Origin of the sequence: Chitinophaga sp., assembly GCF_039596455.1 — a bacterium.
Lineage (GTDB): Bacteria > Bacteroidota > Bacteroidia > Chitinophagales > Chitinophagaceae > Chitinophaga.
On the sequence record NZ_JBCNJR010000009.1, the window covers coordinates 230,687 to 288,357 of the forward strand.

Annotated in this window: 42 protein-coding genes (1 of these 42 cut by a window edge); 22 read left to right on the forward strand and 20 right to left on the reverse strand. The window is 55.0% G+C overall.

Annotated elements, in window-relative coordinates; all coding sequences use genetic code 11:
• The first annotated feature begins 254 nt into the window (after positions 1-254).
• The 9 genes from ABDW36_RS23040 (at position 255) to ABDW36_RS23080 (ending at position 17,280) form a co-directional block, all read left to right on the forward strand.
• Positions 255-653 (forward strand): GreA/GreB family elongation factor, encoded by a 399-nt coding sequence (locus ABDW36_RS23040; RefSeq protein ID WP_343704290.1) that lies wholly within the window; start codon positions 255-257, stop codon positions 651-653.
• A gap of 115 nt (positions 654-768) precedes the next feature.
• Positions 769-1,635: a helix-turn-helix transcriptional regulator gene (locus tag ABDW36_RS23045; RefSeq protein ID WP_343704291.1), complete on the forward strand. Its 867-nt coding sequence runs from the start codon at positions 769-771 to the stop codon at positions 1,633-1,635.
• On the forward strand, positions 1,635-2,057 hold the full coding sequence (locus tag ABDW36_RS23050) for a DUF983 domain-containing protein (RefSeq protein WP_343704292.1): 423 nt from the start codon (positions 1,635-1,637) through the stop codon (positions 2,055-2,057). Before ABDW36_RS23045 ends, ABDW36_RS23050 begins: the two co-directional genes overlap by 1 nt.
• A 121-nt stretch (positions 2,058-2,178) precedes the next feature.
• Positions 2,179-6,294 carry a two-component regulator propeller domain-containing protein gene (locus tag ABDW36_RS23055; protein WP_343704293.1) on the forward strand — a complete coding sequence of 1,372 codons (4,116 nt, stop codon included), beginning with the start codon at positions 2,179-2,181 and terminating at the stop codon, positions 6,292-6,294.
• Positions 6,295-6,498: 204 nt separating this feature from the next.
• Positions 6,499-9,315: a SusC/RagA family TonB-linked outer membrane protein gene (locus tag ABDW36_RS23060; RefSeq protein ID WP_343704294.1), complete on the forward strand. Its 2,817-nt coding sequence runs from the start codon at positions 6,499-6,501 to the stop codon at positions 9,313-9,315.
• Positions 9,316-9,325: 10 nt separating this feature from the next.
• The gene (locus ABDW36_RS23065; RefSeq protein ID WP_343704295.1) at positions 9,326-10,978 is read left to right on the forward strand and encodes a RagB/SusD family nutrient uptake outer membrane protein; all 1,653 of its coding nucleotides are present in this window, start codon (positions 9,326-9,328) and stop codon (positions 10,976-10,978) included.
• Between the two features lie 32 nt (positions 10,979-11,010).
• Positions 11,011-14,097 (forward strand): TonB-dependent receptor, encoded by a 3,087-nt coding sequence (locus ABDW36_RS23070; RefSeq protein ID WP_343704296.1) that lies wholly within the window; start codon positions 11,011-11,013, stop codon positions 14,095-14,097.
• Between the two features lie 8 nt (positions 14,098-14,105).
• Complete coding sequence (locus ABDW36_RS23075; RefSeq protein WP_343704297.1) at positions 14,106-15,860, forward strand: RagB/SusD family nutrient uptake outer membrane protein; 1,755 nt, start codon at positions 14,106-14,108, stop codon at positions 15,858-15,860.
• 10 nt (positions 15,861-15,870) lie between these two features.
• Complete coding sequence (locus ABDW36_RS23080; RefSeq protein ID WP_343704298.1) at positions 15,871-17,280, forward strand: alpha-L-fucosidase; 1,410 nt, start codon at positions 15,871-15,873, stop codon at positions 17,278-17,280.
• A gap of 41 nt (positions 17,281-17,321) precedes the next feature.
• Here the strand turns inward: ABDW36_RS23080 and ABDW36_RS23085 are convergent, their stop codons facing one another.
• The gene (locus ABDW36_RS23085) at positions 17,322-18,875 is read right to left on the reverse strand and encodes a PAS domain S-box protein (protein ID WP_343704299.1); all 1,554 of its coding nucleotides are present in this window, start codon (positions 18,873-18,875) and stop codon (positions 17,322-17,324) included.
• Between the two features lie 136 nt (positions 18,876-19,011).
• On the opposite strand from ABDW36_RS23085, the gene ABDW36_RS23090 reads away from it, so the two are divergent.
• Together ABDW36_RS23090 and ABDW36_RS23095 are read left to right on the forward strand one after the other, a co-directional pair.
• The gene (locus ABDW36_RS23090) at positions 19,012-21,594 is read left to right on the forward strand and encodes a cation-translocating P-type ATPase (RefSeq protein ID WP_343704300.1); all 2,583 of its coding nucleotides are present in this window, start codon (positions 19,012-19,014) and stop codon (positions 21,592-21,594) included.
• 39 nt (positions 21,595-21,633) lie between these two features.
• A complete protein-coding gene (locus ABDW36_RS23095; RefSeq protein WP_343704301.1) occupies positions 21,634-22,728 on the forward strand; it encodes a Gfo/Idh/MocA family oxidoreductase in 1,095 nt (364 codons plus the stop codon).
• Between the two features lie 14 nt (positions 22,729-22,742).
• Here ABDW36_RS23095 and ABDW36_RS23100 read toward each other — a convergent pair whose 3' ends face one another.
• The 5 genes from ABDW36_RS23100 to ABDW36_RS23120 are packed head-to-tail and all read right to left on the reverse strand — an operon-like array spanning position 22,743 to position 31,234.
• Entirely contained in the window at positions 22,743-23,444 is a 702-nt protein-coding gene (locus tag ABDW36_RS23100) for a hypothetical protein (RefSeq protein ID WP_343704302.1), read from the reverse strand.
• Positions 23,445-23,455: 11 nt separating this feature from the next.
• The gene (locus tag ABDW36_RS23105) at positions 23,456-24,538 is read right to left on the reverse strand and encodes a metallophosphoesterase (RefSeq protein WP_343704303.1); all 1,083 of its coding nucleotides are present in this window, start codon (positions 24,536-24,538) and stop codon (positions 23,456-23,458) included.
• 50 nt (positions 24,539-24,588) lie between these two features.
• Positions 24,589-26,349, reverse strand: coding sequence for an OmpA family protein (locus ABDW36_RS23110; RefSeq protein WP_343704304.1), 1,761 nt, complete (start codon positions 26,347-26,349; stop codon positions 24,589-24,591).
• A gap of 22 nt (positions 26,350-26,371) precedes the next feature.
• Positions 26,372-27,358 carry a type IX secretion system membrane protein PorP/SprF gene (locus ABDW36_RS23115; protein ID WP_343704305.1) on the reverse strand — a complete coding sequence of 329 codons (987 nt, stop codon included), beginning with the start codon at positions 27,356-27,358 and terminating at the stop codon, positions 26,372-26,374.
• Positions 27,359-27,385: 27 nt separating this feature from the next.
• Complete coding sequence (locus tag ABDW36_RS23120; protein ID WP_343704306.1) at positions 27,386-31,234, reverse strand: gliding motility-associated C-terminal domain-containing protein; 3,849 nt, start codon at positions 31,232-31,234, stop codon at positions 27,386-27,388.
• 241 nt (positions 31,235-31,475) lie between these two features.
• Here ABDW36_RS23120 and ABDW36_RS23125 point away from each other — a divergent pair, with 241 nt between their 5' ends.
• The gene (locus ABDW36_RS23125; RefSeq protein WP_343704307.1) at positions 31,476-31,604 is read left to right on the forward strand and encodes a hypothetical protein; all 129 of its coding nucleotides are present in this window, start codon (positions 31,476-31,478) and stop codon (positions 31,602-31,604) included.
• A gap of 159 nt (positions 31,605-31,763) precedes the next feature.
• On the forward strand, positions 31,764-32,588 hold the full coding sequence (locus ABDW36_RS23130; protein ID WP_343704308.1) for an N-acetylmuramoyl-L-alanine amidase: 825 nt from the start codon (positions 31,764-31,766) through the stop codon (positions 32,586-32,588).
• 6 nt (positions 32,589-32,594) lie between these two features.
• On the opposite strand, the gene ABDW36_RS23135 is transcribed toward ABDW36_RS23130, so the two are convergent.
• A complete protein-coding gene (locus ABDW36_RS23135) occupies positions 32,595-32,789 on the reverse strand; it encodes a hypothetical protein (protein WP_343704309.1) in 195 nt (64 codons plus the stop codon).
• A gap of 455 nt (positions 32,790-33,244) precedes the next feature.
• Between ABDW36_RS23135 and ABDW36_RS23140 the strand changes: the two genes are divergently transcribed.
• A complete protein-coding gene (locus tag ABDW36_RS23140) occupies positions 33,245-34,009 on the forward strand; it encodes a DeoR/GlpR family DNA-binding transcription regulator (protein WP_119080463.1) in 765 nt (254 codons plus the stop codon).
• 4 nt (positions 34,010-34,013) lie between these two features.
• Here the strand turns inward: ABDW36_RS23140 and ABDW36_RS23145 are convergent, their stop codons facing one another.
• The 4 genes from ABDW36_RS23145 to ABDW36_RS23160 form a co-directional block, all read right to left on the reverse strand.
• Positions 34,014-35,084: a sialidase family protein gene (locus ABDW36_RS23145; protein ID WP_343704310.1), complete on the reverse strand. Its 1,071-nt coding sequence runs from the start codon at positions 35,082-35,084 to the stop codon at positions 34,014-34,016.
• A gap of 89 nt (positions 35,085-35,173) precedes the next feature.
• Positions 35,174-36,733: an SPFH domain-containing protein gene (locus tag ABDW36_RS23150; RefSeq protein WP_343704311.1), complete on the reverse strand. Its 1,560-nt coding sequence runs from the start codon at positions 36,731-36,733 to the stop codon at positions 35,174-35,176.
• 3 nt (positions 36,734-36,736) lie between these two features.
• Complete coding sequence (locus ABDW36_RS23155) at positions 36,737-37,333, reverse strand: hypothetical protein (RefSeq protein ID WP_343704312.1); 597 nt, start codon at positions 37,331-37,333, stop codon at positions 36,737-36,739.
• Between the two features lie 153 nt (positions 37,334-37,486).
• On the reverse strand, positions 37,487-37,999 hold the full coding sequence (locus ABDW36_RS23160) for a hypothetical protein (RefSeq protein ID WP_343704313.1): 513 nt from the start codon (positions 37,997-37,999) through the stop codon (positions 37,487-37,489).
• 160 nt (positions 38,000-38,159) lie between these two features.
• Between ABDW36_RS23160 and ABDW36_RS23165 the strand changes: the two genes are divergently transcribed.
• Positions 38,160-39,461, forward strand: a complete 1,302-nt coding sequence (locus tag ABDW36_RS23165) for an O-acetylhomoserine aminocarboxypropyltransferase/cysteine synthase (protein WP_343704314.1) — start codon at positions 38,160-38,162, stop codon at positions 39,459-39,461.
• Between the two features lie 58 nt (positions 39,462-39,519).
• Here the strand turns inward: ABDW36_RS23165 and ABDW36_RS23170 are convergent, their stop codons facing one another.
• Complete coding sequence (locus ABDW36_RS23170) at positions 39,520-40,467, reverse strand: nitrilase family protein (protein WP_343704315.1); 948 nt, start codon at positions 40,465-40,467, stop codon at positions 39,520-39,522.
• Between the two features lie 77 nt (positions 40,468-40,544).
• Here ABDW36_RS23170 and ABDW36_RS23175 point away from each other — a divergent pair, with 77 nt between their 5' ends.
• From ABDW36_RS23175 to ABDW36_RS23205, 7 genes are all read left to right on the forward strand, one after another.
• Positions 40,545-40,979, forward strand: a complete 435-nt coding sequence (locus tag ABDW36_RS23175) for a nuclear transport factor 2 family protein (protein WP_343704316.1) — start codon at positions 40,545-40,547, stop codon at positions 40,977-40,979.
• Positions 40,980-41,019: 40 nt separating this feature from the next.
• Positions 41,020-41,880, forward strand: a complete 861-nt coding sequence (locus ABDW36_RS23180; RefSeq protein ID WP_343704317.1) for a chromate resistance protein ChrB domain-containing protein — start codon at positions 41,020-41,022, stop codon at positions 41,878-41,880.
• 254 nt (positions 41,881-42,134) lie between these two features.
• The gene (locus ABDW36_RS23185; RefSeq protein WP_343704318.1) at positions 42,135-43,481 is read left to right on the forward strand and encodes a glycosyl hydrolase; all 1,347 of its coding nucleotides are present in this window, start codon (positions 42,135-42,137) and stop codon (positions 43,479-43,481) included.
• A 12-nt stretch (positions 43,482-43,493) separates the two neighbouring features.
• Positions 43,494-44,318, forward strand: coding sequence for a sugar phosphate isomerase/epimerase family protein (locus ABDW36_RS23190; protein ID WP_343704319.1), 825 nt, complete (start codon positions 43,494-43,496; stop codon positions 44,316-44,318).
• Positions 44,319-44,328: 10 nt separating this feature from the next.
• Entirely contained in the window at positions 44,329-45,489 is a 1,161-nt protein-coding gene (locus ABDW36_RS23195; RefSeq protein ID WP_343704320.1) for a Gfo/Idh/MocA family oxidoreductase, read from the forward strand.
• On the forward strand, positions 45,486-46,256 hold the full coding sequence (locus tag ABDW36_RS23200; RefSeq protein ID WP_343704321.1) for a 3-ketoacyl-ACP reductase: 771 nt from the start codon (positions 45,486-45,488) through the stop codon (positions 46,254-46,256). Before ABDW36_RS23195 ends, ABDW36_RS23200 begins: the two co-directional genes overlap by 4 nt.
• Before the next feature lie 16 nt (positions 46,257-46,272).
• Entirely contained in the window at positions 46,273-47,499 is a 1,227-nt protein-coding gene (locus tag ABDW36_RS23205; RefSeq protein WP_343704322.1) for an MFS transporter, read from the forward strand.
• Positions 47,500-47,718: 219 nt separating this feature from the next.
• Here the strand turns inward: ABDW36_RS23205 and ABDW36_RS23210 are convergent, their stop codons facing one another.
• From ABDW36_RS23210 to ABDW36_RS23245, 8 genes are all read right to left on the reverse strand, one after another.
• Entirely contained in the window at positions 47,719-49,905 is a 2,187-nt protein-coding gene (locus ABDW36_RS23210) for an ATP-binding protein (protein ID WP_343704323.1), read from the reverse strand.
• Between the two features lie 131 nt (positions 49,906-50,036).
• Positions 50,037-50,549, reverse strand: a complete 513-nt coding sequence (locus ABDW36_RS23215) for a ferritin (protein ID WP_343704324.1) — start codon at positions 50,547-50,549, stop codon at positions 50,037-50,039.
• Between the two features lie 32 nt (positions 50,550-50,581).
• Positions 50,582-51,409: a glutamate racemase gene (gene murI / locus ABDW36_RS23220; RefSeq protein WP_343704325.1), complete on the reverse strand. Its 828-nt coding sequence runs from the start codon at positions 51,407-51,409 to the stop codon at positions 50,582-50,584.
• 21 nt (positions 51,410-51,430) lie between these two features.
• Positions 51,431-52,621: an ABC transporter permease gene (locus ABDW36_RS23225; RefSeq protein ID WP_343704326.1), complete on the reverse strand. Its 1,191-nt coding sequence runs from the start codon at positions 52,619-52,621 to the stop codon at positions 51,431-51,433.
• Positions 52,599-53,780, reverse strand: coding sequence for an ABC transporter permease (locus ABDW36_RS23230; protein ID WP_343704327.1), 1,182 nt, complete (start codon positions 53,778-53,780; stop codon positions 52,599-52,601). Before ABDW36_RS23230 ends, ABDW36_RS23225 begins: the two co-directional genes overlap by 23 nt.
• A complete protein-coding gene (locus tag ABDW36_RS23235) occupies positions 53,777-54,766 on the reverse strand; it encodes an efflux RND transporter periplasmic adaptor subunit (protein ID WP_343704328.1) in 990 nt (329 codons plus the stop codon). Before ABDW36_RS23235 ends, ABDW36_RS23230 begins: the two co-directional genes overlap by 4 nt.
• The gene (locus ABDW36_RS23240; protein ID WP_343704329.1) at positions 54,763-56,223 is read right to left on the reverse strand and encodes a TolC family protein; all 1,461 of its coding nucleotides are present in this window, start codon (positions 56,221-56,223) and stop codon (positions 54,763-54,765) included. Before ABDW36_RS23240 ends, ABDW36_RS23235 begins: the two co-directional genes overlap by 4 nt.
• A gap of 109 nt (positions 56,224-56,332) precedes the next feature.
• A protein-coding gene (locus tag ABDW36_RS23245; protein ID WP_343704330.1) for an FAD-linked oxidase C-terminal domain-containing protein crosses the window boundary here: on the reverse strand, positions 56,333-57,671 show its 3' end. The gene runs 1,586 nt beyond the window's last position; only the last 1,339 of its 2,925 coding nucleotides appear in the window; the start codon falls outside the window, past its right edge — the gene reads right to left on this strand; it ends in the stop codon at positions 56,333-56,335.

The window sequence follows — 57,671 nt, forward strand, 5'->3', positions numbered from 1 at the left end:
CCCTGTACGGTTGCACCTCACAGCAATTCCGCACATTCTGCAAGAAGTTGTACTACTTCTCAAATTTTAAGGACTTCAATAAATTGACCCTGGCCTGCTAAAACAATAATTCCAAGGCTCAGGGTGCCCTTTCCTGTTTTTTACTGATTTAAATGCTTGATGCGAAACCGCATGGTTTGCATTACAGCATAATTTTTTTATTTCCGGGATGAGGGAATTAAACAGACCATTCATTCATTTTTAAATTAACTGCTATGCAAAAAGTAAAACATCAACTGGTATTCAGGGAAGATGATTATGAAATGTTAACTGCCTGCCTGAACGATGGCGTTCGTGCCAGCGCTTTCGGCCCGCAGGTGGTAGAATCGTTACTGGCTGATTTCAAAAAGGCGAAACTGGTGAAGAAAGATGAGTTTCCCGCTGATGTAGTGCGCCTTAATTCCAAAGTAGTGGTAAAAGACACCAACAATAATAAAACCATGGAGATCATTGTGGTGATGCCGGAAGAGGCAGACATCAAACAAAGGAAGATCTCCGTTATGAACCCTGTTGGCGTAGCCCTCATCGGTTTCCGCCAGGGGCAGCAGGTGATGTGGCAGGTGCCCACCGGCCAGAAGAAATTTACCATTATGGAGGTGATCAACCAGGAGTAATGGTACTCAAAAGCCCGGCGCGGTTTCCGCGCCGGCACTATACCGGTAAAAAGTGCCACAAATGCCCCAAATCGTCATTGGCGGACCACCCTAACCGCCGTACCTTTGTGACATCATGAAACCTTCCATTCCGGTATATGACATCTGCACCATCAGCACAGGCCACAAACAGGAAGACCTGCTGGCGGAAAGAATGGGGAAATACCTGCAAAACAACTATCAGCGGGTACACCAGCAACACGGCCATTCTTTCTACCACCTGGTGTTTTTTACGGCCGGAAGCGGTTTCCAGACCATAGATTTTACCCGTTACCCTGTAACGCCTCACCAGATCTATTTCATGGTGCCGGGCCAGGTACACAGCTGGCATTTTGAGCCGGGCGTGGAAGGTTACGTGGTGCATTTTTCCGAAGCATTTTTTCGCACCTTTCTGCTGGACCATGATTACCTGGAGCGTTTCCCGTTTTTCAGCGGGAACAGCGCAGACCAGGTGATGGCGGTGCCGCCCGCAGGCCGGGCGGAGATTATGCTGCTTTTCGAGAAAATACTGGAAGAAACAGCGCAGCAGCAAACGGATATGGTGCGGGTGCTGCTCCTGCAGTTATTCCTGTTCGTTGAAAAGTGCTGCGGAAAAGGTGGCACTAAAATCATTCCCCAGCAAAAACAACTGGTGCTGCGCAATTTCCAGCAGCTGATCAACAAACATTACCGCCAGATCAAACTGCCCAAGGAATATGCGGAACTGCTTTACATCACGCCCAACCATCTCAACGCGCTCTGCCATGACCTGCTCGGTAAAACGGCGGGTGAGCTGATCCGTGACCGTATTTTGCTGGAAGCCAAAAGGATGCTTACCAATGCGGGCATGACGGTTACGCAGATTGCGCATGAGCTGAATTTTGAAGACAATTCCTACTTTTCCCGCTTCTTTAAAAAATATGAAGGCGTTACGCCTGATGAGTTCAGAAAAAATTTAAACTGATGAATACGAAGGAAAGTAAACCGAACATCGTACTGAGCGTGCTGCAGAATAAATGTCCCCGTTGCAGGCAAGGCAAGCTGTACGAAGAGGCCAATCCCTACCACCTTAAAAAATTCATGAAAATGAATGAGCATTGCCCGGTTTGCGGACAGCCTACGGAGCCGGAAACGGGTTTTTATTTCGGCACCGGGTATGTAAGCTATGCTCTTTCCGTAGCCTTGAGCGTAGCCACATTCATTGCCTGGTGGGTATTGCTGGGCTTTTCCCTGTACGACAACCGTATTTTCTGGTGGCTGGGGGTTAACGCCGCCTTGCTGATAGTGCTGCAGCCCTTGCTCATGCGGCTTTCCCGCAGCATCTGGCTGGCGTTTTTTGTGTATTACGATGCCAACTGGCGGAAGGGAAAAGTGCTGAAAGCCTGACCGGCCGGAGGCGCAGCCCGGAACACAAGAGCCGCGCGCACCGGCGCTTCCCACCGGCCCAATTTTTTCTTTCCCCGCAAATCCCTAATTTTAACGCTGGTAACTATACCACGTTGCGTGTATGATTTTACAACCGGGGGGAATAAGACGTATTTTTGCGGCAATACTCTTTATTGTACTGTTCCATTTTGCTGGAAGGGCACAGGTGAACCACCTGCGTTTTTCCCATCTTGGAATAGCGGAGGGTTTGTCTCAAAGCTCCGTGTACAGCCTTTTCCAGGATTCCCGCGGTTTCATATGGGTAGCCACCACTGACGGGCTGAACCGTTACGATGGTTATGGTTTCCGCCACTTCCGTTATGATCCCACCAACCCCTACAGCATTATTAGTAATGAACTGCTCACGCTGGAAGAAGACAGCCAGGGCAACCTGCTGGTAGGCACCGCTTTCGGGCTTGACCTGTTTGACTGCCGGCTGGAACGCTTTCAGCGGGTGCTGCCGGTTCCCAAAGGTGCGGATTATGTGTTCAAGCATGTGAACGCCATCAAAAAAGACAGCCATGGCAACATCTGGATAGGCACGGCCCGCGGCCTGATGCTGTATGATGAAAAGGCGAAGGCCCTCCGCCCGGTAGACCTGGGCAGGGGCGCTGGCGCTCCCTATGTGCGCACCATTGCCGTAGACGCTGAAGGAGTGCTGTGGCTGGCCGGCGGCAAAGAGGTGTTGTGCTACAACCCCGCCAGCCGGCGTGTATTGCCCGCTCCTGAAGCGCTGCTGCAAAACGGGCGTTACGGCAAAAGCACCTTTCAGCAGGTGAATGTAGACAGCGCGGGCAATGTATGGCTGGGCACGGAAAAGGACGGGCTTATTGTATGGGACCGCAAAACGCGCCGCTGCAGTAACTTCAACTCCGAAACGCCCGTCAAAATAGGCAGTGACATGGTGCGCGCCATTTACTTTCAGCAGAACGAAGCCTGGATAGGTACGCGCAACGGCCTGTACATCCTCAACAATGAAAGAACGGCGGTGCGCAATTACGTGGTAGATAAATATGATCCCTATTCCATATCCGGCAACAGCATCCTCTGCATCATGAAAGACAGGGCAGGCAGCATGTGGGTGGGCTCTTTTGCCGGGGGCATCAGCGTAGAACATCCCGGTAACGAAAATTTTAGTTACATCAATGAACAGATGGGGCGCCAGCCGGGGCTTACCTACCGCGTGGTGAGCAGCATCCGGGAAGATAAGGACCAGAACCTGTGGATAGCCACGGAGGGCGGCGGCGTCAACTTCTATGACCGGGGGAACAACACCTTCCGGCATATCCGCATCCATCCCGGTTCTCCACATCATATCAACCCGGAAATGGTGAAAGCCATTCACCTGGACGGCCGGGGCAACCTGCTGATAGGTACGCTGGAAGGGCTTTTCAGGCACAATATCAAATCCGGCGGCATACAGCCCATTCCCCTGAAAGAATCACCGGCCAGGGTGATGGACGATGTGGTGTATGGCCTGGCGGGGGATGCGGATAACCTCTGGGTAGGCACCAAAGGCGGCCTGTTCCACATCAACGGCAGCGGGGAGGTAACCCGTTACCGGAAGAAGAATGACCCGGCCAGCATCATTTCCAACGACATCAACGCGCTGATACAAGACAGTGAGGGCGGCGTATGGATAGGCACGGAAATAGGCCTTTCCTGGCTGCCGAAGGGGAAGCTGGCGTTCCGCAACTACCTGGCGGAATATGACAGCGTGTTCAACAAGAACGCCATTCTCTGCATATACGAAGATGACCGCCGCAACATCTGGATAGGCACCCGTGGCGGCGGGCTGAAGCTCCTGAACCGGGAGCGTAACCAGTTCTTTACGCTGGATACGGCTTTCGGCCTTTCCAGCAACATTGTGCACGGCATTATACAAGACCAGAAGGGAGACCTCTGGGTGAGCTTTGACCAGAGCATTGCCCGTATCGTATTGCGGAAGGCGCATGCGCCCTTTGCACGGGAAGACGTGCAGGTGGTGAATTATTCCGTGAACAACGGCCTGGGCTCCAACGAATTCCTGGCGGCCGCCTGCAGAACGGCGGCGGGGGAGGTAATGTTCGGGGGCAATAACGGCATTGTATCTTTCAACCCTGAAAAACTCATCATCAACCGCACCAAACCGCCTGTTGCCCTCACGTCTTTCCTGATCAAGAACAGGCCGGTAGCCATTGGCGGCGAAGATTCCCCCCTCCGCCAGAGCATCACGTATACAGACCACATCACGCTCAAACACAACCAGGCATACTTTACCGTTGGTTTTGCCGCGCTGAACTACATCAACTCAGGCACCAATCAATACGCCTACACGCTGGAGGGCATGAAGGGAGACACGCAGTGGAGCTATGTAGGCAGCCAGCAGCAGGCCACTTACACCAACCTTGACGCGGGGGAGTACGTGTTCAAAGTAAAAGCGGCCAATAATGACGGGCTGTGGAATGAAACTTACACCAGCCTGCGCATCACCGTGCTGCCGCCCATCTGGAAAACCTGGTACGCTTACCTCTTTTATACTATTACCATTGCGGCCATCCTGTACTTTCTCTGGGCCCATTCCCTCAAAACCGCCCGTCTCCGCCATGAGCTGCAGATGCAGCAGCGCAGCCGGGAAAAAGACCGCGAGCTGGCGCAGCGGAAACTTTCTTTCTTCACCAATATTTCCCACGAGATCAAAACGCCGCTGACGCTGATACTGGCCCCGCTGGAGAAACTGGTGAACGAAGAGCAGGGCAACCACAAGGTGCTGAACCAGCTGCTGCTTATTCAACGCAACGGCGAGCGGCTGCTGCGCCTCACAGACCAGTTGCTGGACTTCCGGAAGTTTGAGGCCGGGCACCTGCAGCTGCAGGTAGCGCAATACGATATGGTGCAGTTCCTCCGGGAGGTGCTGCTCTCTTTTGACGCGTACGCCCGGCAGCGCAATCTCAAACTGGACATGGAAACCGAAGCGCCGGAAATGCTTTTGTGGTTTGACCATGACAAGCTGGAGAAGATACTGTTCAACCTGCTGTCTAACGCTGTGAAGTTCACCCCGCCCGGCGGCAGCATACGGGTATGCCTGCGCACCAATACGGCGCGGCAGGTGGTGATCACCGTGGAAGATAACGGTGCGGGCATTGCGCCGCAGCACCTGGGCAAGATATTCAACCCCTTCCATCATTATAATGATACCGGCCTGCCCATTTCCGGCACCGGTATTGGCCTGGCTTTCACCAAAGGGTTGGTGGGCCTGCACCGCGGGCAGATCACGGTGGAAAGCGTACAGTCTGCCGGCGGCAAACCCGGCCACACCTGTTTTACGGTTACGCTGCCCCTGTACCGGGAGCAATATGCGGAAAGCGAGATATTGCAGCCCGCCGCGGGCGCGCCGCCGGTGGAAGAGCTGCCCGTTCCGCAGCGGGAAGAGGAGGGTGGAGGAGACCAGCCGGTGATGCTGATAGTGGAAGACAATGCGGAAATGCTGGCCTTTATAACCTCCCACTTCAGGGAGCAGTATACCGTTCACGAGGCGGCAGACGGGAAGGAAGGCTGGAAAATTGCCACCGAAGTGCTGCCGGATATTATTATCAGTGACGTGGCCATGCCCGGCATGAGCGGTACAGACCTTTGCCGGAAACTGAAAAAAGACGAACGCACCAGCCACATCCCCGTTATTTTGCTCACCGCCCGCAGCCCCCTCGTGTTCCAGATGGAAGGCCTGGAAACCGGCGCGGACGATTACGTGACAAAACCTTTTAATATGGGGCTGCTGCAGCTCCGCGTGGGCAACCTCCTGCAGTCACGCGCGCTGCTGCGGGAACGGTACAGCAAAGACATCATGCTGCAGCCGCGAAACATTTCCATCACCTCTGCGGATGAGGTGTTCCTTGACAAGGTGATGCACTTTATAGACGAAAACATCCTGGAGCCTACCCTCAATGTGGAGCAGCTGGCCCGGGAGGTGAACATGAGCCGTATTACCCTTTACCGTAAAATAAAGGCGCTCACCAACCAGAGCACCATAGAATTTATCAGGAGCTACCGTCTCAAACGGGCAGCCCAGTACCTGGAACGGAATGAATTCACCGTGACCGAAGTGGCCTATATGGTGGGTTTTTCTGATGTGGATTATTTCCGCAAGTGGTTCAAGACGGAGTTTGGCCGCACCCCCAAGGAATATGCCGCCGCCCATGCCGGTAATACCAGAGAATAGCCATGGTGGCCGATCTTTCATTTTTACCCCTGCTTTTTTGACCCGTTTGCTGAATGATTTAACCCGTATTTAAGCAAGAAATGACGGGTAGCTTCCATTTTTTACCCACCTACTTTTGAAGCATTGAGCTTACAGATCAACCAATGAGTTACAGCTAATCAACCAAATTGATCTTTCGCTGGTCTTTTTAAACTATTACGTTATATGATGAAAAAGTACGCTATGCCCTTTTTCTTTGGAGTGACGGCGGCGGCGCTTTGTGCCCAGCCTGCGGCGGCGCAGGCAGACACCCTGGCCCGCAAAACGCCCGCATATCCAAACGTCCCTGCGCACGCCGGCCGGGTGCTGCCTTTGAAAGACACGGTGCCGGTGCTGTTCGGCCAACAGCCGGGTGCCTCCCTGGTACAGTCTTATGGCATTGTTTACGGAGATGAGTTGCGCAACACGCCCGTTACCACGCTGGAAAATACCCTGTACGGCAAGCTGGCGGGGCTCTACCTGGAGCAGTTCAGCCTGAACCCGGGAGACGATGCGGCCAGCGCCAGCCTGCGCAGCACCACGCCGCTGATAGTGATTGACGGGGTGCCCCGCTCCGGTTTGTCTATAGACCCGGAGCAGGTGGCTTCCATCACTATTCTGAAAGACGCCCTGGGCACCGCCATGTACGGCATGCGCGGGCAAAACGGGGTGATACTGGTTACCACCCGCCACGGCTACAACGGCAAAAAAAGGATTTCCTTCACCGCGCAAACGGCGGTGCAGCAAATGGTGAAAACGCCCAAATTCCTGCATGCATATGACTACGCCAGCCTCTATAACGAAGCGCTGGTGAACGACGGGCGGCAGGCCGTATACTCCGCCGCAGACCTGGAGGCCTGGCGCAGCGGCAGCGACCCGCTGGGCCACCCTGACGTTGACTGGTACAATACCGTGCTGAAAAACCAGGCCGGCATGCAGCGCTACAACCTCAACGTGGCCGGCGGCAACAGGATATCCCGTTACTTTGTGGACCTGGATTACCTGAACCAGCAGGGATATTTTAAAACAGACAGCCGTAACACTTATCCCACCAACAATTTTTACAAGAGATATATTTTCCGGAGCAATGTGGATGTAGATCTCACCCGCAGCACCCTCATGAACCTGAGCGTGTACGGCCGCATCCGCAACGGCAACGAGCCCGGCGCGCGTACGGACAGTATCTTTAAAAACATTCTCAGTACACCGAACAATGCCTACCCGGTGCAGAACTTCGACGGCAGCCTGGCGGGCAATAACCAGTATGCCAACAACATATACGGCATGGCCACCCGCTCCGGCTACCGGCCTACCTATAACCGCAACCTGTCTGTAGACCTCAGCCTGCGCCAGCGGCTTGACGGCTTGCTGCAGGGCCTGTTCGTAAAGGGCCTGGTGTCTTTCAACAGTTATTACGATGAGGCGCTGAACCGCTCCAAATCTTTTGCCGTGTACAACGTGGCCATGAACCCGGGGGTAGACACCGTGATCAGCCAGATAGGGTCTGACGGGCAGCAAAGCAACAGCAGCTCCATCACCTCACAGACGCGGCAGGCTTATACGGAGCTGCAGCTGGGGTATGACTCCACCTTCGGCAAACATGGCGTAAGTTTTACCGGCCTGTATTACCGCGACAGTTATACGGACGGCAACGTGCTGCCGCTGGTGAACTCCGCCTTCTCCGTGCGCGCCGCTTACAATTATGATCTGAAGTACCTGCTGGAAGTGACCATGGCTTATTCCTACAACAACATGTACAGCAAGGGCAACCGCTGGGGGTATTTCCCTGCCGTGGGCCTGGGCTGGAATATTGCCAGGGAAAACTGGTTCAGAGATGCGGTGCCCGCCATCAGCACGCTGAAGCTGCGCGGCAGCTACGGGCTGGTGGGTAACAGCCTGAAATCTGGCTACTACTCCTACCTGCAATTCTTCAATTTCAACGGCACCTATAACCTGGGCAACCCCGCTACCGGTGTATCTACCATCGGGGAGGCGGCCCTGGCCAATCCATTCCTTACCTGGGAGAAAGCTAGGAAAACCAATATTGGGCTGGACGTAGCCACGCATAATGACAAGCTGCAGTTTACGGCGGAGTATTATGTGAACAAGCTGAGCGACCTGGTGATGAAGCGCGGCACTAATGCCAGCGGTGTAATTGGCGCCACGCTGCCGGCAGAGAACATAGGCCGGTCTACACAGCGCGGCCTGGAGCTGTCTGCCGCCTACCGCGAGCAGGCGGGCGTATTGGGGTACTATGTGAAAGGCAACGTCACCTTTGCCAGAACGCGCGTGGATTATATGGATGAAGTGAACCGCCGCTATAGCTGGAACCAGCGCACCGGCCAGCCGGTGGGCCAGATATTCGGCCTGGTAGCAGACGGTTTTTACCAGTCTAAGGAAGATGTGGAGAACAGCGCCGCGCTGGACGGTTACAACCCCGTGCCGGGAGACATCAAGTACAAGGACCTGAACGGAGACGGCACTATTAATGTATTTGACGAGCGTGCCATCGGGTCAGACAAGCCGCTGATCTTCTACGGCCTCACCGCCGGCATCAGCTGGAAAGGCATAGACCTCAACATGGTATGGCAGGGCGTGGGCAACCGCTACATCAACCTGAACGGCAGCAACACCTGGGAGTTTCTGAGCAACGCCAACGGCGCTCCCGGCCAGGCCATGGAACACCACCTGGGCCGCTGGACGCCGGCTACCGCCAGCGCCGCCACATACCCCCGCCTCTCCGTAAACGGGAATGTGAACAACCACCGCACGTCTACCTTCTGGGTGAAAGACGCCAGCTACCTGCGCCTCAAAACGCTGGAACTGGGCTACACCCTGCCGCAGCACTGGGTACGGCCACTGCACCTGCAATCTGTAAGGGCTTTTGCCAGCGGGTACAACCTGCTCACCTTTACGCCGCTTGACAGGGTAGACCCTGAATCTTACCTGGGCGGGTATCCTAACCAGCGCATCATCAACTTCGGTGTGAACATCCAGCTCTAAACTTATCAGCATGCAAAGAAAATATTTCCTTTATATCATAGCCGGTCTTTGTACAGTGCAAACGGCCTGCAAACGCACCCTGGAAACGGAGCCGCAAGACAGGCTTACGGAAGAACTGGTGTTTGACGAAATAGACAAGAACGCAGACAACGCCAAAGCTTTTCTGCTGGGCACCTACAACCTGCTGCCGGCTATCTCCAACCGCATCGGCAACACGCTGCTGGATGCTACAACAGATGACGGCATGGCCTCCAATGACGGAGACCGCAGCAACGATTACCGCCTGGGCCGCATCAGTCCGCTCAATGTGCTGGACAATTCCTGGGACAACAGCTACAAAGGCATCCGCCAGGCCAACATGTTCCTTTCCAAAATAGACCGCGTACCCACTACGGACGAGCTGAAAAAACAGTGGAAGGCGGAAGCCCGCTTCCTGCGCGCGTTCTTCTATTTTGAACTGATGAAACGCTGGGGTGGCGTGCCGCTGGTGGGAGACAAGGTGTTCGGCTTCCGGGAGAACATCAACCTGAGCCGCAACAGCCTGGAAGAAACCAAAAACTACATTGTGTCTGAGCTGGACGCGGTGAAAGACAACCTGCAGCCTAACATCATGTCAGACGGTGAAGTAGGCCGCGCCAACAAGGGCGCCGCGCTGGCGTTGAAAGCCCGCGTGCTGCTCTATTGGGCCAGCCCGTTATATAACGAAGGTAGTGAAGCGCAGCGGTGGACGGATGCGGCCAATGCCTCAAAAGACGTGATAGACCTCGGTGTGTACAGCCTGGCTACTGCCTACATAGATATGTTCATTGCCGGCAAAAGCACCGAGATGATCTTTGCCAAAATGCAGGCGCCCTCCCAAACCCTGGAGCAGCAGAACGGGCCGGTAGGCTACCTGAACGCAGCGGCAGGCAAGGGGCTCACCAGTCCCTCGCAAAACCTGGTAGACGCTTTCCCGATGGACAACGGCCTTCCCATCACCGATCCCCTTTCCGGCTATGATGCCGCCAACCCATATGCTAAAAGAGACCCGCGGTTAGATGCTACTATTTTATACAACGGCAAAAAATGGCTGAACAGGCCTGTAGAAACCTATGAAGGCGGCCTGGACAAGCCCGGAGGCATTGTTACCCAAACCAAAACCGGTTATTACATGCGCAAGTTCATGGGCAAATTTGAAAGCACCGCGGCCTATGCCAACACCACCCGCCATATGATCCACTTCCGTTATGCGGAAACATTGCTCAGCTACGCTGAAGCGCTGAACGAAGCGCAGGGGCCGGTAAAGGCCGTGTATGACAACCTGGTGCTCATCCGTAAGCGCGCCGGCATCAAGGCCGGAGCGAACAACCTGTACGGCCTGCCCGCCGGTGTAACAGACAAGGCGGTGATGCGGAAGATCATCCAAAACGAAAGAAGGATCGAAATGGCTTTTGAAGAGCAGCGTTTCTGGGACATCCGCCGCTGGAAGATAGCTGCAGCAGTGATGAACCAGCCGGTAGAAGGGATGAAGATAGACAAGCAGGCCAACGGCACATTCACCTACACCCGCTTCAATGCCGCCAGCTCTGTGTTTGACGCCACCCGCATGTACTGGTACCCCATTCCTTACGCCGAAATTGAGACCAATCCCAACATGCGGCAAAACGAAGGCTGGGGCTACTGAGCGCGCTTTTTCAAATGAAAAAATCAGGAATCATGAAGCAATTTATTATATCAACCATACTGTTTTCCTTCCTGGCCATCACTGCCATGGCGCAGGGAAGGAAAGTGACCGGTACCGTGATGGACAAAGACGGGCCGGTACCTTACGCTACTGTAAAAGAAGTAGCAGACCCGAAGAACGGGGTGCTCACGGACGATAAGGGCGTATTTACCATCACCCTTAAAACGAACGGCAACGAACTGGTGATCACTTCTGTTGGATATGCCAGCAAAACGGTGAACGTAAGAGGAAAGAACAACGTGGAGGTGATGATGGACGGGGCTGTGACCGGCCTTGGTGAAGTAGTGACCGTAGGTTTTGCCAAGCAGAAAAAAATGACCAGCACCGGCGCTGTGAGCATGATCTCCGGCAAGGAGCTGCGGCAGAGCCCCGCGGCCAGCATCCAGAACTCGCTGGTAGGCCGCCTGCCCGGCTTTTTCCAGCAGCAGCAAAGCGGCCAGCCCGGCAGGGACGGGGCCAATTTCTTCATCCGCGGCGTAAGCTCCTACAACGGCGGCACCAGCAACCCGCTGATCATTGTAGACGACATTGAATATTCTTACGATGCGGTGAGCCAGATAGACCCGAATGAGGTGGAAAGTATTGCCATCCTGAAAGATGCATCTACCACCGCCATTTACGGTATCAAGGGCGCCAACGGCGTACTGGTGATCACTACCCGCCGCGGCAAGCAAGGCCCTCCCAAGATCACCCTGCGCTCTGAAACCGGTTTTCAGCAGCCCACGGTGTACCGCAAGCCCTTGCCTTCGCACGAAGCCATTCCCTTGCTGATAGAACATTACACCAATTCCGGCCAGGACCCGGAACTGTACCTGCCCGGCTACACCTCGCCAGAAGCCATTGAGCACTTCCGCCTGGGAGACGAGCCGTACAAATACCCGAACGTGAACTGGTATGATGAAGTGATGAAGAACAACACCATCCAGCAGCGCAATAACCTGGACATCAGCGGCGGTACGGAAGCCGTACGGTACTTTGTTTCACTGGGCTACATTTTCCAGAACGGGATCATGAAAGACCTGCCGAAGGAAGAAGATTTCAACAGCAACTACTACCTGAAGCGTTACAACTTCCGCTCCAACCTGGACGTAGACGTAACCAAAGACCTCAGCATGCGGCTGGACCTTTCCGCCCGCGTATCCGAGATCAACGAGCCCAACTTCCCTGACGTGATGGCGGGCGGCGCATGGCCTTTCTGGCGCAGGATCACCTCCGGCCTGCTGGCGCCCTGGGTATACCCGGTATACAACCCAGACGGGTCTTTCGGCGGCAGAAAAGACTTTACCCTCAACCCCGTGGGTATTCTCAAATACGCCGGTTACAAAAGGGAATATAACAATGACCTGAACCTCAACCTGACGGCCAACCACAAGCTGGATTTCATCACCAAGGGCCTCAGCGTAAGAGGCTCACTGGCCTACACCAATGACTTCCAGAACCGCAGAAGCCTTACCCGCGGCCGCTTCCCGGTATATGAATACATTGCAGGCACAGATACTTACGATGCCGTGTTCCCAACGCTCAGCCGCATTCCTGTGCTGGCGGAAGATGCAGACTGGCAGAACGGACGCGCAAAACCGCAGCGCATCCTCAATACCCAGCTGGTGCTGGATTACCGCCGTGCCTTCGGGCAACATACTGTATACGGCCTGGCGCTGTTCAACCAGCGTACAGACATTGAAGCGGCAGACATTCCCAGCAACTTCCGCGGCTACTCCGGCAGGCTGGGTTACGACTACCGTTCCAAATACCTGCTGGAATTCAACCTGGGTTACAACGGTACAGACCGCTTCAAGGCCAGCAAGCGCTACGGCTTCTTCCCCGCCATATCCGCCGGCTGGAACATCAGTGAAGAGCCGTTCTTCAAAGACAATGTGCTGTTCGTAGACCAGCTGAAGCTGCGCGGCTCTTATGGTGAAGTAGGCAGTGACCAGTTCCCCAACTCTTTCCAGTACCTCTATGAAGAAATATACACCCGCCCCGGCGGCAACCAGAACTACAACTTTGGTGAAAGCCCCGCCAATTACCTGGCGGTATTGCCCGGCGCGCTGGCTAACGAAGACGTACGCTGGGAGCGTGAGCGCAAGCTGAACCTGGGCGTGGAGCTGCGTCTTTTCAAAGGCAAGCTGGAAGTGATAGCGGACTATTTTGATAACTACCGCTACGATATTCTCACCGCACGCGGCACCGTGCCGGCCTTCACCGGTATTTCCCTGCCGCCCGTGAACGTAGGCCGTGTGAGCAACAAGGGGTATGAGCTGGACGTAACGCACAACAACCGCCTGGGTAACGTGAACTACTTTGTAAAAGGCAACTTCTCCTTCGCCAAAAACAAGGTGCTTTACCGGGACGAGCCGTTCAACTCCGCCAACCCGCTGCTGGCGCAAACCGGCCGCCCCATTGGCCAGATCTACGGCTACACGTTTGACGGGTTTTATTATGATGATGCAGACATTGCCAAAAGCCCTGAAGTAGTAGGCAAAACAGTGAAGCCCGGAGACATCAAGTTCAAAGACATCAATGGAGACGGTCTCATTGACAATAACGACATAGGCCCCATCGGCTATCCCAACCTGCCGCAGGTAACCTACGGCTTCAGCACCGGTTTTTCCTGGAAAGACCTTGACTTTTCCGTGATGTTCCAGGGCGCTGCCCGCGGCAGCATGGACGCGTCTACGCTGCTGCAGATAGGCAACTCCAACGGCATCCCTTCGGAGATACACAAAAAACGGTGGACGCCTGAAACCCGTGACATTGCGGAGTATCCGCGGCTGGGTGGGGTGAACTTCGACCTGTCTACCTTTTGGCTGCGCCCCGTAGATTACCTGCGCCTCAAAAACCTCGAGCTGGGCTACCACCTGCCCAAATCAGTCAGCCGCCGGGTAGGGGTGGGAGATATCCGCCTGTATGCCAACGGTCTCAACCTGCTCACCTGGTACAACCTGAAGATCTACGATGTAGACCCGGAATCGCAGCGCGGCAGCAACCAGACGGAGGCGTACAGCAAGTACCCGCAACAGAAGATCTACAATTTCGGCCTGCAGGTTTCATTTAAATAATTGCGATCATGAGAAAAAAGAACCTTCATACAATATTTTTCGGAACGGCTGCGGCCATGATGCTCTTTGCGGCCTGCCGCAAGGACGGGGAAAGTTTTCTTGACAAAACCGATACCGGTACCATCAACCAGGAAAAGACCTTTGCAGACAGCGCGCTCACCATGGATTTCCTGAACGGTATTTACCGCAACCTGTCTTATACTTACTTTATTGACAACGGCTTGTTTGGCGGCGGCCTCTGGTCTTTTTCAGATGCCACAGACGATTCGGAGATACGCTGGAGCGGTGCTACCGCGCAAACTGCGCAAGCCTATAATTCCGCCACCTTTGCCGGTGTGGCCGAGTTTGCAAGAATGCGTAACGACCACTGGAATACGCCTTACACCTGCATCCGCCGCGCCAACATCTTCCTGGCCAACGTAGACAAAGGGCCTTTGTCTGCCGGACGGAAAGCCCTGGCCAAAGGTGAGGCCCGTTTCCTGCGCGCCTATTTTTATTTCCACCTGCTGCGTACCCACGGCGGTATTCCGCTGATCGGGGACAGGTTGTACGACCTTACGGACGATTTTAACCAGCCCCGTAATTCCTTTGAAGAATGTGTGAACTACATTGTGAAAGAGATGGAAGAAGTGGCCGGCATCTTGCCTGCAGAGCAGCTGGGCGGCGAATACGGCCGTCCCACACGGGGCGCGGCTTTGGCCGTGAAAGCCAAAACTTTGCTGCTGGCCGCCAGCCCGCTGTTCAACGGCGGCAACCTGGGAGAAACGGCAGACCAGAAGAAGATACTGGGTTATGAAAGCGCCAGTGCAGACCGCTGGAAATCTGCCGCAGACGCTTTTAAAGCGGTGATGGACCTCGGCGTCTACGAGCTGATAGAAGATAACACCACCCGCCCCGGCAATGGTTTCTACACCACCTTCATTCAGCGGAAAAACAAGGAGCACATCTTCCAGATCATGCAGGGCGCCAACCGCACCTTCGAGAACCTGTGCCTGCCGGCCACACGCGGCGGACAGACTTACAGCTTCCCCACGCAGCAGCTGGTAGACGCGTTCCCCATGGCTAACGGCAAGCTCATCAACGAAGCCGGCAGCGGCTATGATGCCAATAATCCCTACCAGGGCCGCGACCCGCGGTTTTATTTCTCCATTCTCTACAACGGCTCCACCTGGCTGCTGGCCTCCACCAACCGTAAAGAACCGGTGTGGCTGTACCTCTTTGCCCCGCAAGACGGGTTGAGCACCAACTCATCTTCCACGCGTACCGGGTACCTCTGGCGCAAGATGATGGACGAGAATGCCGGCGGCAACTTCGGCGTATCGCCCACGCGTTGCCTCACGCCCATCCGCTATGGAGAAATTCTGCTGGGTTATGCGGAAGCTTTGAATGAATATGGCGGGCCCACCGCGGAAGTATATACCGCCGTGGAAGCCATTCGCCGCCGCGCCGGCCTGGATCCATACCAGCTGCCCCAGGGCCTTACCAAAGAAACCATGCGGGAAGCCATCCGCAACGAAAGGAGGGTAGAGCTGGCCTACGAAGAAGGGCACCGTTTCTTTGACCTGCTGCGCTGGAAAACGTTTGACCAGCAGGGGGCGGGTGACATGTTTGGCATGCGCATTACAAAAAATGGTGATCTTTATAGTTACGAGCGCTTTGCGTTTGAAAAAAGAACGTTCAGAAGCCCGCAAATGTATTTCATGCCCATCCCGCAGTCTGAGATCAACAAATCTCAGGCGCTGGTACAAAACCCGGGATGGTAAACCCATAATGATGAAAATAAGAACAGGCATTTTAGCGCTGGTACTGCTTTGCAGTGCCGGCGCTTCAGCACAGGAAGTAACACTGAAATACGGTGCGCAGTACACCGGCAAACGTACAGATGAGGCCATGAACAAATGGCGGGGCAACCGCTTCGGCCAGTTTATTCACTGGGGCCTTTACGCCATACCCGGCGGCGTGTGGAAGGGGAAAACCTACAACTATGCGGCGGAGTTCCTGAAGTCCAGCGCAAAGATCCCCACTTCCACCTGGGATTCCCTCATGTACCAGTTCAACCCGGTGAAATTTAACGCAAAACAGTGGGCGAAGATGGCCAGACAGATGGGAGCAAAGTACATGACCATCACCACCAAACATCACGAAGGCTTTTGCCTCTGGCCCAGCCGGTACACAGATTTCAACATCGGTAATACGCCGTACAAAAAAGACATTCTCAAAGAACTGGTAGATGCCTACAACGCTGAAGGCATAGACGTGAACTTTTATTATTCCGTGCTAGACTGGCATCACCCAGACTGGCGGTACGATATCAAATCTGCAGAAGACAGCATTGCCTTTCGCCGCTTTCTCGCCTTTGCGGGCAACCAGCTGCGCGAGCTGGCCACCAATTACCCCACGGTAAAGGGTTTCTGGTTTGACGGCACCTGGGACAACTCCATCAAGAAGAACGGCTGGTGGACGCTGGAAATGGAGCAGATGCTGAAAGAAGTGCGCCCCGGCGTGGTGGTGAACAGCCGCCTGCGGGCAGACGATTTCGGGAAACGGCATATAGACTCCAACGGCAAGCTCATGGGAGATTACGAGTCTGGCTACGAACGCCGGCTGCCGCACCCTGTAAAAGACGTGCAGGTGACGAAATGGGACTGGGAAGCCTGCATGACCGTACCTGAAAACCAGTGGGGCTACCACAAAAACTGGACCGTGAGCCACGTGAAAAGCCCGCTGGAGCTGCTGGAGATGCTGGTGCATACCACGTCTATGGGCGGTAACTTTTTGCTGAACTTCGGCCCTGCCGGAGACGGCAGCATCCGCGCGGAAGAGCAGCATATTGCCCGCACCATTGGCACATGGATGCAGCAGAACGGCCAGGTGATCTATAATTGTGATTACGCCGGCTGGGACAAGCAGGACTGGGGTTACTTCACCAAACCCAGCCGCGGCGGGCAAGTGAACATGATCGTATTCAACATACCTGTGAGCGGCCTGCTGAAAGTAAAAGTACCGGCGGGTACCAAAATTGCCAAAGCCACACTGGCCGGTAAAAGCGTGAAGGTGGAAGAAATTGCGAAAGACCAGTTTTTCATACATCTTCCATTGCAGGCCTATAAAATGCCACCCGTGATCATACTGGAAACTGGCGCCGGCAAAGGCAACGTACAATACCAGGAGGCGAAGACCTGATGCTACTCTTCAGGGGCGCTGCTGATGCAGGGCCCCTTTTTTTATACTTTTTCCGTTTGCCGGAAGATGGTGTTGCACTTTTCCGCCACTACGTGCAGGATGCCGTCCATTTCCTGCGCTACTTTTTCAACATGCGCCAGTAGCGGAGCATTGTCTGGGTGGGACAGGTTGTCTTTATTAAGCATGCTCACAATGCCCAGCATGGAGGCCACGGGCCGGCGCAGGCTGTGAGAACTGAGGTGCGCTACTTTTTTCAGTTCTTCTATATACTTCTTTTTATCTTCAATGTCTTGCATGGCGCCTATCATGCGGATGGGCTTTCCTTCTTCGTTGTACATCACATAGCCGCGGTCGTTCACGCTGCGGTACACGCCGTCTGCGCGCCGGAAACGGTATTCAACGGCCCAGGCGCGCTGGCCGGTTTCCGCTGCCTGCTGGAAGCCTGCTACCACTGTCTCCACATCGTCAGGGTGAACGTGATTTTCCCACCAGCCTCCTTCATTTTCAACTACCGTATGGCCAAACTGCACTTCCAGGTTCTTGTTCCATACCACCTGATTGCTGACCAGGTCCCAATCCCAGATCACGTCACTGGTGGCCAGCGTTACCATGTCATATCTTTCCAGCATCTTTTTCATTTGTATCTCCTGCTGTTTTCTTTCCGTGATGTTGTGGGCAAAACAGGCCACGCCAATGATCCTTCCTTCATCTACAATAGGGTCCATCGTAATTTCCGCGTAGGTGATGCCAGCGTTTTGCAGCTCCCGTTCTTCTTCTATCACCTGCTTTTCGCCCCGCAGGGTGGCTTCGTAGTATTGCTGCCACCTGCGGTATTCCGCTTCACCTTCCGCTTCAATCAGCGGGGTACCCACCTGCAGCGTTACGCCGGTGATGAGCTGGATGATGTTCCGGAAAGCTTCGTTAAAGGCCACAAACCGCATGTTGGCGTCTACGGCCCAAACAAGATCGTCTGTGCTGTTGATAATGGTGCTGAGTAGCTGCTGGTGTTCGTTGAGTGCTTTGTTAGCCAGGAATTTCTCTGAAACGTCCCGGCTGCACACCACCTGTACCTCCTTGCCGTTATACATGGTGGCATAGGCCTGTATTTCTACGTATATTAGAGTGCCATCTTTCTTCAGGTGCCGCCATACACCGGCATCTGCGTAGCCTGTTGAAAGGTTATTGTGATATTGTTTTACCCTTTCTACGTCTTCCGCAGGCCGCATGTCCAGTATGGTCATATGTTTGAACTCTTCGCGGCTGTAGCCGTAGACGTTTACAGCGGCGTCATTCACCTCAAGGAAGCGGAAGTTGCCCAGGTCATAGATCCACATGGGCTGTGGGTTGGCCTGGAAAATATTGAGATACGTGCGTTCAGATTTACGGAGGGAATCCAGGTATTTTTGCAAAAGCCAGTACAGCAGCGCCGCGGAGATCAGCACAAATACGATGCCTTTGAAGTATTGCCCGCTGCGGAGAACGGACGGCGTTTGTTCAGATAGCCAGCGGAGCAGTGAATCTGTGCTGAATACCCATACAGCGCCGAAGATGCAGTATATCAATACCGTCCGGAGCGGGGAAAACAGGTTAATCATACAATCGGTGTTTCAGTTTGTAGGTGCGGCCTTAAAATAGCAAAAAAAACAACTACCTGTTGATGTTCTCCGCAAATTAAAGACCAACAAAACCGGTATTCTGTTTGTAATGCATTATAGACCAAAGCACAAACGCATGGAGCCATATTTTACGCCGGTCAGGGAGCTGAGCAGCCAGCTGCATGCCAACCCTGAGCAGGGCCTTTCCCCGGAGGCCGCTGCGGAACTGTTGCAGCAGCATGGCCCAAATGCCATTACAGGCAAGCGCCGCCGCTCCCCTTGGATGATTCTGCTGCACCAGTTTAAAAGTCCGGTGGTATACCTGCTGCTGGTGGCCGCCGGCATGTCTCTTTTCTTCAAAGAGTGGTTGGACGCTATTGCCATTGGCGTAGTGATATTGCTCAACGCCGCCGTGGGCTTTGTGATGGAGTTCCAGGCGGAGCGCTCTATGGAGGCCCTGCAGAAGCTGGCCAGGCAAATGGCCAAGGTGATCAGGGGCGGCTCCCTGGCGGAAATACCCTCTGAAGAGCTGGTGCCGGGAGATGTAATGGTGATGGAAGCGGGAGACATGGTGCTGGCAGACGGGCGTATCTTGCAGGCTACAGACCTGCAGGCGGACGAGTCTGCCCTTACCGGGGAATCTGTACCCGTAGAAAAAGAGCCGGGCGAGCTGGAGGAGGGCGTGCCCCTGGCGGAACGTACCAACATGGTATACAAGGGCACCTTCATCCGCAAGGGGAACGCCAGGGTACTGTGTACCGCCACCGGCATGCAAACGGAGCTGGGGCATATTGCGGCCATGGTGGCCGGCGCTGTAAAATCAGCCACGCCGCTGGAAAAGAAGCTGGAAAGCTTCAGCAAACGGCTGATAGGCATTACGGTTGTTATTGTACTGCTGATCTTTGGCGCAGGGCTGCTGAACAAGGTGCCCGTGCTGGAAATGCTTAAAACAGCCATTGCCCTGGCTGTGGCCGCCATCCCGGAGGGGCTGCCTATAGTGGCCACACTGGCGCTGGCGCGCGGCATGATACGCATGGCCCGCCACCAGGTGATTGTAAAGAAACTTTCCGCCGTGGAAACGCTGGGCGCCACCACGGTGATCTGTACAGATAAAACCGGCACCCTTACGGAAAACCAGATGACAGTTACAGCGGCAGAGCTGCCCTCCGGTGAAGTGTCACTGGAATCTCCTCCTGATTCAGAAGACTTTAAGATGCTGCAGCGCATAGCCGTACTCTGCAACAACGCCTCCCTGAACCACGAAAAGGGCATTGGAGACCCGCTGGAGATCAGCCTGCTGGAATTTGCCCGTGACACCGGGGCGGATGTTGCCCAGCTTGCGGCAAATTACCACAAAGAGAAAGAGTTCCCTTTCAATTCAGATACCAAGGTAATGGGCACCCTGCACCGTTCCGGGGAAGGGTACCTGGCCTGCGCCAAGGGCGCCATGGAAAACCTGCTGCCTTTCTGCAGGCAGGTGGTGAAGAACGGCCAGCCGCAGCCGCTGGACGAAGCGGCGAAAAAAGAATGGCTGGAAAGAACAGACCACCTGGCCGCATCCGGCCTTAAAACACTGGGGTATGCCTACGCGGAGCCGTCTGCCGCTGCGGAAGATTTTATGAAAGACCTCATACTGGCAGGCATCACCGGTTTCCTGGACCCGCCGCGGAAAGACGTGCAGCAGGTGATCCAGGAATGCCATACCGCGGGCATACGGGTCATTATGCTCACGGGAGACCACCCTGCCACCGCTTCCAACATTGCGCAGCAGCTGGGCATCAGCGGCAAGGCAGACGTAATGAACGGAAAAGACATGGGGGAAGACCCGCAGCAATGGCTGGAAACCGCCGTGTTCGCACGGGTGAGCCCCGCGCAGAAGCTTGACCTGGTAAAGGCGCTGCAAGACCGTCATGAAATAGTGGCCATGACGGGAGACGGCGTAAACGATGCCCCCGCGCTCAAAAAAGCAGACATCGGGATTGCCATGGGCATCCGCGGCACGCAGGTATCACAGGAGGTGGCAGACATGATACTGAAAGACGATGCTTTTTCTTCCATTGTACACGCTGTAAGGCAGGGCAGAACAATATTCGAGAACATCCGCCGCTTCATCATTTTCCTGCTCTCCTGCAACCTGAGCGAACTGCTGGTGATAGGCCTCATTGCCACGTTCAATTTTCCTTTCCAGCTGTTTGCGTTGCAGATACTGTTCATCAACCTCATTACAGACGTATTCCCCGCCATGGCACTGGGTTTTACGGAAGGAGACGAAACGGTGATGCAGAAACCGCCGCGAGACCCGTGCCGCCCCATTATCAGTAAAAAACGCTGGGCGGTGATATGGATGTACGCGGCCATTATTTGCGGCTGCTCCCTGGGCGCGGCCTTTGTGGCAGAGCAGGTGAGGGGCGGCAATGCAGATGAAGGCGCGGCCAACAACGTACTGTTCTTTACGCTCATCGTGTCTCAACTGCTCCATTCCCTCAATATGACGGCCGCCAAAGAAAAGTTCTTCAGCGGCCCCGTGATCAGGAACAAATACCTCTGGTTCTCGCTGGCGCTGAGCCTGGGCATTACCCTGCTGTGCCGGCTGGTGCCGCCGGTAGCGGAGGCCCTGCGGCTGCAGTACATGAGCCGGGAAGACTGGCTGGTGATTGCCGGCTTCAGCGTAGCCTCCCTGCTGCTGATACGCCTGGCTACCCTGTTTGTAAACCGGTAAATACTGTGTATCTTATCCCTACCTAAAAACCCTCGTAACATGACACACACTCGCCGCACCTTCCTGCATGCCTCCGCCATGGCCGGGGCTGCCGTGCTCACCGCGCCGCTTGCCGGCCTTGCCCTGCCCAGGCAACAAAAGAAACTGGGCATTGCGCTCATAGGCCTGGGCGGTTACGCCACCAATCAACTGGCGCCTGCGCTGCTGCAAACGCAGCACATTGAGCTGCGTGGCATTGTAACCGGCACACCGTCTAAAATACCCCAGTGGACAGAGAAGTACAAGATATCTGAAAAGAACGTGTACAACTATGATAACTTCGATAAAATTGCGGATAACAAAGACATAGATGTAGTGTACGTGGTGCTGCCCAACTCCATGCACGCGGAGTTTACCATCCGCGCTGCCAAAGCGGGCAAACACGTGATCTGCGAAAAGCCTATGGCCGTCAGCGTGAAAGAAGGTCAGGCTATGATAGACGCGTGTAAAAAGGCCGGCAAACAGCTGGCCATCGGTTACCGCCTGCATTATGATCCTTTCCACCTGGAAATGATGCGCCTGAGCCGCGAAAAGGTATTCGGGGAAGTGAAGCTGGTAGAGGCCAGTGACGGCTTCCGCGCCGGAGACCCTAACCAGTGGCGGCTGAAACATGCGCTCTCCGGCGGCGGCCCGCTGATGGACGTGGGCATCTACGCCATACAGGGCGCGCGCTACACCGTTGGCCTGGAGCCGGAATATGTAACGGCGCAGGCCTTCCCGAAAACAGACCCCGTAAAGTTTAAAGACGTAGAAGAGTCACTGGCCTGGCAATTGTATTTCCCCAACGGCGCTATCGCCAATTCTTTTTCTACTTATATCACCGGCGTAAACCGCCTGTACGCGGCTGCGGAAAAGGGCTGGTTCGAGATCAACAACGCTTACGGCTACCGTGGCCAGCAGGGCCGTACCAGCCAGGGGCCTATGCAGATCACCCCCATCAACCAGCAGGCCGCGCATATGGACGGCGTGGCCAAAGCCATCCTGGAGAACCGGCCCAACAATGTGCCCGGTGAAGAAGGGCTGCGGGATATGAAAGTGATAGAGGCTATCTATGCGTCTATGGCGGCGGGAGGGAAGAAGCTGAAGATCGGGTGAGGTGAGCGGCGGCTTTAGTTCAACGTATAATCCAGCTCCACCTTACCGGTACAGAAAAACTCCGCTTCCTCGCCCTTGAGCAGGTACCCGTCTACCGGAACCTGCTGGTTGAACAGCAGCGGGGCAAAGAGCTGTTCCGTTTCCAGCGGGTGCAGCTCCAGCAGGTTGCTGGTTACCAGGCGGCCGCTCACGCTGCGGTGCAGCCTGATAGTGAGCACAGACACATTCAGTTCGGAAACGATCACGCCTGCAATAGGCGGGTCATAGTCATTGATCTTGATGCGGATGTGGCGGCCTTTCAGGTTTTTGGGCGCTATGGCCACCGGCGGCGCAGGGTATGAATAAAAAAACATGGACAGAATGAACACCGCGGTATATGGCAACGCATATTCCAGGAAGGAGTAATGCATGCTGTTCTCTTCCTGCACCAGGTTCACCACGCACAGGAGCACCAGCAGCAGGCCTACCAGGGCAATGTACAGCTTCTGCAGCCAGGAGCGGTGCTCTTTTTTCTGCACCCACACGGTGAACTTGTAAAGCACAAACCATACGGGAAACGAAAAGAGCAGGCCTATGGCCACCTGTAGAATGTAGAGCGAAAAAGCCCATTGCGTTTTGTGGTATAGCGGATAAAAAACGAGGAAAAGGAGCGGCGCCAGCAGCACCGGGGTGAGCCAGATGCACAAAGTGTAGTAGAAAACTTTCCGGTTACGCATCAAGGTAGGGATTACAATTGCTCAAATAAATAATATAATGGTGATTCTTCCAAGACTTTTCTTTCTCCTTCTTCCCATTTTATGAGCCTGATAAAGCCTTCCGCAATCTCCAGACCGGTAATGTCGCCATCACTGAAGCAGCAGCAGCCGGTGTTGAAGTAAGCGGGCCGCGCCATTGTTTTGACGATCTGTTTGCCCGCATATTCCGCCTGCCGCTTTGCCAGGTCTGCCTTCAGCCGGGTGGCCAGCTCTTCATTCCCTTCCTGCACCGCCCGTTCCAGCTGTTTGGTGAGCCGGTCTATATGGTCAAGGGAAGCGAATACGGGTTTGTGGGTATGGCCGGTAACGAGAATGGTACGCGGCTGCTGCAGCGTCCATTCATAGAGCACAATGTTATGCAGGTCAACCAGGTCAAAAGAATCTGACACGGTGTTGATGCGGATGTCAAGAAAACGCTGAATGGGCGTCCAGATGGCGGCCACAAACCATTTGGAAAAAGCGTTGCCGTCACTGTGCAGGTCTCCCTGGTGGCCGTGCGTGAGCAGGATGCGGTAGAGGGCCTTGTTGTAAGGTATTTCCAGAATCAGGCCTTCATACACCTTCAGATCGTCCCCAAATATGGGTTTAAGGAACTGGTTACGGGGAATGAGGTAGTTCCACTCCAGGTCATGATTGCCGAAAATGCGGTAGTAGCGTTTTTGCTGCAGGAAACGGGCTTCTTCCAGCAGGGAGGAACGGTGCTGTTCAATTACGCGGGCGGGCGTGCTTTCCCACAGCTCCTCACAGTCTCCCAGGTTGATGAACGTGTAGCCTTCTCCGTAATACCAGGCCAATGCTTTGAGGTAATTGTCCCGGGAGGGCACAAAATCATCCGCCGCATCTCCTCCGCCCTTGTGCTGATCTGAAAATATCACAAAGCGCGCGTTTTCAGGTGTGCAGGAGAGCAGCGGCCCCTTTTCTTTTTTGCCGTTGAGGATGCTTTCCTGCAACTGGGAGAGGGAACTGAATACCAGGCGGCTCTCCGGCCGCGAAGAGAACTTGTTGGCCAGCCAGATCACGGGTTTGCGGAAAAGGTATTGCAGAAGGCGTTTCATTCAGGGGAAGATAGTGAAAAAACTATTCATCCTCCCGCCTTCCGCATACACTATTTGTTCACCACTTCAAATTCTGTGCGCCTGTTTTGCTGGTGCTGGCCTTCGGTACATTTTACGCCGTCCGTACATCCGTTCACGGGTTTTTCTTCGCCGTAGCCGTGCGCCGTCATCCTGCTGCGGTCTATGCCTTTGCCTACGAGGTAATTGAGCGCAGACTGGGCTCTCTTCTGAGACAGCTGCCGGTTGTAGGCTTTGGGGCCGCGGGCGTCCGTATGCGCGTTGAGGCGGATGTACATCTCCGGTTTTTCTTTTAGCACAGCAGCGAGCTTGTCAAGGTCACGCGCGGCGTTTTGCCGGATGTTCCATTTATCGAAATCGTAGTAGATGATGATGCGGATGGGCTGCTCTACCGGCAGCGGGTCAGGTATTTTTGTTTCTTCCGTGGTGGCTGCGGTGTCTGTTTTTTCTGCCGGTACAGGCGTAGGCCGCGGCGCCGGGGCAGCGGCTTTGGCATACCGGTAGATATCGTCACTGCCCTTGCCGCCGGGCCTGTTGGAGGTGAAATAGCTGCTCATGAAATAAAAATCGTCTGCCGGGCTGTTAAGCGGCGGGCCGGGGTTTACAGGCCGGCCGGTGGCGTTTTCCTGCATGTAGATGTCCAGCCCGCCCATGCCAGCGAGGCCGTCTGAAGAAAAATAGAAATGACCGTTCTCATCTATGTAAGGGCTTCTTTCCTGACCGGGAGTGTTCACGTCAGGGCCCAGTTTCACCGCTTCTTTCCAGGCGCCGCCCGGCTCGCGCTCCGTGTAATAGATGTCTGTGCCGCCGGTAGTGCCGGGCATGTCAGACACAAAATACAGGCGTTTTCCGTCTGCCGTCAGGAAAGGGTCGCCAACGGAATAGTCAAGCGGATGATTGTAGCGAAAGGGAACGGGCGTGCCCCAGGCGCTGGAGTCATTTGTTCTCGTTACGGAATAAGTTTCTATGTGTATGCTGTACGCGCTGTCTTTTTCTAAAAACTTGCGCGGCTTGCGGACGTAGCGGGTGCGGGTGAAAAACATTTCCAGCCCGTCTTTGCTCAAAGTGGGCATGCCGGTATGATAAAGGGAGTTGATGCCGTTGTGATCATACAGGCGGGTAGAGGCACTGTCTCCGTTGCTGCCTGTATAGAGCTGGAGGTAGTTGTTGGCCGTCCACCCGTAGCGGTCTGTGCGTACGGGGTTGCCGTTGGAGAATTTCAGGAAATGTTTCCTGCGGGAAGAAGGGCGGTCTGATACCCAGTACAGCTGCCCGTTCTGCTGCAAGGCTCCCCAGTCTGTATACATGCTGTTGAGTGCTCCGGCATTGGTGACCACGTCTGCCCTGGGCGCCTGCTGCCAGGCCACGGCAGAATCGCAGGAGGCAATGTAGTTATCCAGCAGCGCGGCCGGCACGTTGTTACCGGGCATGGAGCGGCAGCGGTTGAACTGTGCTTTGGCGGCTTCATATTTCCCGTTCTGCTGCAGGGCCAAGCCATAATAACATGCGTCTTGCGCGGCCTGGGCCATGTCTTGTTCAGGCAACGCCACCAGGCGGCCGTACCATTCTTCAGCGGCCGGATAGTTGCGCAGCTGGCGGTAAGCTTCTGCCACGGCGCGTGCGTTGGCGGGCGTACCGCGTTTTCGGAAGGCCTTTTCATATAATGCGGCTGCGGAGGAGTAGTGATATACTTCCGCTTTGGCAGCGGCTTCACGCGCTATGTATTGTGCTGTTGCCGGCTGCACGCAAAGCGCACAGATGATGAAAACAGGGAGCTTGTTGAATAACTTCATGTGCTTGCTGCATTTAGGTGGATCAGAAGTACCGCGGTGTAAGCATTCTCGCTTTCCTGGGCGTGAAGAAATAGCCAAGCGAAATTTCATGCGAAGCATAATTGTAGTCGCCCAGCCTGTTCAAGGGAATGTCATAACCATATCCTATTCTTAATTTCTGCGCTACGTATATTTCCGCCAATGCAACAAAAGCGGCGGGCCTTCTCAGGTTAGCGTCCAGGTGATCTTTTTTGAACACATTGAAGGCCGTACGGTAAGATGCGCCCACCCATATTTTTTCGGCAATCAGCAGGAAAGCGTTCAGGTCAAGGCTGCCTGGGCCTGCAAAGTCTTCTTTCCACATGAAGGACGGCTTCAGCAGGAAGTTTTCAGACAGCGGTATCAGTCCGCCGGCAGTCAGATAGGCGTGCATTTTTTTATCGGGGAAAAACTGCTCGTTGTCTTTCTTCGGTTCAAGGTAATGTACAATGATATTGTCTACAGACAGGCCTGCATAAAAGCGGTTGTTGCTGTAATAAATACCTGCGCGTGCGTCAGGCATCAGCAGGGAGCGGCGCTGGTTCAGCAGCAGCGGGTCTGCGCCGTCATTGGGGTCCAGCTTGCTGCCATCCAGCCGGTATTGCGCAACGCCCGCGCCAATGCCGAGGGCCAGCGTGCTGCCGTTTTCCCGGTTGCCTACCGGTATGCGGTAGGCATAGTTGAGATACGCCATGGTGTTAGATTGTGCGCCAATGCGGTCGTTCATGAGCTGCAGCGCCAGGCCTACGCGTTCGTTGTTGGCGGTGGCGTCTACCGCAAGGGAAACGGTTTGAGGAGCGCCATCCAGCCCGCTCCACTGGTTGCGGTAAAATGCCGAAATGTTCAACTGCTCCCGGTAACCGGCGTAAGCGGGGTTAATGTAGATGCCGTTGAACATGTACTGGCTGAATTGCGCGTCTTGCTGCGCCATGGCGGATTGGGAGAGCGCAACCAGCAAGATGCCTGCCAGTGAAATTAAATATGGTTTCATGTGCGTTGCTTTAGAAGTTTGTAATGCCTACCTGGCCAGCATCAGGTAACCCTTGTAATTGTGTTTCCTGCCCTGTGCGTCTGTCAGTTCAAGGATGTAGAAATAGGTGCCTTCCAGCAGCCCGTTCCCGTCCCAGGTATTGGCGTAATTCTGCTGCTCGTAAACATGATTGCCCCAGCGGTTGATGATAGTGAGCCTGTTCTGCCGGAACAGCTCTATCCCTTTGATCACGAACCGGTCGTTATACCCGTCTCCATTGGGGGTGATCACATTCGGTATTTTCAGTCCAACAATTTCCTTGCTGGCGTTGGCCGTGTTATTGCCCGGCACAAGGTCTGTCTGGCTGGAGGTGACGGATGCCGTGCTTTCCAGTGTGCCCAGCTGGGTGGGCCTTACAGTGATCACCAGCGTTTTGATCTCGTTGGGCGGCAGGGTGCCTACGTTCCAGGTCACCGTGTTGCTGCCGGGATTTTGTGTTGCCGTGCCGGTACCAGTGTTGAGGCTGATGTATTCCACGGTGGGCGGCAGGGGAGCGGTTACCAGTACGTTGGTGGCCGTACCCGGACCGTTGTTGCCCAGCGTGATGGTGTAGGTGAACGGATCGCCCACGCCCACCGGCCTGGTTTCAGGCTGTATAGACACTATCAGGTCTACCTCCTCCGGCATCACACGAATGCTCACGGTGGCGGTAACGGTACAGTTGCCGCCGCTGGTGTAGCTGTAGGAGACGGAGTGGGCGCCTACGCCGGCAGCTGCGGGGTTGAAGTAGAACATATTATTTTCCGTTACTACGCCCGGGCCCGAGAAGGTTCCGCCCGGTACGTTGGCGCTGAGCTCCCGCCTCGGATCTGTTACCAGCATTTGTTCCGTGCTGCTGGTGATCTGCAGCGCGGGTTTGGCAAATACGGTAACGGTAAGGGCTGCACGCGGGCTTTCACAGCCTTCCGCACTGGTTTGTGAAGCCCAGTAGGTGGTGGCGCCGGCGGTAGTGGTAACCGGTATTACGGGCTGGGGCAGGGCCGTGCCGCCGCTGGCTGCCGCGTACCATTTGATCTGCGTGCCGGTAGCGGTGAGCGCCGCGGCCGCATCGTTCTGGCAGTAGGTAACATTGGTTACGCCCGGCGCAGCAGGTTGTGCCGGTTGAGCATTGATAGTTACCTCTGCGGGAGGTGAAGTACAGCCATCTGCGTTGCGGGCTGTTACCTGGTAGGCGCCTGCTGCAACATTGTTGAAGGTATTGCCGGTTTGATAATCTGTTCCGTTGATGGAATAGGTGAGGCCGGCTACCGCAGTAACGGTGATGGAGCCTGTGGCTATTGCGCAGGTGGGCTGTGTGGCGGTTACTGCGGGAGCGGTAGGTGTAGCGGGTTGCGGGTTGATGATGATCTGGGTGGCAGCGGAAGTACAGCCTGCGCTGCTACGGGCTGTTACCTGGTATGTACCGGGTGTTACATTGGAGAAGACGCCGTCGGCCTGGTAATCTGTTCCGTTAATGGAATAGGTGAGGCCGGCCATAGTAGCTACGGTAATGGTACCGGTGGGTATGGCGCAGGTAGGTTGCGCGGCGGTGGCTACGGGAGGTACAACCAGCTCTGCTGTAATTTCAATAGCCGCACTGGACGATATGCAACCTGAAGTAACCGTACGCCTGAACCAGGTGGTGGCAGTGAGCGCCGCCGGCGTGTAGTTCTGCCCGTTATTGGCGCCTGCTGCCGGAGCAAAGCCATCTGTTGCGCTGGTGGTGCTGGACTCCCATACATACGTGAAAGTTCCGTTACCCCCACCGGGCACGCTGCCTGTGAGAGCGTTAGGGGTAGCGCCGGTGCAGATAGTTTGTGCGGCACTGATGGTATTGTTGGTGATGGCTGTACTGACAGTTACTGAATTTGTTTTGATGTTATTGCAGCCGGGGCCGGAGGGAGCTGCGTCACATTCCGCCTGCGGGCCTGTGGGCGGGGCTGCGTCCGGGTTGGTGGCGTCCGGGTCCGTGACGTCTGCCGTGCGCATAATGCTGGCGCTGGTGAGCAGGTTGCCGCCTGCCGGCAGGGAGGAGGCAGTACCTGTGATGGTGAATATCATCTGGCCGGTGTTGCCGGTGGTAATCATGGCACTGTACTGACCGGGTACGTTTGTTTCAGACGTAACCAGCATGGTATCTGAAGTAGAGTGTGTAACTGTCACCCCGGTAAGTTCTGCGGGGTAACTAAATACAAACGGCGCATTGGTAACGGCTGAGGGCCCGTTGTTGCGCACGGTTACGGTGTAGGTAACCTGCGTGCCCACGCAGAATGAGGCGGGTGTGGGCGTAATGCTCACTACTTCCAGGTCTGCCGTCTTGATCTCTATGGCTGTGGTGTTGGTAAGCGGGGCGCTGGGAATGTAGGCCCAGCTGTCCATGCCGTTATCGTTTCCGAAGTTGTCGCTCCATTTATGACCGTTGGCAGCGCTGCTTTGCCCGCTGAGGTTACGTTTGGGGTTAGAGTTTGAAGTCGATGGGGTCACATCCGGAATATCTGTATCATCCCAATACAATACATCATCCGGTGCGCCTGCACCGTTCACACGGGTTACAATGATGCCGGTTGGGTTCCTCTCTACGTCCAGCAGCGGGAAGTGCACCTCGCCGCCCAGCATTTCAACGCGGATGGCGCCGGGTGGAAAAACAGCGCCGCCCGGTACAACAACGCCTTCTCCATCCAGCCCGTCCCAGGCTACAGTATTGACGCCAACAGTAGCGCTACCTGTTATCTGCCGGTCTCTTACATCTGTGAAAGAGCCGTTCTTGTCTACGTCAAGACTGATAACATAAGAGCCGGTGTGGGTAGCGGTAAAAGAAAAGCTGCCGCCCAACGGCGGGGAGCCTGCTGAATTGGCCGTGCCTTCTGCGCCGGTAAATGAAAAATTACTCAATGAAGACGCAACAGGCGTAGTTAACAGCCAGTCCGCCGTGCCGCCTGGCGCAGCTGCGCTAACCGGCAGGTCCGTAGCAGGGGAATTGAAGAATAGTTTATGTGTTACGTTGGTGGCATCATCGGGTGTAGTAGGATTATGCACAGGAATGGTGCCAGGAGACGTGCCAATGCCTACCACGCTTTGGTAGTGGGCATTGCCGGATGCGTCCAGGAAGCCTTTGTTGTTCACAAAAAAATCGAACGCAACGCCCTGCATGCCGTTGCCGTTGAAGGTATACTGGTAGCCATCTTTGGTCAGAATGTGAAAGATGCCGTTGAAAGAACCGAAGTTGGCGGCCACGCTTGAGGTAATACCGGCAAACATGTTCAGGTATGCCCTGCCCGGCACAAAGGCGGTATTGCCGGCGTTCCTTACGCTTACATCAAAAGCGGCAATATACCAGCTGTTTGGATTCTGCGTCCAGTTGTCGCCTGCCGGTATCATAGGAGCGGTGCCACCTGCCACGGTGGTATTGGTAGGCATGAAAGTGATTTCCCAGATACCGGCCTGCCCGGCGCCGACAGTAATGATGTAAGGGTTGTAACCAGGGGCTGCCCCGTTGGTGGTGAGGCGCGGGCCCGCCAGTTCTTCAGCTCTGTTGGCTATCAGCCCTATGCTGGGGTCATTACCGGTAGAGCCCGTGGCGCCGTTGGGCGCACGCCAGTTAATGGTGCCTGTAGCGCCGCCCAAACCGGTAATGCCCTGGGCGCTGGAGCCGAGGTAAATCCGTTCTCCTGCATTGGCATACACTTTTATAACGCCCAGGTAGGGGTAGGGGAATTGCGCTGTAGAAGTGAGACTGCTTCTCCAGAAAGCACGATGGCCGCCGTTAGCCGCCAGCTCTTTACTGCCTTCTGCACGGGTTGTAAGGGCACAACAGATCAGGAACGCTGAAATAACGAATAAGCGCAGGGATATTGCCATACATACGCATTTGTAGACTGGTTGACCAGTTCGGAGGTTTACCGTTTTGCACCAGGGAATAAACAGGGTAACGCCATGCGTTTCACTCCGGGGATTGGATAGGTTATGAGAAGGAAAATAAGCCGGGGGTTACCGGGTTATACAAAACACAGTTATGCACATCTAAGCTAAAGGGAGAGAAAAAGAATTGACGATTTGTAATAAGCTATGTGCAATTTATAAATAAATTCTGAAAAAATATATGCTTCCATTAACAAATAATCTGAGGAAGATATTCGGCAAGATGTTATTCCAGCTGAACGCCAATCACAAGATTTATCTGTTTGCCGGCCACTACCGCCAGAACCTGAAAGACCGTGAGCAGCAATGATGCACCTCTTCTCAGTCATGAAAGAGAAAGGCACCCTGCGGAAAACATACTTGTATGTGATTTCTGGCTGTCAAGCAACGAGATCACGCTGCAGCACCGGCATGTTCTGACCGTACCTTACGCCAAAGGGTTTGAAGGATTTTTTGTAGATTTAGGGCTATGCTGAAACGCTTATTCCTTTTCGCCACCGCCATTTCGCTGGCGGCTTGTGCACCGCAGCCCTACAAGGCCACCAACAAGGTGTACAAGCAGCAGGCAAAGCACTGGTCGAACGTGCTGAAGCTGCAGCCGGACGTGATTCCCGCAGATTCCGTGGCGGCTCCGGACTGGTGGGCGGGTACCACCAACTTCAACCTGCGCAAGCCCAATTTTGTGATCATTCATCATACCGCCCAGCAATCCTGTGAGCAAACGTTGCGCACCTTTACGCTGCAGCGCACGCAGGTGAGCGCGCATTATGTGATCTGTGAAGACGGTACCATTCATCATATGCTGAATGACTACCTGCGCGCATGGCACGGAGGCGTGGCGCGCTGGGGCAGCATGACGGATATCAATTCATCGTCTATCGGCATAGAGCTGGATAATGACGGGCGTGAGCCTTTCGCCGCCCCGCAGGTACGCAGCCTTCTCATTTTGCTGGATACGCTGAAGCACCGCTATAACATTCCTCCCGCCAACTTTATTGGCCACGGAGATATAGCGCCCAAACGCAAGGTAGATCCCAGCCGGCTTTTCCCGTGGGACCAGTTGGCCGCCAAAGGTTTCGGGCTATGGTATGGCGATACGGCTACGGTACAGGTACCGGAGTCTTTCAATACTTTAATGGCATTGCGTACAGTGGGGTACGACATGAAAGATACGGCTGCTGCCATTGACGCTTTCAAACGGCACTTCATACCGTCTGACACGCTGAGCCCGGCCGGTATGCTGGACGAGCGGGGAAAGAAGATACTGATCAGCATCCTGGAGCAACATCCGTAAAGCGGGTCAGGAGGGTTTGTCTTTCGTATTCCTGATCAGCCCTATGCCGGCAAAGAAAAAAATGGCGCCCAATATAGCGTAGATGATGATAGATTTGATGTTGCGGGCGCCCTCACCGCCATTCATGAAATTAACGCCCGCCAATATAAGGCCGGTAACGCCCAGCAAGGTGAGAATGATCCCTAGTACGCGTTTTTCCATAACAGTCGTTTCCGGCAAGGGTACAAAATGTGTGCCCGCAGGGCATAAAAAAAGCGGAAAGAGATCTTCCCGCTCGGTTTTTTCCACGTTATCTATTCTATACAATCATAGAACGGATGCTCTTGAATATCTCCTGAAAGGAGTATGTATTGTTTAATTTTCTTTCAATTCAGAAGTAAAATTAGTGTAATTATAAATAAAAATAAATAATTTAAAATCAGGGTGTATAACTTTCCGTAAGTTGGATGATACCGCTGTTTTATTGTAATGAATTGAAAATCACCTTGTTAATTATATGCAAGGATACCGGCGTGCGGGAAGGTTACCAACAGATAACAATGATTTTCTAAAAATCATGCGTAAATTAGGATGCAAAGTTATCGAACAGTGTTATAAGCTGGTGATTTTCAATATGCATAACCACGTTAAAACGAATAATCTCTTATAATATGTCAATGATCAACATCGCAGAGCGGCACAAGTTTATATTAAGCAGGTTGTATGAAAAGGGGTATGTGAACGTAGTAGAACTGTGCAAGGAACTGGACGTTTCCGGTGTAACTATCCGAAAGGACCTGAAGCTGCTGGAAGATAAATCCCTTCTCTACCGCTCCCATGGCGGCGCCACTGTGCAGAACCCTTATACCAATGACAAACCGGTGAACGAAAAGGAGAAGATACGCCGGGAAGAAAAGAACTTGATTGGTAAAACCGCCGCCTCACTGATCATGCCGGGAGACGCTATTATCATAGCCTCCGGTACCACCGTGCTGGCGCTGGCCAAACATATACAGCCCCGCGGCCCGCTGATGATCATTACATCGGCCCTGAACGTGGCGCTTGAACTGAACCGTTATCACGAAATTGAAGTGATACAGCTGGGTGGTGTGATCCGCAACAACTCATCTTCTGTAGCCGGCCCTTATGCGGAAAAGATCCTCAGCGATTTCTCCTGCAGCAAGCTCTTTTTGGGAGTAGACGGTATAGATGTGGAATTTGGCCTCACCACCACCAGCATAGCGGAGGCGCACCTCAACCAGCAAATGATAGCAGCTGCGCAAAAAACCATCGTGCTGGCAGACTCGTCCAAATTCGGCAAGCGCGGTTTCGGCAGGATCTGCCGGCTGGAGGAAGTAGACCAGATCATTACAGACAAAGGCATTTCCGAGCACATGGTAAAGCTGCTGGAAGATATGGGCATTGAAGTAGTGATCGTATAACCGGTCAGGTGCCCTGCGGCTTCAGCGGCTCATTGGTTTTAGACTCTTCTATCCGCAATATTACGTGCCGCACGTTTTTCCTGTCTGCCGTGTAAGTGATATGCACACGGCCTTCCGAATCCTGTATAATGGCGGGGTAGCTGTATTCTCCGCGGTCCTCGTTTTCCAGTGAAAATACAGGTTGCCACTTCAGCCCGTCTTTAGACACGGCCACGGCCAGCTTTGTGCGGCCTTCCCACCACTGCCGGCCTTTCCCCAGCGGGTTGTAAACAATCACCTGCAGGCCGTTCTTCAACGTAACAGCGTCTGTACCGGAGTTGGGGTTGGGCAGTTCCGTGTTGCTCAGCGGGCCCCAGGTGGCGCCATTGTCTGCAGACCAGGTTTGCACCACGTAGTTGTGCTTGCTTCTGCTCAACAGCTGCATGGAATCATTAGGATATTGCAGAATGCTGGGCTGTATCACCTGGAAGGTATCGTTCTGTATGGGTATATGCGTCCAGTTACGGGCATTCTTGTCAGACTTTTCAAGATGGATGTGCCATACGTTCCCCTTTACGCTTTCCGTACTGGTGGGGTAGAGGATGTCTCCGTTCTTCAGCTGCACCGGTTTGTTCTTGATGGGGCCCAGCATACCGTCTGGCAGGCGCTGCGGCTTGCTCCAGCTTTTGCCGTTATTGGCGGATTCCATCATCATGCCCCACCACTCCCGCGGGTTGGGCCCAACCTTATAGAACAGGAACAGTTTGCCGGCTTTTGTTCTGAACAGCACAGGGTTCCAGCAGGGATAGCGCAGGGTATCGTTCATGATGCCGTTAGCCACTTCTACCGGCGCGCCCCACTTGCCGTTTTCGTTCAGGGCCGTCCAGATGCCTACATCTTTATTACCTTCTCTTGTACCGCCAAACCAGGCGGCTATAAAACCTTTTTTGGGCAGTTCGGCTATGGTGGAGGCATGGCACTCCGGAAAGGGAGGGTTGTCCATGATCATCACCCGCTTCTCCAGGCCGGCTACATAGGTTTGGGCGCTGGCGTTGAACCCCGCGCACAGCAGCAGAAACAGGGACAGTTTTTTCATAACGGCAACAATTTTTTGAGGTCTCAAAATATGAAAAAGCCCTGCTATTTGCAGGGCCTTTTTTATGCCGGATTATCCGTGTTGTATACTCAATTATCATCTGTGGGCACAGCGGGTATCACATCTGTTCCCGGTTGCTGTTTGCCCAGGTATCCGGGCAGGTCCATGCCGGCCATGTTGAACATGTCTTGCAGCGGGGGCACGGCTTTGTAGAGACCGGAAATGAAGTTGGCGGTGGAAGTGGTGCCGTTCTGCCCGTTAGCGCCTTCCCAAACCGTTACCTTGTCTATCTTGATGTTCTTGATAGCTTCTGTTTGCATTTTCACCAGCTCGGGCAGCTTGTCTGCTATCAGCAGCAGCACGGCATCTTTGGAGTTGTTGCCGGCCGCCTGTACGATGCGGTCAAGGCCTTCCGCCTGTTTGGTGAGTATTTCGAACATACCTTTTGCTTCGGCTTCCATTTTGGCGTAGATGGCGTCTGCTTCACCTTTGGCCCTTTCCCTGATCTTTTCCGCTTCTGCCTGCGCTTCAATAATGGCTTTCTGTTTCTGTATTTCAGCGGCTACCACAATGTTGGCATTTTGTGAGGCGCGCTCTCTTTCCGCGCGGGCCTCTTCTGCTTTCTGCTCGGCCTGGTAGGCTTCTTCCAGGGCTTTTGCAGACTGGATCTTTTCAGCGGCTACGGCGCGTTTGTCTGCTTCCGCCTCTTTCTCGCGGCGTTCTGCTTCAGATTGGGCAATGCGGATGCGGGCCTCGTTCTCTCCCGTTACGGCAGTGGCGTTGGCCTCAGATGCCTTGATACGGGTGTCTCTTTCGGCTTCAGCTTTACCGATAGACTCATCACGGTTGGCGGCGGCAATGAGGATGGCCTTGTCCTTGTTGGCTTCGGCAATCTGCGCGTCCCTGTCACGTTGTGTTTCGGCAATGCTGACATCACGGTTCTTGAGCGTTTCCTGGATGGTGATATCTTTCTGGCGGTCTGCTTCCGCTTTACCGGTCTCACCAATCTTTTCCTGCTCCGCCACGCTCTTCTTGGCCTCGTTGATGGCCTTGGCAGCGGCTTCCTTGCCCAATGCTTCAATGTAGCCTGATTCGTCCTTGATGTCGGTTACGTTCACGTTGATCAGCTTCATGCCTATCTTCTTGATCTCCGCTTCCACGTTGGAAGCTACATTGGCCAGGAACTTGTCACGGTTATTATTGATCTCTTCAATGTCCATCGTGGCCACTACCAGGCGGAGCTGGCCGAAAATGATGTCTTTGGCCAGGTCATGGATGGCGGGGCGTTGCAGGCCCAGCAGCCTTTCCGCGGCGTTGGTCATGATGCCCGGCTCTGTAGAAATGGCTACGGTAAAGCGGGAAGGCACGTCTACCCTGATGTTTTGACGGCTAAGGGCATTGGTCAGGTTCACTTCTATGGAAATGGGCGTGAGGTCAATGAAGGAATAATCCTGTATCACCGGCCAGATGAAGGCCGCGCCGCCGTGGATGCATTTGGCGCTGTGAGAGCCGTCAGGCCCGCGGCCCACTTTGCCGTACACCACCAGTATCTGGTCTGAGGGGCAGCGTTTGTACCGCTTGAAAAGCGAATAGAGTACAACGAATACAAAAACTACCGCCGCTATGATCGCAATTAGTATAAAATCCATAGGTTATGAGGTTTGTTTGGTTACAAGAAGAATTTCATTGTTCATGACCTGCCGTACGCTTACAATGGCGCCGGTGCGGAGGTCTTCCCCATCGTCTGTCATGGCGTCCAGCTCGCGGAAGGCGCCTTGCACTTTCAGGTTTACCTTGCCTATGCCGGTGCGGGAGCGGGGTATGGTGAGGTACACGGTGGCAATGGCGTTCACGGCGTTCTCCATTTTCAGGGTGCCGCTATAGGCCAGCCTGGCCGTGTAATAGAACAATGTGGCCATCAGCAGCATCATCAGCAGGCCGGCCGCTACGGAAATGAGCACTACCAGCGGGGTAGAGAGGCCGCTGCTGATGCAGGCCAGGCCTGTCCACCCGAAAATGGTGAAAAAGCCGAAGAGGTTGCGGATGGTGAAAAACTGGAACCCGATGCCGTCATCGGCATCCATTACATCATCTACATCACCCATGGCCTGATCATGCTCACCACCGAACAGGCTCAGCGTATTTTGCACCAGGAATAAAAGGGAAAAGAAGATGGCCACGCACCAATAGACTTTCTCAAAAACAGGCAGCGGGGCAAACCAGTCCATAATGTTTAACAAACGGATCATAAGCGGTATAGTGAATATTGAATTGTCAATATAATAAAAGTTTTGGAATGACGGCGGGAGTGGGGAAAAGAATAACATGCGGGAGAAATGCCGGTCAATGAAAAACCGGCCCTCATGGAAGGCCGGCCCGGAAGAATGGCGAAAGCGGCATTGTTACAATAAAGCGTGTGTTCCTTCAGCCGGCAAAAAGGCTGCAAGCCGTTGCCGCGGGGCGGCAGGCGCGGTTACCTGTGTGGTGGTTTTGCCACCCACATGGAAAGTTCCTACCAATTGGCCTTTCGGTAATTCTTTGGCGGTGTAGAAAAACCGCAGGTCACGCTGCTGCAGCGCCAGCAGCTCCTTCACGGCTATTACCATGCCTGACTGTTTGCTGCCAGGGGCATCCGCAAATTTCCATTCCCTGATCACCTTTCCTTTGGCATCTTGTACGGCAATTTTCCGGCCGCTGCCCAGCTTGCCGCAATGGCTGTAGTGGAAGGTGAGCTGGTCATTCTCATTGGCCTTGTCCAGCTGCAACTGCTGCAGGTTCAGCGGTTCCCATACAGGCTGGTCAATAATGAGCTTGTTGTTGAGATATACCTTGAAATAATCCCCACCGGCATGGGCCCGGAGGGAAAGGAGGGTGATGCAGAGCATCACCGCTGCGGCAGACATCATGCTTTTCATAATTGTAAGATTTGGTGTGCAATACAAAACAACGCAAAACCCTCCATGCACAAGGCCTCACCTTGATAAAGCGCTGCCTTTCCTTGATGATCTGCACTTTTTATTTTGAATACTGCGGTAGTCTATTTAATTTGTAGACTAATTATTAAACTATCACATCATGCCAAAAACACCCTTACGTTTTGAAACACTGCAGGTGCATGCAGGTTACCAACCTGACCCCACCACCAAGTCCGCGGCTGTACCCATCTATCAAACCACCTCTTACACATTTGACAATGCCGAGCATGCCGCAGACCTTTTCCAGCTGAAACAGTTCGGGAATATTTACACCCGCATCATGAACCCCACTACGGACGTGTTCGAGAAACGCGTGGCGGCCCTGGAAGGCGGCGTGGGCGCGCTGGCCGTAGCGTCAGGCCAGGCGGCGCAGTTCATTGCCCTGCACAACATCCTGCTGCCGGGAGACAACTTTGTAACCTCTTCCTACCTCTATGGCGGCACCTACAACCAGTTCAAGGTGTCTTTTAAAAGAATTGGCGTGGAAGCGCGGTTTGCAGACCTGGACAATCCCGCCAGCTTTGAAGAGAAAATAGATGGCCGCACCAAGGCCATTTATGTGGAAACCATCGGTAACCCCGGCTTTGCCATCCCTGATTTTGAAAAGATAGCGGCCATTGCCCGGAAACATGATCTGCCGCTGGTGGTAGACAATACCTTTGGCGCGGCGGGTTACCTGTTCCGCCCCATTGAGCACGGCGCCAACATTGTAGTACAGGCCGCCACCAAGTGGATAGGCGGGCACGGCAACAGCATTGGCGGCGTTATTGTAGACGGCGGCAATTACAATTGGGGCAACGGCAAGTTTTCCCAGTTCTCCGAGCCGGACGATGCCTATCACGGCATGAAGTTCTGGGAGGTGTTCGGAGCAGACAGTCCCTTCGGCAACATTGCCTACATCATCCGCGCCCGGGTAACCGGCCTGCGCAGCTGGGGGCCCGCGCTGGCGCCGCAGAACGCTTTCCTTTTCATACAGGGGCTGGAAACCCTTTCCCTCCGCGTACAGCGCACGGTAGAAAACTCCCTGGCGCTGGCGCAGTGGCTGCAGCAGCACCCCAAGGTGGAATCTGTGAACTACCCTGGCCTGCCGGGCAACAAATACCACGAGCTGGGCAAGAAGTACCTGAAGAACGGTTTCGGCGGGGTATTGTCTTTCAAGATCAAAGGCGGGAAAGAGGCGGCAGACAAGTTCGTGCAGTCTTTAACGTTAATCTATCACCTGGCCAACGTGGGAGATGCCAAAACGCTGATCATTCACCCGGCTACTACTACGCACCAGCAGCTGAGTGAGGAAGAGCAAAAGAAAGCCGGTGTAGAACCCGGACTGCTGCGTATTTCCCTGGGTATTGAGCATATAGACGATATCAAGGGAGACATGGAGCAGGCCTTCGAACAGATATGAGTTTCTAATTGAAAAGGCCCGCGGCGGAGCAGGATGCTTTGCCGCGGGCCTTTTTTGTTCAGCCCTTCATCCACACCACCTTTTGTTCCGGCGTGTTGGCCTGGCCGATAATGTCTTTATACAGATCCGGCCGCCGGGCTTTCCGGTACCGGTAACCGCCGGCCTGCTGCAGCTTTTCCGGCGTAATGGTGGCAATGGCATAGTCATTGTCCAGCTTGCGGCACTCTGCAATAACATCCCCGAAGGGGTCCAGTATCATGGAGCAGCCGTTCTTCAGCTGGTCGTCATCCATGCCGATGGGATTGGAGAACACGGCGTACACCGCATTGTCATATGCCCTGGCCGGCAGCCATTTCATCAGCCATGCCTTTCCTTTCAGCCCGTCAAACTCCTGCCGCAGGGAAGTGGGGTCGTTATGCCGGTTTTCCCAGAGCGCGGGGTCTACAAAGCCTGCGCCGGGGCGGGTGGAAGGCGTACACATGGTCACATGCGGCATGAATATGATATCCGCGCCCAGCATGGCGGTGGCCCGCACGTTCTCAATAATATTGTTGTCGTAACAGATCAGGATGCCGCACTTCCAGCCCAGCAGGTCAAATACCACGTAACGGTCTCCCGGCGTAAGGTGCGGGTTGATGAAGGGATGCAGCTTGCGGTATTTGGCTACCAGGCCGTTGCCGTCTACGCATACATAGGCCTTGTACAGCTTGCCGGCGGGGTCTTTTTCAAAGAGGCCGGCCAGCACCGCAATGCCCAGCTCGCCGGCAATGCCGGTGAGGGCCTGTACGCTGGGGCCTGAGGGGATCTCCTCCGCCAGGTCAAGCATCTGCTCCCGGTCAAGATGGCGGGCAAACGTATAACCGGTAATGGAACACTCGTGAAAAGCAATAACGTCTGCCCCGTCTGCCGCCGCCTGAGCGGCCAGCTGGCGGATAACGGAGAGGTTGTGGTGTTTGTCTCCGCTGCGGTTCTCGAACTGCGCTGTAGCTATCTTTAACGGTTTCATACCTGCAAGCTAACACATTTTTTAACCCATCAATCCCAAACAATTTGTAATTTGGAATATTCCACAAAAATGAAAACATGAAACAATTATTTGCCCTTCTTATGGTTACTTCCCTGTTCAATGTTGCTTCCGCCCAATCCAAAGACGAAGCCGCCGTGGCCAAAGCTGTAGAAACGCTGCGCAAAGCGATGGTAGATGCAGACAAGGCCGGCCTGGAAAAGCTCACCGCGCCTGGCCTCACGTATGGGCACTCCAACGGCCGCATTGAAGACCGTGCAGAGTTCATCGGCAACCTGGTGAGCGGACAGTCTGATTTTGTGACGATGGACCTCACCGCCCAAACCATTGCCATCACCGGCCCAACGGCCATTGTGCGCCATACGCTGGCCGCGCAGACCAATGACGGCGGCAAGCCCGGCAATGTGAAGCTGTATGTAATGCTGGTATGGAGCAAAGATGGCGGCCAGTGGAAGCTGATTGGCCGGCAGGCCGTGAAGGTGCCCGTTCCGTAGAAAAATTGTATTATCTTTTAGTCCACCAACAGATGCTGTTATGAAGTGGGTAACACGGCAGCGGCCTAAAGTAGACAGGATTGCCTGCCCATGGCTCATACGCCGGTTCATTGACGCGGAGGCCGAATTTTTATTTGTGCCCGACAAAGACGTGCTGGCCGTGGCCGAAGCCGAGCAGGCCGTGCCTTTTGATATAACGGGCGTGGAATACAGCCATTATGAAGACCGCTGTACCTTTGACTATTTCCTGGAAAAGCATCAGCTCAAAGACCCGGCCCTGCACACGCTGGCAGCTATTGTGCGCGGCGCGGATACAGACCAGCACCACCTGGCCCCCGAAGCCGCCGGCCTTTGGGCCATTGCGGCGGGGCTTGCCTATAATATTCACGATGACCATGCCTTGCTGGAGCAGGGCATGGTTATTTATGACGCCCTGTACAGCTGGGCCAAACACCTGCAGCAGGAAAAACATACCCGGCAATATTCAGAGCAGGTGCTGATGACCGTGTTCCACAACTTTATTTCCCGGCGCTACAGTGACCGGCAGAAGAAACCCGAATGGGCAAGAGAAATTGCCGCCATTATACAAGACCAGGTAGACACCAACCTGGCGCTGAGCCTGAAAGAAGTGGCGGCTATGCTGGAAGTGAACCCGTCTTATCTCTCCCGCGAATTTTCCAGGTATTTTGAAGACCTCAGCTTTGGCGAGTACATCCGCAAGCTGCGCATAGAAAAGGCAGTGAAGCTGATGGAAGAAGAAAAGTATACCCTTACTGAAATAGCCTATATGACAGGGTTCTCAGACCAAAGTCATTTCTCCCGCGTATTCAGCAGGTTTATGGGCAAAACGCCTACCGGGTACCTGAAAACCATACAGGCTGCAAAGCGCAAGGAGGAATAACGGCGTAATGTAGCCGTGGCCGTTATAACCGCCGGTACCTGCAGCGGCGTCTGCCATTGCAAGGCTGATCCCTTGCAACCTTGCGTCAGCCCCATTCCCGACCCGGCTTGCATTTTTTCATCGATGCGCTTCTTTTCCTTACATTTTTACCCTATCTTCCGTTAACAGACACAACAGAACGGATTTTACCCCTATAGACCGGCGCAATACAACAGCAGAGAACGGCACCATGCCGCTATATAAATTTCCACGGAATGATAAACATCAACGGATCATTACAGCCTCAGCAGCTGGCGGCCCTGTTGCAGCAATTCTGGCAACTCTCCGCCGCCAAGATCACCCAACTGGAAAAAGATTATAACACGGCGCAGGGCGCTCCCGTATTCACGCGGGAAGGGAAGTACACTACCCGCGGCTGGACGGAATGGACGCAAGGTTTCCAGTACGGCTCCGCCATTTTACAGTTTGACGCTACCGGAGACGAGCAGTTTCTCCACATAGGGCGCAACAGCACCATAGCCGCCATGGCCCCGCACCTGAGCCATACCGGCGTACATGACCATGGCTTCAACAATGTCAGCACCTATGGCAACCTGCTGCGGCTCATGAAAGAGCAGCGCATCCCGCACAACGAGCGGGAGCAGCAGTTGTACGAGCTGGCCCTGAAAGTGTCAGGCGCCGTGCAGGCGGCACGGTGGACGGGCATCAGCGGCGGCGGTGGTTTCATCTATTCCTTCAACGGCCCGCATTCCCTGTTTGTAGACACCATGCGCTCCTGCCGCATACTGATGCTGAGTGATGCGCTGGGCCATGCGCTGCAGGCGGAGAACGATGTACGCATCAACCTGCGGGAGCGCGCCATACAGCATATGAAGGCTACCGCCCGTTTTAATATTTATTACGGCGAAGGAAGGGATGCTTATGATGTATTGCCAGGCAGAACGGCGCATGAGTGCATATTCAATACGAACGACGGGAACTTCCGCGCTCCCAACGCGCAACAGGGCTACTCCGGCTTCACTACCTGGACGCGCGGGCTGGCATGGGCCATACTGGGTTTTGCCGAAGAGCTGGAGTTCCTTGCCGGCAAAATCCCAGCCGAGGAACTGGCCTGGATGGAAAAGGCGGCGCGCGCCACCTGTGAATTCTACATACATCAAACGCCCGCAGACGGCATACCTTATTGGGATACCGGCGCTCCCGGCCTGGCCCGTCTTCACAACTATCTCGACCAGCCGGCCAACCCGTTTAACGACTATGAACCGGTAGACAGCTCGGCCGCGGCTATTGCCGCGCAGGGCCTCATCCGCTTTGGCAGGTACCTGGGAGAAGCGGAGGGGCAGCGTTACCGGCAGGCCGGCCTCACCGTGCTGCAAACGCTGCTGCAGCCGCCATATCTCAGTACAGACGAGCGGCACCAGGGTTTATTATTGCATACCATTTACCACCGGCCTAACGGCTGGGACTATACGCCCCCCGGCAGCAAAGTGCCCTGCGGGGAATCATGCATGTGGGGAGATTATCACATCCGCGAGCTGGCCCTGCTGGTGCAGCGGATGGGGAAGGGAGAGCCTTATTATACGTTCTTTAACTGCGTGTAACGTTGATCAACCATGAGCGGAACAGATATTTCAAAACTGTGCGTCCACACCATCACCACCAAGCCGCTGCCCATAGAAGAAGCAGCGCGGGCCTATGCCGCGGAAGGCATCCGCGGCATCACCGTTTGGCGGGATGCGCTGGAAGGCCGTGACCCGCGCGCTACCGGGCGCATGCTGCGGGATGAAGGGCTGGAGATCGTATCGCTCTGCCGCGGCGGTTTTTTTCCGCATGCGGCTTCTGCCGGCAGGGCGGAGGCAGTAGATGACAACCTGCGCGCCATTGCAGAAGCGGCGGCATTGGGAGCGCCATTGCTGGTGCTGGTTTGCGGCGCGGCGGCAGGCCTTCCGCTGGAAACCTCCCGCAAGCAGATACTGGAAGGCATTGCCGCTGTGGAACCCGCGGCCCGCGCGGCCGGCGTGAAGCTGGCCATAGAGCCGCTGCACCCCATGTATGCTGACACCCGCTCCGCCGTTAACACCCTGGCGCAGGCCAATGACATGGCGGAGGCACTGGCCTCTCCCTGGGTAGGGGTAGCAGTGGATGTGTACCACCTCTGGTGGGACCCCGCGCTGGAGCAGGAAATCATGCGCTGCGGCCGCAACGGGCATTTGATGGCCTTTCATATTTGCGACTGGCGCGTGCCTACACGAGACCTCTTGCTGGACAGGGGGCTGATGGGCGAAGGCTGCATCCCTGTTCCAAAGATCCGCGGCTGGGTGGAAGCGGCCGGTTTTACCGGTTTCCATGAAGTGGAAATATTTTCTACGGAATACTGGGCCGGCAACCAGTACCAGTTCCTGCAGAAGATCAAACAAGCGTATTTACATCATTCCTGAAATATGTATTATGGCTGACAATCCAAAAAAGGTCCACCGCATCGGCATTATCATGAACGGCGTTACCGGCCGTATGGGCACCAACCAGCACCTGCTGCGCTCCATAGTGCCCATCATCCGCCAGGGCGGCGTAAAGGTGAGCGAATCCGAGTTCATCCTGCCAGACCCCGTGCTGGTAGGCCGCAACCCTGCCCGCCTGCAGGAGCTGGCGGAAAAGAGCGGCATCTCCGCCTACACTACAGACCTTGACATGCTGCTGAAAGACCCCAACTACACTGTTTACTTTGACGCGCAAACTACCGGCGGCCGCGCCGCCAGCATCCGTAAAGCGGTAGCGGCGGGCAAACATATTTACTGTGAAAAACCCATCGCCTCAGATACCGCCACGGCCCTGGAGCTGTACCGCCTCTGCCGCGAAGCCGGCGTAAAACACGGTGTAGTGCAAGACAAGCTCTGGCTCCCGGGCATCATGAAGCTAAAGCGGCTCATACAGCAAAACTTCTTTGGCCGCATCCTGTCTGTAAAAGGAGAATTCGGTTACTGGGTATTCGAAGGGCACTCCATTCCCGCACAGCGCCCCTCATGGAACTACCGGAAAGAAGACGAAGGCGGTATTATACTGGACATGCTCTGCCACTGGCGCTATGTGCTGGACAACCTGTTCGGCAACGTAAAGGCCGTCAGCTGCCTGGGCGCCACCCACATTCCGGAGAGAATAGACGAGCAGGGCCGCCCTTATGCCTGTACCGCAGATGATGCGGCCTATGCCACCTTTGAGCTGGAAGGTGGTATTGTGGCCCATTTCAACTCGTCATGGGCTACGCGCGTGCGCCGGGACGATCTGCTCACCATACAGGTAGACGGCACACAGGGCTCTGCGGTAGCCGGCTTGCGTGAATGTTATGTACAGCACTATGGCCATACGCCCAAACCCGTGTGGAACCCGGATATAGAGCAACCAGTGAAGTTCCTGGAAGGCTGGGCCAAAGTGCCCGAGCAGGAGGTATACGACAATGCTTTCAAAACCCAGTGGGAATTGTTCCTGCGCCATGTAGCCGTTAACGACCCCTTTCCCTGGGACCTCCGGGAGGGCGCCAAAGGCGTGCAGCTGGCGGAAAAAGGCCTGGAAAGCTGGGCCAAACGTTGCTGGATAAACGTAGATCCTTTATGAGAAGAATAGCCCTGATCACCGGCGGCACCCGCGGCATAGGCCTGGGCATTGCCGCCACGCTGGCGCAGCGCGGTTTTGACCTGGCGCTGAACGGTGTGCGGGAACCCGCTGCCGTGGCGGATGTGGTGGAGCAGTTGAAACAGCACGGCGGAAACGTGATCTACTGCCAGGCAGACGTGGCCGTGCGCGCTGAGCGGGAGCGCATGCTGGAGCAGGTTAATACGCATTACGGCGCGCTGCATGTGCTGGTCAACAACGCCGGCGTGGCGCCCAAAGAACGGAAAGACGTGCTGGAAATGCAGGAAGAGAGTTATGACCGCGTGATGAACATGAACCTGAAGGGCCCTTTCTTCCTGGCACAGGCCGCCGCCAACTGGATGCTGCGGCAGCAAACCAGCGTGCCGGGCTTCCGGGGCTGCATCATCAACGTATCTTCCATATCAGCCACCGTGGCCTCACTCAACCGCGGAGAGTACTGTATTTCCAAGGCCGGCCTCAGCATGGTAACCCAATTGCTGGCCCTGCGGCTGGGCGCTTACCAGGTACCCGTGTATGAAGTGCGGCCGGGCATTATTGCTACAGACATGACGGCGGGCGTAAAAGAAAAATACGACCGCCTCATTGGCGAAGGCCTGCTGGCGCAGCCGCGCTGGGGGCTGCCGGAAGATGTGGGCAAAGCCGTGGCCATGCTGGCGGCGGGAGAGTTGGCCTATTCCACGGGGCAGGTGGTGATGATAGACGGGGGCCTCACCATTTCAAGGTTATAACCATCAACAGATACTTATGCCGGAACAAAATTCCACAGCCAGGGAACTGCTGCGCCTGCCCGTACTGGTAGCCGCCTTCGGGTACCTGGTAGATATGTATGACCTCTTTCTCTTCAGCGTGGTACGCGTGCCCAGCCTTCAGTCTCTCGGCCTGCAGGATGACGCGCTGCTGCACCAGGGCGCCCTGCTGCTCAATATGCAAATGGCCGGCCTGCTCATTGGCGGTATTATCTGGGGCGTGCTGGGAGACAAAAAAGGGCGCCTCTCCGTACTCTTCGGCTCCATCCTCATCTATTCCCTGGCCAACATTGCCAACGGCTTTGTTCAGTCCGTGCCGCAATACGCGGCCATGCGTTTCATTGCGGGCATTGGCCTGGCGGGAGAGCTGGGCGCGGGCGTTACCCTGGTTACAGAAGTGCTGCCCCGGCGCATCCGCGGCTACGGCACTACGCTGGTGGCTACACTGGGCGTGGTAGGGGCTATTATGGCGTACTTTATGGCAGACCTCTTCCAATGGCGCATCTCTTACTTCATTGGCGGCGGGCTGGGCCTGCTGCTGCTGGTGCTCCGCATGCGGGTGCTGGAATCAGGCATTTTCCAGAAAACAAAACTAATGCAGGTAAAGCGCGGCAATTTCCTCTGGCTCTTTTCCAACCGCAAGCGCCTGCTGCGTTACCTGCAGTGTATTGCCATTGGCCTGCCCATCTGGTTTGTAGTGGGCATCCTGATTACTTTTTCCCCGGAGTTTGGCAGGGCCATGGAGCTGAACGCGCCCGTAGTGGCAGGCAAGGCGGTGATGTTGTCTTTTGCGGGGCAGGTGCTGGGAGATATTGCGAGCGGCCTGCTCAGCCAGTTTGTACAAAGCAGGAAGAAGATCATCCTCCTGTTCATCCTGCTTTCCCTGCTCATGGTGGGCGTGTACCTGTTGCTGCCGTACAGGGATGTACGGACTTTTTACATCATCTGCGCTTTCCTGGGTTTTACCAACGGGTACTGGGCCTTGTTCGTTACCGTGGCGGCGGAGCTGTTCGGCACCAACCTGCGTGCCACGGTGGCCACCACAGTACCCAATTTTGTAAGGGGCGCCGTTATTCCGCTCACCATGCTGTTCCTTTACCTCAAACCTTATTGGGGCGTGCTGCACAGCGCGGGCATAGTGGGCCTGCTCACCATTGCAGTTGCTTTGCTGGCGCTGCGCGGGCTGGATGAAACGTTTGCAAAAGATATGGATTACCTGGAGTAGCTGTTTGTCCGTTACCGGACAAACATGTGCAGAAACGGACAAGAAAGGAAGTTGAATAGTATTGATAATGAGCAAATTATAAACACATTTCGCTATGGCATCAAAGTTGCCTTACCCCGGCATCATTGTTAGCGAAATTTTAATGGCCTGCCCGGCATCCTAAAGATTGCTACCAAGCCGGGAGGCAAATTTTGTAACCACGCTTCGTGCGTGGTTTTTTTATTCCTCCTGCAGGCTGGTCATCAGCCCGTTGCGGCGTGTGAGGTTGATCTTTTCCACTACGTCCGTTTCACGGAAAGGTTTGACAATGTAGCTGGTGAAGCCTGAGCTCATGTAGAGGTCCAGCTCTTCCTTTATGGCGTTGCCGGTAATGGCAATAACCGGTACGCGGGCCTTGCGCGGGTCTTCCAGGCGGCGGATGTGGCGTACCAGCTGCAGCCCGTCCATTTCAGGCATGGAAATATCGGTGAAAACAATATCGAAGTATTGCTCCTGCATCATTTTCAGGCCTTCCGCGCCGTTTGTGGCAGTGGTGTGCGTAATATGCAGCCGTTCCAGTATTATTTCCAGCAGGCGCCGGTTGAGGGGATTGTCTTCCACTATCAGCGCCCTTGAAATATCAGGCAGCGGAACAGCGCTTTGGGCCGGTGTTGCAGGCGCCGTCACTGTGGCCGCTGTTTTATAGGGAATGGAAAAGCGGAAGGTAGAACCTTCGCCGGGTTTGCTTTCAACGCCCAGCGTGCCGCCGTGGAGGTCTACGATCTTCTTCACAATGGCCAGCCCCAGCCCTGAGCCGATGGGCGTTTCCTGCCCGGCAACGGGCGTGCGCAGCTGCGTGTACTCTTCAAAAATATGTTTCAGCTGTTTGGGCGCAATGCCGATACCGCTGTCTTTCACAGCTACTTCCAGGCTGTGGCCGCCGTTGCGGGCATACAGTACGGCATCTATCAGTATGGTGCCGCCACGGGGCGTAAATTTCACGGCATTGCTCACCAGGTTCACCAGCACCTGTTTCAAACGGAAGGCATCGCCCTCTACCATTTCCCCGCCGGAGAAGCCGAAGCGCTCCCGCAGGCTGATGTTTTTCTGCTCCGCCTGCACGTGCATGCCCCTGGTCACTTCTTCCACTACCTGGCGCGGGGAGAACGGGGCAACGGCCAGTTCCAGCTTGCCTTCTTCCAGCTTGGAAAAGTCCAGCACATTGTTCACCACAGACAGCAGCATGCTGGAAGAGAGCTGTATGGCGCCTACCATTTCTTCCTGTTCGCCTTCCAGCTTCGTTTTTTTCAGCTGCTCCGTAAACCCGATCACTGAGCTGAGCGGGTTGCGGATCTCGTGGCTCATGTTAGACACAAAGTCACTCTTGAGCTTGGAGAAACGCAGCGCGTCAAGCCGGGCGCTGTTGAGGCGCACGCTGGTTTTGTAGCCGATGTAGAGCAGCGTAAGGATGAGGGCTAGCAAGAATATGATCAGCAACGATCCGTTCAGCGCATCGCTGTACCACTCGTTCAGCTGGTGGTTAATGCCGGCGGCTTGCGTCTGCTGCCGCTGGCGGGCCGTTTCCAGCTCATGCTGCCGCAGCTGGTAAAGGTCTGCCAGCAAAGTTTTCAGCATACGGTCATTAGCCGTTACCATTTCATATTCCTGCTGGTTAAGCTGCATCTGCCCGCTGCTGATGTTCCTGAACAGGTTAGTGTAGTAGTTGTGCAGGTTTTGCAACTGCTGCTCGTTGTACTTCCTGCTTTGCTCATCAGGCGTTACAGTGGTAGCGGTTTTTACAACATCCGTGCGGGCAGTGTCACGCGCATAGGCGCCTTTCCTTGACACGGCGTCTGCAATACGGCCCAGCAGCTTTTTCTGTTTTACCGGCTGCCGGGGTACGGAAGCCAATACCGTATCCGTACGTACCTTTTGACTGAACCGGAAACCACTGGCGGGTTTCACAATGCTGCGCTCCTGGGTGGTATCCCAGCCGGCATTCATGGCAATCAGTGAATCTGTGGCCCGTTTGATACCCAGGAAGATCTCGCTCTGTTCCTGCTTCTCTTCCAGCAGGCCGCCAAGGCCCTGTTGTTTGTATTGCTGCAGGGAGTCGAGGTCTGCCGCCACTTCGCGCAGCGCAGTACTGTAACGGGAAAAATAAACATTCTGATAGGTGAGGGTATAAAAACGGAAATGGTTTTCTGCGGCATACATGGTTTGTATGGCATGCCCTATCCAGTCTTTCTGCTGGCGGGTGGCAGCCAGCTCTTCCACTGCGGCATGCAGCTGCTCGTAGCGCTGCTGCCTGTTGAAGCGGACAAGCAGTATGATGGTAAGGGCGCTGATGAGCAGGGCAATGACGGCATAGCGGAGGAGAAGCTCACGGTTCCCTTTCCGCAGGTTTCCGGGAGAATGATGTTGCATGGTACGGAGTAGGTGATGGCAGGCTTAAAATTAAGCCTTCGGGAGTATAAAAAATGTTAATGGCGTTGCTGGATATTTGTTAATGGCAAGGGATAAAAAAGAGCAGGAGCGCGGGGCTCCTGCATATACTCTTATCCTTTCTTTTCAGATTGCATGCGGTAAGCCTGTATGTCACGGTCAAAGAGATAGAGGCCGCTCTTGTCTTCCCCGATCAGCTCCAGCTTTTCATTCAGCGTGCGCGCCAGCCTTTCTTCTTCTATCTGTTCGGATACGTACCATTGCAGGAAGTTATGGGTGGCATAATCTTTTTCCTGCAGGGCCATATGCACCAGGTCATTAATGCTTTCAGACACCTTGATCTCGTGGCTCAGGAATTCTTCAAACACCCTTTTGAGGGATACAAAAGTGATGATGGGCTGCCCCAGGTGAGGTACTATGCCAAACCCGCCGCGCTCGTTCACAAACTTGATCAGTTTCAGCATATGTACCCTTTCCTCATCGGACTGTACATAAAAAAAGTCGGCCACACCTTGCAGGCCGGGTTGTATATCCGCCCAGGAGGCCATGGCCAGGTATGCCTGTGAAGAGGCTGCTTCCAGCGCCACCTGTTTGTTCAGCGCTTCTTGAATAGTTTTACTTAGCATAGTTATAATTCTTGTTGAATTAAATATACAAATTATAAGGCAAGATGCATGCTGCTGACCGGTTCTCCAAAAAAGATGCCGGCCTGCCGGTCAAACGTGGCCGTGTCATCAGTGGTATAGAACATTCTGCCGCCGCCGGTGCTGCATTTGGCCGCCATTTCCGGATGGCGCTGCAGGTAGTCTGCCAGGCTGGCCGCTGCCAGCTCTCCCTGTGAAAGCAGGGTAACGCCGGGCGGCAGGTGCTCCTGCAGCTTGCCGGCCAGCAGGGGGTAGTGCGTGCAGCCCAATACGATAGTGTCTATATCTTCAGACTGCACCATCAGCTGGCGCACGTATTTGTTAATGAAATAATCCGCGCCTTCGCTGTTGTATTCATCATTCTCCACCAGCGGTACCCACATGGGGCAGGCTTGCTGGTACACCTGCACGTCAGGGAAAAACTTTTCGATCTCTATGGGATAGCTCTGGGAGTTAACCGTGCCGGTAGTACCGAAAACGCCTACCTGCCGGCTGCGGGTGTATTGGCCCACCACTTCTGTAGTAGGGCGAATGATGCCCAGCACGCGGCGCTCAGGGTCTATTTTGGGCAGGTCGTTTTGCTGGATGCTGCGCAAAGCCTTGGCGGAGGCGGTGTTGCAGGCCAGCACCACCAGGTGGCAGCCCATGCGGAAGAGGTGCTGCACGCATTCCAGCGTATAGTGGTACACTGTTTCAAATGAACGGATGCCGTAAGGAGCGCGGCCATTGTCTCCAAGGTAGATGTAATCGTACTGTGGTAATGTTTTTACGATCTCTTTCAGTACCGTTAACCCGCCATAGCCTGAATCAAATACGCCTATTGGTCCTTGCTTGCTGTTCATGGCCCGCAAATTACGGAATTTTCAGGCAACGGGCAGCGGTGTTTTAAGCGTGCTGCGGGTGAGCCTTTTCATGGCCCATAAACATAGCATGGTGTACAAGCACCACAAGATGCAAAGGTGATATAATGCAGGCAAACGGTCGCCAATATGCGCGCCCTGCTGTACAATGCCCTGGTAGAGCGAAAGGAAGGGCGTGATAGGCAGCAGGCTGCCTGCGGCTTTGAGCCCGTCTGGCAATTGCTGGATGGGCCAGGTGTAGCCGGTGATAAGAAAAATAGGGTAGGTGCTGAAAGCCAGCAGTTGCGTGCATAACAATTGTGAACGGAACAGGAGGCCGGTGAAAATGCCCATGGGTATTAAAGAAAGCAGGAAGAGCGCGGTTACCAGCGCCAGCTCCCAGGCGTTGCCCAGCAATGTAAGCTCCAGCACGCCGAAGTTGACGGTCAGGAAAAAGAAGGCATAGCAGCTGAACAGGATGAAATAAAAAAGCCCCTTGCCCCAGAGGGCTCTTGAAAGATTGTTGCCTGCCGCCTGCATCCATACGGAAAAAGTATTGCGCTGCCTTTCCGCCGCCGTGCCGCCCGCCAGGCCCAGCAGCAGCGTTTGCTGCAAAATCATGGCCAGCAGGCCGGGCAGCAGGAAGGTACCGTAATCTGTGCGGTTATTGAAAAGAGGCCGTGCATCAGGCTTTACGGCCATCACCTCCCGTCCTGAAATTTCCGTGTTCATGCCTTCCTGCTTTTGCAGGTATTGCAGGCGCACGCCGGCGCCAACGGTGAGGCCTACTTCGGTAATGGCGCCCAGCACATCACTGGATGGCAGGAACCGCGCCGCATTCAGCGCCAGTACCATGTTGGCCTGCTGCAGGGACAAAACTTTCTTTTCCATGCCCCGCTGAATGTACAGGAAACCCTGTGTGTGGCCGTGATACATAGATTCTTTAGCGGCATCCAATGTGGTAACAGCGGTTACATGCACCATCTGCGTATTATTGATCTGCTGGATGAGGGTGCGGGACAGGCCGGTGCGGTCTTCGTCTACCACGGTAATGGGCACTTCCTCTTCCGCCTTGTAGCTGTAAATGCTGCCGTAGAAAAACGCGTACAGCAGCGGCGCAATCAGCAGCGTGAGCAGCAGGCTGTGGTCTCCGGCTACCAGCGCCGCTTCACGCAGCAGCAGGCGGAACGGTTTATGTGCTGGCTGTTGCGGCATACGCAGGTTGTTTATTCAGTTTGATTTGTAAAAAGAATACGGCCACAAAAAAAGTGCAGCCTATGAAAAGCAGCAGGCGGATAATTTCCGGCATGGCGTAACGCAGCGGCAGCTCCATGAAATAGACCTTGAAGAACGCATCGAGGAACGGTGTGTAGGGCATCAGGCTGGCGTAGTACTGGTCATACCAGGGCATGGCCCAGCGCGGGAAAGTGAAGCCGCTGAACACAAAGGCGGGCGATGTGTAGAACAGCCCTACATCCAGCGCCAGCATTACATCTGCCGCCAGTACGGAGATCATCATGCCTATACCGGTACAGGCCAGCGCCAGGAGGTTGTACAGCAGGAACAGCTGCCAGGTGGTACCGGGGTGCTGCAGGGAAAAGAACGGGAAGATGATGCCCGCCACCAGCACAAAGTTGACCCAGGCCACGCCCAGGTGGGCCAGCGTTTTACCGGTGATGATCACGCCGGCATGGTTGCGGGCCATGCCACGCAGCGTGTTCATGCTGCCTTCTTTCCATTCCATATTGATGAGCAGCACCGCTACCATGATGATCATCATTTGCAGCGCTACCGTAATGAGGCCGGGCACCAGGTAATGCTGGTAATTGTAGGTGGGGTTGTACAAGGGGTACACGGTCATGCTCACAGGCATTACCAGGCTCATGGCCTTTTCTGCGGGCATGCCCGTTTTCATGAACTTCTGCAGGTTGACGCCGGAAGCGGCGGTGATGATCACCGTGGAGGCGTCTTTGTTGATGAGCTTGCCGGGCACCAGGGAAGCGGCGTTGGTGTAGATGGGCACCTTTACCGGGTGGCGGCTTTTGATGTCTCTTTCCATGCCTTTGGGAAAATGGATGGCGCCGATGATCTTTTGCTGCTGCATCAGCGCTTCCAGCTCATCCTGGCTGCTGACGGCGGCCGTGATGTGGATGCTGGGCGTTTGTTCCAGCAGGAAGGTGATCTGCCGGGAAACGGGGGTGTGGTCTTCGTCCCAGATGGCCACGGGCAGGTCTTCCGCCTGCTGCTTGTCATAAATGTAAGCGTAAAAGAAAAAGAGCAGCGGCGGTAATACCAGCAGTACCAGGCAATGGTCTGGCCGGGTGAGAATGCGTTTCCATTCCCTGAGGGTTATCTGGCAAATGGCGCGTATCATGGCATGATGAGGGCTGCGGTCATACCTGGCCGCAGGCCTTCAATGGCGGCCACATCGGCGGGTTTGCATTCTATGGTGAAGGTGCGCAGCTCAAATTTTCCTTTCTCCTTTACCGGCACCCAATTGGCAAATTCAAGCGACGGCGCTACGGAAGATACCTGCACGTCAAACGTTTCCGGCTGGCAGCCGGGCACCTTTACCCGCGCTTTGGCGCCCAGCGGGAGCGCGGCGGCGGCATCCTGCCTGATGTTGAAACGGATGAAATAAGACATCGGTTTTTGCAGCGTCATCATGGGGTAGCCGATGCTTACGATTTCCCCCTGGTGTATCACCAGGGAAGAAATGATGCCGTTTGCAGGCGCGTGGATGCGCGTATTGTCTGTTAACGCTTTGGTGAGGGCGTAACCTTCTTCCGCCTGTTTGAGGATGGCGGTGGCGGTCTGTATGATTTCCGGCTGCGTGCCTTTCTCCAGCATTTGCTGGTTGAGCTGCGCTATTTCCATTTCTTTTTTGGCGGCCTGGAACTTGAAATAGATCAGGTCTTTTTCCGTACCGGAGATCACGCTGTCATTATACAGGCGCTCCATGCGCTCATACGTTTTCCGTGCCAGGTCATATTGCTCCTGCGCTATGTGGTAGAGGTTGCCTGCGTTTTTGATCACTTCCGGCCGTGCGCCTTTTTCCAGCAGCTTCACCTGTGAGGAGGCGGCTTCTATGGCCGCTTCCGCCTGGCGGCGGATGGCGTTGATCTCCGTAGTGCGCAGCACGCCCAGCAATTGTCCTTCTTTCACGGTATCTCCGCGTGATACCAGCAGGGAGTCCAGCCGGCCGGGAAATTCCGCCGCCACGTCTACATACTCCGCATCTACCATGCCTATGAAAGATTCGCTGCTGCCCCCATTGCCGCGCATGAGGAAAAGCAGCGCTATCAGCAGGATGATCACGGGGATCAGCAGGGCCCAGTATTGTGATAAAAATCTTTTCATTGTATGAGGCTCGTGATTTGTTGCGGTGTTCCAAGAATGTTATAATATTCGGCCGCAGCCAGCATATAGCCCAGCAGCGCGGCGTAATAAGCCTTGCCGATCTCTTCTTCCACCAATAGCGATTCATTCACGTCTTTCACGGAAGAGAGCTGGTTGGCCAGCCTTTCCTGCACCTGCGCGGTGGTGAGCCGGGCCTGGTCACGCGCCTGCGCCAGGGATTGCAGGTCCCTTTCCAGCACGGTCACTTTATTGCGCACCACGGTAGCGCCGGCCTCCAGTATGTTCCGCGTGTTCTCCGAAGCCAGCCTCACTTCCTCTGCCAGCATGCGGGTGGCTTTTACGCGCTGCTGGTTGGAGAAGCCGCTGAACAAGGTCCACTGCATTTCCACGCCCACCAGCCAGGGCGGCGTAATAACCGGCAGGTCCCGCTGGTAAAGATTGAGGCTGGCAATGCCGAAAATATTGGGCAGGTTGAGGGAGCGGGCGGCCTTCACCGTGGTTTCCGCCAGCGATATTTTACTGTCTACCGCCTTCCAGGCGGGATTGCCTTTCCAGAACTCAACGGGCGGGGCGGTGCTTTGCAGGGAGCGGTACTGCAGGGTATCCGTGATGATGAGCACGGTATCTTGCGGCAGCTGCAGCAGGCGCTTCAACTCCACCATGGCATTGTCTTTTTCCAGCTGCTGGTTCTGCTGGCGGCTGCGGGCGTAAGTAAGCGCCACCGTGGCCCAGTTGCGCTGGTAAGGCGGAATGATCTCGTTGCTCACCAGTGAGGCGGCGTACCGCTCATTGCGCTCCATGGCGGCCACAATGCGGCCTTGAGACAGCAGCACGGAATTGAGGTAAAGGATACGGATATACGCAGTGGCCAGGGCAAAGTCTGTCTGTTTTTCCACCAGCTCAACATTCACCATGCCTGACTGGTGCTCTGCCGCCGCAATATTGCGCGCAGTGGCCAGCTTGCCGCCCAGGTAAATGGGCTGCCGCAGGCCCAGGGCGGCGGTGAAATAGCTTTGTTTGCTCAGCGGCGGGTTATAGTTGGGGTATACCGCGCCAATGATGTTTTTTGAGGTGTTGTAGATACCGTCCTGCACGGGCTGGGGGAGGTCATTACCGGTAATTTCGCGGTATACGGTGTTGGCCGCTGAAACGCTCTGTTGGGAAGAGCCTTCCACAATACCGTCTTTCACCTGCTGAAGGTTCACTTCCAGCGGCCTGCTGAGGTAGTTGTAACCGGCCAGCAGATCCAGCTTGGGGAAGTAGGTAGCCTGTTCGGCCTTCAGCTGGTGCTGCCGCGCGTTCAGTGAGCGGCGGGCCTGCTCCAGCGCTATGTTGCGCTGCCGGGCCAGCCTGAAACATTCTTCAAGGGTCAGTTGGCCTGATTGGGCCTGCGCAGGCCGGGGAAGGAACACCGACATGCACAGGGCGGCCGCAATGGTGCTTGCTGAAAGGTCCATACACTGTTTACTAACAGCAGGCGGCGGACTTTTGTTCGCCTGGTACAGCACCGCAAAAAAAAGCCGGAACGCGCTGAAGGCGTTCCGGCTGTCAGTATCGCTATAAGCTTTACGCTAATGCCTCGTACAATATCTCCACCGGGTGTTTGGCGTGCACGCCCGTACCATCTTTGATCTGGTGGCGGCAGCTGGTGCCCGGCGCGGCAATGAGCGTGCCTTCCGCCGCGTTTCTCACGGCGGGGAACAACACCAGCTCCCCGATTTTCTGAGACACATCGTAGTGCTCCTTTTCATACCCGAAAGAACCGGCCATGCCGCAGCAGCCGGAGGGGATCACTTCCACGGAATAACCTTCCGGCAGGCTCAGTATCTTTTTGGAATGCAGCACGCTGGAAAGCGCTTTCTGCTGGCAGTGGCCGTGCAGTTTGATATGTTGTGCGCCCGGTTTGAACATGGCGGGCGTAATATGGCCCAGGTCTGCTTCCAGGGAAAGGTATTCATCTATCATATACACGTGGCGGGCCAGCTCTTTGGCGGCGGCGCGCAGCGGTTCTCCCACCAGGTCAGGGTATTCGTCACGGAAGCCGAGGATGGCGGAAGGTTCTATGCCTATCAGCGGCGTATTTTCCGTGATGAGGTTGCTGAACAGCTGCACATTTTTCTCCGCTATCTTTTGCGCCTTGCGCAGGAAGCCTTTGGACAGCAATGCCCGTGCGCTTTCCGGGTGGTTGACGGGTATTACTTCGTACCCCAGCTTGCGCAGCAGGTTCACGGCTTTGATGCCAATGGAGGTATCGTTATAGTTGGTGAACTCGTCGCAGAAGAGGTATACTTTCCGCCCGTTGCCGGCGCCGCTTTGGGGGTTGGCCTTCAGCCAGCTGCGCAGCGTTCTTTTTTCCAGCGTGGGCATGGAGCGGTCTGCGGCAAAGCCGGATATGCGTTTGATGAGGCGGGAAGGGCCGCCGGTTTTCACCAGCCAGTTGTATACGCCTGGTGCAATAGCGGCCAGGCTGGTCATCATCCGGAAGTTGCCGATCAGCCAGGTGCGGAAGGGCACGCCGTTAGCATCGTAATAATGCTGGAGGAACTCCATTTTCAGCTTGGCCATATCTACGTTGCTGGGGCACTCAGACTTGCAGCCCTTGCAGGCCAGGCAGAGGTCCATCACGTCATAGATCTCGTCATGGTCAAATTTGTTCTCCTTGGTGGAGTTGGTGAGGAACTCGCGGAGAATATTGGCCCTGGCGCGGGTGGTGTCTTTCTCGTTGCGGGTGGCCATGTAGCTGGGACACATGGTACCGCCGCTCAGCTGCGTTTTGCGGCAGTCTCCGGAGCCGTTGCACTGCTCTGCGTGCTGCAAAATGGTCTGATGCGGGAAATGGAAAACCGTTTTCAGATCTGGCGCCTTTTTGCCGGGCTCGTAGCGCAGCATGCTGTTCATGGAAGGC

Coding starts and splice junctions, on each gene's coding strand:
- ABDW36_RS23040 (WP_343704290.1), top strand. CDS start 255: ATGCAAAAAGTAAAACATCAACTGGTATTCAGGGAAGATGATTATGAA.
- ABDW36_RS23045 (WP_343704291.1), top strand. CDS start 769: ATGAAACCTTCCATTCCGGTATATGACATCTGCACCATCAGCACAGGC.
- ABDW36_RS23050 (WP_343704292.1), top strand. CDS start 1,635: ATGAATACGAAGGAAAGTAAACCGAACATCGTACTGAGCGTGCTGCAG.
- ABDW36_RS23055 (WP_343704293.1), top strand. CDS start 2,179: ATGATTTTACAACCGGGGGGAATAAGACGTATTTTTGCGGCAATACTC.
- ABDW36_RS23060 (WP_343704294.1), top strand. CDS start 6,499: ATGATGAAAAAGTACGCTATGCCCTTTTTCTTTGGAGTGACGGCGGCG.
- ABDW36_RS23065 (WP_343704295.1), top strand. CDS start 9,326: ATGCAAAGAAAATATTTCCTTTATATCATAGCCGGTCTTTGTACAGTG.
- ABDW36_RS23070 (WP_343704296.1), top strand. CDS start 11,011: ATGAAGCAATTTATTATATCAACCATACTGTTTTCCTTCCTGGCCATC.
- ABDW36_RS23075 (WP_343704297.1), top strand. CDS start 14,106: ATGAGAAAAAAGAACCTTCATACAATATTTTTCGGAACGGCTGCGGCC.
- ABDW36_RS23080 (WP_343704298.1), top strand. CDS start 15,871: ATGAAAATAAGAACAGGCATTTTAGCGCTGGTACTGCTTTGCAGTGCC.
- ABDW36_RS23085 (WP_343704299.1), bottom strand. CDS start 18,875: ATGATTAACCTGTTTTCCCCGCTCCGGACGGTATTGATATACTGCATC.
- ABDW36_RS23090 (WP_343704300.1), top strand. CDS start 19,012: ATGGAGCCATATTTTACGCCGGTCAGGGAGCTGAGCAGCCAGCTGCAT.
- ABDW36_RS23095 (WP_343704301.1), top strand. CDS start 21,634: ATGACACACACTCGCCGCACCTTCCTGCATGCCTCCGCCATGGCCGGG.
- ABDW36_RS23100 (WP_343704302.1), bottom strand. CDS start 23,444: ATGCGTAACCGGAAAGTTTTCTACTACACTTTGTGCATCTGGCTCACC.
- ABDW36_RS23105 (WP_343704303.1), bottom strand. CDS start 24,538: ATGAAACGCCTTCTGCAATACCTTTTCCGCAAACCCGTGATCTGGCTG.
- ABDW36_RS23110 (WP_343704304.1), bottom strand. CDS start 26,349: ATGAAGTTATTCAACAAGCTCCCTGTTTTCATCATCTGTGCGCTTTGC.
- ABDW36_RS23115 (WP_343704305.1), bottom strand. CDS start 27,358: ATGAAACCATATTTAATTTCACTGGCAGGCATCTTGCTGGTTGCGCTC.
- ABDW36_RS23120 (WP_343704306.1), bottom strand. CDS start 31,234: ATGGCAATATCCCTGCGCTTATTCGTTATTTCAGCGTTCCTGATCTGT.
- ABDW36_RS23125 (WP_343704307.1), top strand. CDS start 31,476: ATGCTTCCATTAACAAATAATCTGAGGAAGATATTCGGCAAGATGTTA.
- ABDW36_RS23130 (WP_343704308.1), top strand. CDS start 31,764: ATGCTGAAACGCTTATTCCTTTTCGCCACCGCCATTTCGCTGGCGGCT.
- ABDW36_RS23135 (WP_343704309.1), bottom strand. CDS start 32,789: ATGGAAAAACGCGTACTAGGGATCATTCTCACCTTGCTGGGCGTTACC.
- ABDW36_RS23140 (WP_119080463.1), top strand. CDS start 33,245: ATGATCAACATCGCAGAGCGGCACAAGTTTATATTAAGCAGGTTGTAT.
- ABDW36_RS23145 (WP_343704310.1), bottom strand. CDS start 35,084: ATGAAAAAACTGTCCCTGTTTCTGCTGCTGTGCGCGGGGTTCAACGCC.
- ABDW36_RS23150 (WP_343704311.1), bottom strand. CDS start 36,733: ATGGATTTTATACTAATTGCGATCATAGCGGCGGTAGTTTTTGTATTC.
- ABDW36_RS23155 (WP_343704312.1), bottom strand. CDS start 37,333: ATGATCCGTTTGTTAAACATTATGGACTGGTTTGCCCCGCTGCCTGTT.
- ABDW36_RS23160 (WP_343704313.1), bottom strand. CDS start 37,999: ATGAAAAGCATGATGTCTGCCGCAGCGGTGATGCTCTGCATCACCCTC.
- ABDW36_RS23165 (WP_343704314.1), top strand. CDS start 38,160: ATGCCAAAAACACCCTTACGTTTTGAAACACTGCAGGTGCATGCAGGT.
- ABDW36_RS23170 (WP_343704315.1), bottom strand. CDS start 40,467: ATGAAACCGTTAAAGATAGCTACAGCGCAGTTCGAGAACCGCAGCGGA.
- ABDW36_RS23175 (WP_343704316.1), top strand. CDS start 40,545: ATGAAACAATTATTTGCCCTTCTTATGGTTACTTCCCTGTTCAATGTT.
- ABDW36_RS23180 (WP_343704317.1), top strand. CDS start 41,020: ATGAAGTGGGTAACACGGCAGCGGCCTAAAGTAGACAGGATTGCCTGC.
- ABDW36_RS23185 (WP_343704318.1), top strand. CDS start 42,135: ATGATAAACATCAACGGATCATTACAGCCTCAGCAGCTGGCGGCCCTG.
- ABDW36_RS23190 (WP_343704319.1), top strand. CDS start 43,494: ATGAGCGGAACAGATATTTCAAAACTGTGCGTCCACACCATCACCACC.
- ABDW36_RS23195 (WP_343704320.1), top strand. CDS start 44,329: ATGGCTGACAATCCAAAAAAGGTCCACCGCATCGGCATTATCATGAAC.
- ABDW36_RS23200 (WP_343704321.1), top strand. CDS start 45,486: ATGAGAAGAATAGCCCTGATCACCGGCGGCACCCGCGGCATAGGCCTG.
- ABDW36_RS23205 (WP_343704322.1), top strand. CDS start 46,273: ATGCCGGAACAAAATTCCACAGCCAGGGAACTGCTGCGCCTGCCCGTA.
- ABDW36_RS23210 (WP_343704323.1), bottom strand. CDS start 49,905: ATGCAACATCATTCTCCCGGAAACCTGCGGAAAGGGAACCGTGAGCTT.
- ABDW36_RS23215 (WP_343704324.1), bottom strand. CDS start 50,549: ATGCTAAGTAAAACTATTCAAGAAGCGCTGAACAAACAGGTGGCGCTG.
- murI (WP_343704325.1), bottom strand. CDS start 51,409: ATGAACAGCAAGCAAGGACCAATAGGCGTATTTGATTCAGGCTATGGC.
- ABDW36_RS23225 (WP_343704326.1), bottom strand. CDS start 52,621: ATGCCGCAACAGCCAGCACATAAACCGTTCCGCCTGCTGCTGCGTGAA.
- ABDW36_RS23230 (WP_343704327.1), bottom strand. CDS start 53,780: ATGATACGCGCCATTTGCCAGATAACCCTCAGGGAATGGAAACGCATT.
- ABDW36_RS23235 (WP_343704328.1), bottom strand. CDS start 54,766: ATGAAAAGATTTTTATCACAATACTGGGCCCTGCTGATCCCCGTGATC.
- ABDW36_RS23240 (WP_343704329.1), bottom strand. CDS start 56,223: ATGGACCTTTCAGCAAGCACCATTGCGGCCGCCCTGTGCATGTCGGTG.